We start from the raw sequence: 41,879 nt of genomic DNA, 5'->3' as shown, positions 1-41,879 counted from the left end.
GCCGGGTCGGGGTTGCGCAGCAGGTCGGGGCGGTGGGCGCCGCAGCGGTTGTGGGAGATGAAGGGGCCCTCGAAGTGGATGCCGGCGAGGACGCCGTCCTCGACGAGTTCGGAGAGGACGGCGGCCTGGCGGGCGACCTCGTCGATCTCGCCGGTGACGGTGGAGGCCATCGTGGTGGTGGTGCCGTGCTCGAGGTGGGTGCGGGCGGCGAGCAGGGCCTCCTCGGCGATGCCGGAGGCGTAGGAGGCGCCGCCGCCGCCGTGCACGTGCAGGTCGACGAAGCCGGGCACGACGGTGTGGCCGGTCAGGTCGAGGTCGCCGGGCTCGGCAGCGCCGCTCGCGATCACGGCGATGCGCTCGCCCTCGACGGCCAGGCGGTCACCCTCGACGACGCCGCCCGGCAGCACCAGCCGGGCACCGGACAGCACGGTACGGGAGGAGATCATGCGCACACCTGCTCACTTCTGCTCGAAGATCCTCATCTTGAGCATTATTGCGCAGGAGGCGTCGATGTCTCCCCCGTTCCGCCCGTCGCGGGCGAGGCCGACCGCCAGCTCTCCATCTGCCGCTGGAAGGTCGGGCAGGCGAGGATGTCCGGCTTGCTGCACTGCACGGCGTGCTCCAGGAACTCCTGGGCGTGCCGGAGGTCGATCGCGCGCTGCTCGACCTCGGCGATCTTGACCCGGATCATCGCCTGGCGGCGCGGCTCGTTCTGCTGGAACTCGCCGATCTCGGCCAGGGTCAGCCCGGCCTGCTGGCACTTGCGCAGCAGGATGATCCGCTCGGCGGCCTCGGGCGGGTAGCGGCGCTGGCCGCCCTGACGCTCGGGTTGCGGCAGCAGGCCGTGGCGCTCCCAGAACCGGATCGCGGACGCGGGCACCCCGGTGAGCTCGGCCAGTCGCCCGATCGTGATGCGCATGTCGGTCCTCCTCACGACGGCGGCGGTTGACTTGAACCTTAGTTCAAGTCGTTGAGTGGGGTCCTGACCGGGACGGCCGCGGACGAGCGGCCGTCGACCGAGCGACAGGAGACACCGCCATGACCGATTCACCCGACACGAGGGGCCCGGCCGACCGGATCGTCGAGGCCGTCCGGCAGTTGTTCGAGGCGGGGGTGATGTCGCACTCCGGGCACGCCAACCTGAGCGCGCGGCTCGACGACGAGCGCTTCCTGCTCACCCCGGGGTTCGTCCGCGGCCTGCGGCCCGAACAGGTCGCCACCGTCGGTCACGACGGGCGGGTGCTGGACGGGGAGTTGCAGTCCTCCAGCGCCGAGATCATCGCCATGCACGGCGTGGTCTACCGGGCCCGGCCCCGGGTGGGCGCGGTGATCCACACCCACTCCCCCGCCGCGACGGCCTTCGCGGTCGCCCACCGGCCGCTGCCCTGCCGCACCGAGCCGCTGCTGCGCTTCGGGCAGGCCGAGCCGGTGCCGGTGGTGGCCTGGGGGCCGCGCGGCTCGGACGTGTCGGTGCGCAGCATCACCGAGGTGCTGCGGGACCATCCGACGACCTCCGCCGTCCTGCTGGCCAACCACGGCCTGATGGTGTTCGGGCCGGACACCGCGGCCGCCGTCCAGCTGGTGACGGCGATCGAGGAGTCCGCCGAGGCCGAGCTCGCCGCGGCGGCGATCGGCGGGGCCGTGGACTTCCCCGCGGGCGCGCTGGCGGCCGTCCGGGCGTCCATGGCGCGGGTCGCGTGATGAGCGACGCCACCTCCGCCCAGCGCCTGGAGGCCCTGCGGGACCGGTTCCGGGTGACCTACCGAGCCGTTCCGCCGGGCGCGGAGCAACGCCTCGCCACCGCCCGGGAGTTCGGACGGCTGGACACCGAGGAGGCGTTCATGGCGCTGCGGCACATCGTGCTGCACGAGAGCCCGCTGGGCGACCGGGTCCAGCAACTGGTCCACTTCGGGCAGCTGTTGGCCCTCGGTCGGGCGGCCCCCGCGCGGCTGCACGCCCGGGGAGCGCTCCAGGCCGGCGCCGGCCTCGCCGAGCTCGTCGCCGTCGCCGAGACCGCCCTGATCACCTCGGGCGCGCCCGGCTACGCCCTCGGCATGGAGATCGTCGCCGAACTCCTCGACCGCGGGGAGGCCTGATCCACCCGACCGTCTCCGGGCCCGGGCTCGGAGACGGTCAGTCGGCGGTGCGACGGGCGATGAGTTCCAGCAGGCGGCGGACCGCCTCGTCCGGGTCGGGGCGGTGCAGGGCGACCACGCCGGTCTCCAGCAGCGGCGAGTCACCGCGGAGCGGGACGTAGGCGATGCCGGGGATCGGGAACTCGCTCAGCCGCTCGGAGAGCAGGGCGACGCACAGGCCGGAGGCGACGTAGCTGAACAGGCCGGTCAGGTCGTCGGCCACCGCGCGGCTGCGCGGGGTGAACCCCGCTTCGTGGCAGGCGAGTCGGATCCCCTGGGCGAGCGCGGGCAGTGCCGTGTCGTCGGGCAGGACGAAGTCCTCGTCGCGCAGCTCGGCGAGGTCGATCGGGCCGGACCCGGCCAGCCGGTGGTCCTGCGGGACGGCCACGGCGATCCGCTCGACGGCGAACTGCCAGCTGACCAGGTCCCCGGACAGGGGCGACGGGTCGCGCAGGAAGCCCAGGTCGAGTTCGCCGGAGCGGACCAGGTCGGCGACGTTGGCCGAGGAGTCCTGGTGCAGGTGGATGCGCAGTCCGGGCAGTTCCTCGGCCGCCGCGCGGAGGAGCCCGGGCAGGTGGTGGTGGCTGAGGATGCTGACGTACCCGAGCCGGACGTCGCCCTCCAGGCCGCCGGCCACCCGCCGGACCCGTTCGACCGCGGCGGACTGGGCGTCCAGCAGCCGCCGGGCGTCCACGGCGAAGACCTCGCCCGCCGGGGTCAGCGTGACTCCGCCCGGTCCGCGTTCCAACAGCCGTACGGCTAGGGCCCGTTCGAGGCGCTGGACGGACTGGCTGAGCGGCGGCTGGCTCATCCCGAGGCGTTCGGCGGCCCGGCCGAAGTGCTTCTCGTCGGCGACCACCAGGAACTGTTCGAGCAGGCGCCGGGTGAGGTTGATATCAGAAGCCCTATGAACCATGACCCGATCATATATTGGACGGACTGGAGTCCACGGGCGTCCAATGGTCCGTGGGCGCTCCGCAGAACGCGGGACGCCCCTCGATCCCCGAGCTCACCAAGCTCGCCGAGACCCCGAGACCCCGAGACCTGGAGGCCACCATGCTCACAGAGGACGTCGCGCGGCTGGTCACCACCCCGCTGGACTCCCCGGCCTACGCGCCCACCCGGTACCGCTTCACCGACCGCGAGTACCTCAACGTCTTCTACCGCACCGACCCCGAGGCGCTGCGCCGGGTCGTCCCCGAGCCACTGACCGTCACCGACCCGATCGTGCGCTTCGAGGTCATGCGGATGCCCGACACCACCGGCCTGGGCAGCTACACCGAGGCCGGACAGCTGATCGCCGTCGAACTCGACGGCGAGGCGGGCGAGTTCAACCTCGCCATGTACGTGGACAGCGTCCCGGCGATCTCCAGCGGGCGCGAGTTCAGCGCCTACCCGAAGAAGGGCGGCTCGCCCGCCCTCTACGTGGACTCCGACACCCTGGTCGGCACGCTGGACTACGGCACGCTGCGGGTGGCCACCGCCACCATGGGCTACAAGCACCACCCGCTGGACCCGGACCGGGCGCTGGCCCAGCTCCGCTCCCCCTCGTTCATGGTCAAGACCGTCCCGCACTACGACGGCACCCCGCGGATCTGCGAGCTGGTCCGCACCCGGATCACCGACGTCACCGTGAAGAGCGCGTTCACCGGCCCGGCCCGGCTGGAGCTGTTCGCCCACGCGCTCGCCCCGCTCGCGGACCTGCCGGTGCTGGAGGTCGTCGGCGCCAGCCACCTGCTCACCGACCTGACCCTCGCCCCGGTCGAGCCGGTCTTCGACTACCTCACCGCCTGACGCCCGCCGAAGGAGCCCTCCGATCATGATCACCACCACCGCACCCGACGAACGAACCCACCGCCCGACCTACCGCCGCGCCGCGATCATCGGCGGCGGCGTGATCGGGGTCTCCTGGGCCGCGCTCCTCCTCGCCCGCGGCCTCGACGTCGTCATCAGCGACCCCCGCCCCGACATCGAGGAGGTGGTCCGGGCCGGACTGGACGGGATCGCCCCCACGCTGGCCGAACTCGGCCTGCCCACCGAGCACCTCACGGACCGGCTGAGCTTCGAGGCCGACCTGGCGAGCGCCGTCGCCGGCGTCGACGTCGTCCAGGAGAACGGCCCCGAGCGGCTCGACCTCAAGCAGCGGATCTGGCGGACCGTCGAACAGGCCGCCCCGGCCCACGCCCTGCTGGCCACCTCCACCTCCAGCATCCCGGCGACCGCGATCGCCGAGGGGATGGCGCACCCGGAGCGACTGGTCGTCGGCCATCCCTTCAACCCGCCGCACCTGGTCCCGCTGGTGGAGGTCGTCCCGGGCGCACGGACCGCGCCCGAGGTGGTCGAGCAGGCCAGGGACTTCTACACCGCGCTGGGCAAGAAGCCGCAGGTGCTGCGCCGGGAGGTCCCCGGCTTCGTCGCCAACCGGCTGCAGGCCGCGCTCTTCCGGGAGTGCGTGCACCTGGTCGCCCAGGGCGTGGTCACCGAACAGGAGCTGGACGAGGTCGTCACCTCCTCCATCGGCCTGCGCTGGGCGGTGGCCGGCCCGTTCCGCACCTTCCACCTCGGCGGCGGCCCCGGCGGCCTGCCCCACTTCATCGAGCACCTGGGACGCGGCATGGAGGCCGGGCTGTGGCCGGCCCTGGGGAACCCGACCTTCGACGACGCCACCGTGGCCCTGCTCACCGAGGAGGCGCGGGAAGCCTTCGGCGGGGGCGAGGATGACGTCGACCGGCTCGCCGCGGCCCGCGACCGCGCCCAGATCGCCCTGATGCGCGCGCTCGGCGGGACGCCGCACGCCGCCTGATCCGCCCACCTCCCGCTGATCCCCCCGACCGAAACGGAGACCACGAGGTCATGTCCCTCACCGAGAAGATCACCCGGGCGATCGCCGCCCCGGCCACCGACGACACCTTCGACGTCCACGCCGAGACCGTCGAGGTGCTCGCCGGCCTCGGGCTGCGGCCGCAGGACACCGGCGGCACGATCACCTTCGAGGGCGCCGACCCGGTGGTGCCCAGCACCCTGCGCCTGGGCGCCGCCTCCGGCATCGCGCTGGTCGCCAAGTCCGCCGCCGTCGCCGCCCTGTGGCGCGACCGCACCGGCCGCGGCCAGTCCGTCCACATGGACCTGCGCAAGGGCCCGCACCGGCTCTGCCCCTTCTACGAGCAGAAGTGGGAACTGCTCAACGGCTACCCCGGCGGCACGCCCTCGATCGTCAACACCGCGCTGACGAACTTCTACCGCTCCGCCGACGGCCGCTGGATGATGCCGTTCAACATCTACCCCAACATCAAGGTCGCCGCCCAGCGGCTGCTCGGCGTCGGAGAGGTCCCGGAACACGTCGAGGCCGCCATCGCGAAGTGGGACGCCCGCGAGCTGGAGGCGGCGGGCGACGAGGCGGGCTGCGTGATGCCGATGGTGCGCACGCCCGCGGAGATCCTGACGGAGCGTCAGTACACCGACGTGCTCGCCGACCTGCCGCTGGTGGAGATCACCCGGATCGGCGACAGCGCCCCCGAACCGCTGCCCGCGAACCCCACCGCCCCGCTGGACGGCGTGCGCGCCCTCGGCATGGGCCACATCATCGCCGGGGCCGGGGCCGGGCGCGCGATGGCCCTGCACGGCGCGGACGTCCTCAACCTCTGGCGCCCGTACGAGCTGGAGCACGACGTCACCTACCTCACCGCCGGCGTCGGCGTCCGCTCGGCGACGGTCAGCCCCTACACCCCCGAGGGCCTGGCGCTGATCCACCGCCTCCAGGCCGGGGCCGACGTCTTCTACGCCAACCGCCGCCCCGGCTTCCTGGAGCGCATCGGCCTGTCCGAGGAGGAGGCCGTCGCCCGCCGCCCCGGGCTGATCCACGCCACGGTGTCGCTGAACGGCCGCACCGGGCCCTGGCGGAACCGCCTCGGCTTCGACCAGACCGCGGGCGCGCTCACCGGACTGCTGCACCTGGAGGGCGACGGCGACCGGCCCGCCCTGCCGCCGATCACCGTGGTCAACGACTACCTGGTCTCCTGGTTCCTGACCGCCGGCATCACCGAGGCGCTGCGCCGCCGGGCCGTGCACGGCGGCAGCTACCGGGTGCACGTCTCGCTCTCCCGGGTCGCCCTGTGGATCCTCTCGATGGGCGTCTTCGACCAGGGGTACGCACGGCGGACCGCCGGCACCGGCGACCTGCACGCCTACCCGGACCCGGAGGTGTTCACCGCCGACACCCCGCTCGGCCGCTACCAGGGCATCACCGACCAGGTGCGGATGTCCGACACCCCGGGCGCCTACCGCCAGATCCTGGTGCCCCGGGGCTCCCAGCGCCCGGAGTGGCTGCCCGGCGCCTGAGCCGGGGCCCCTCGGCCACGGCCTCCTGTTGCCCATAGGATGCAGGTGCAGATGATGAGCAAGAAGGAGCTGTGGCCGATGGTGGCATCGCCGGTGGTGCTGGGGATCGAGTCGTCCTGCGACGAGACCGGGGCGGGCCTGGTGCGCGACGGCGTGCTGCTGGGGCACGCCGTCGCCTCGTCCATGGACGAGCACGCGCGGTTCGGCGGGGTCGTCCCCGAGATCGCGGCCCGGGCCCACGTCCACGCGGTGGCGCCGGTGGTGCAGGAGGCGCTGGACCGGGCCGGGCTCGGCCTCGGCGACATCGGGGCCGTCTCCGTCACCACGGGCCCCGGGCTGTCCGGGGCCCTCCAGGTCGGCGTGGCCGCCGCCAAGGGGTACGCCTTCTCACTGGGCGTCCCGCTGTACGGCGTCCACCACCTCGCCGGGCACGTCGCCGCGGCCACCCTGGACGGCGGGCCGCTGCCCGACCCGTGCATCGTGCTGATCGTCTCCGGCGGGCACACCTCGCTGCTGCTGGTCCGCGACCTCGCCCGCGACCCGATCGTCCACCTCGGCGACACCCTGGACGACGCGGCCGGCGAGTGCTTCGACAAGGTCGCCCGGATCCTCCACCTGCCCTACCCGGGCGGCCCCGCGATCGACCGCGCCGCCCGCGACGGCGACCCGAAGGCGGTCCGGCTGCCGCGGCCCCTCAGCGGGCCGAACGACCCGCCGTACGCCTTCTCCTTCTCCGGCCTGAAGACCGCCGCCGCCCGCTGGGTCGAGGCGCAGCGCGCCGCCGGCGGCGAACCGCACGTGCCGGACGCGGCCGCCGCGCTCCAGGAGGCGATCGCCGACACCCTCACCCGCAAGGCCGTCCGGGCCTGCACCGACCACGGCATCGACACCCTCGTGGTGGTCGGCGGCGTCGCCGCCAACTCGCGCATCCGGGCGCTCACCGAGCAGCGATGCGCGGCCGCCGGGATCACCCTGCGCGTCCCGGCGCTGCGGCTGTGCACCGACAACGGCGCCATGATCGCCGCCATCGGCGACCTGCTGGTGCGCTCCGGCGCCGAGCCCGCCCCGATGAACCTCTCCATCGACCCCTCGGCCCCGCTGGAGTTCGCCGCGCTCACCCCGCTCGCGGCCGCCCGCGCCGCATGACGGACGGCGGCCCGGAGCGGGTGCTCCGGGCCGCCGGCGGGCGGGGTCGGGCTCAGTACCGGGTCGAGATGGTCACGCCGCTGAAGTCGGTCTGGGCGTAGAGGCTGATGTAGCGGTAGCCGGCCGTGGTGTTGGTGACGGTCAGGCTCTGGGTGGTGGTGCCGTTGGTGGTCGAGCCGGTGGTGTAGGCGCTCGGGGTGGCCCAGGTGTCCGGGTTGTAGAGCAGGTACGCGGTGCCCGTGCCGCCGGAGCTGTCGACCTTCAGGGTCGTGGTGCCGGCCGGCAGGTAGAGGTAGTAGTACTTCAGGTTGCCGGCGGTCGCCGCCTGGTCGGTGCGGGAGCAGTTGCGGTCCAGCACGCGGGCGTCGGCGGCGGTGCAGCCGGTGAGGCTGCCGACCGTGACGGACTGGGTGACGGTGTTGGTCCGGCCGTTGCCGTCGGTCACGGTGAGGCTGACGGTGTAGCTGCCGGCCGCGCTGTAGCTGTGCGCGGGGCTCTGGCCGGTGGAGGTGGCGCCGTCACCGAAGTTCCAGGCCCAGGAGGCGATGGAGCCGCCGGGCTCGCTCGACTGGTCGGTGAACTGCACGTTCAGGCCGGACGGGGCGGCGGTGAAGGCGGCGGTCGGGGAGCCGCCCACCACGCAGGCCCCGGCGGCGCAGGCGTCCAGCCAGGTGTTGAACTCGGCGTCGTACGCGGTGCCGATCGAGTTGTAGGTCGCGTAGCCGCCGGTGTAGTCACCGGTGCGGAAGTGGCCCAGCATGTTCTGGATCACGTCCGGGTGCTTCTCGACCATGAAGCGGACCGCCAGGTAGCCCCACGGGTAGGTGCGGGTGGTGTCGCTGTTGTCGTAGGTGTTCTGGAACAGCGTGCTGAGCGCGTAGGTGTGCTTGGGCGCCTCGGCCACCGCGCCGGTGTCGGTGACGTTCCGGTAGGTGTACGAGACGTACTCGGCGACGCCCTCGATCCACCAGACGTCCGGGACGGAGATCTGCTGGCCGAAGTCGCCCTTCATGTCGTACCGGCCGTCGAGGGCGTGGGTGTACTCGTGGTTGAGGTTCCAGATGCCCGCGGTGAAGCCGTCGTTGCCGTTCTGGTAGGTCAGCGAGAGCGGCTGGTTGGTGGGAGAGCTCGGGTCGCCGATCAGCGTGATGCCGCCGTTGTTGGTGCTGACGCCGTAGATGCCGCCCGCGTAGGTCTGGTAGTCCTGCGGGGAGGCGAACACCACCATCTGCAGCGAGTTCTCGTACTGGCCGGCGATCGGGCCGTTGTCCTTGACGAGGTTGTGGACGAACGGGTCCTGGTTCTGCAGGCTGGCGCAGACGGCGGCGAGGTCGGCGGCGGTCAGGCTCTGCGCCAGGATGCTGTGGGTGGAGTCGCAGGTGTGGCTGATCGGCAGCGCCGCGGCCTTGAGCTGATCCGGCAGGTTGCAGACGCCGTAGTCCGCGCAGTTGGCCTTGTCGTAGAAGGCGGCCATGCCGGCCACCCCGACCCAGAGCGGCGCGGTCGGGCCGGTGATCGACGAGCCCGTCAGCAGGCCCTTGACCAGCGGTCGGACGGTGTTCACCAGCGCCGGGTGCTCGAGGAACCGGGCCGTCTCCATACCGGCGTTGGAGTCCAGGAAGGAGTTGGTGCCGCCGAGCAGGTCCTTGTGGTTCAGCGCGAAGGAGTCGAGGGTGTTGATCAGGCTCGGGTCGGCGGTGACGGCCGCGACGTAGTCGGCGTTCTGGTGGCCCCGGAAGATCGGGGTGAAGACGCTGTTCGCGAAGTTCACCATGTACCAGGACGCGTCCCAGGAGCTGTTGTACGCGTTCAGCACACGCTGGTAGGTGCCGAGGAAGTGGGCCTGGAGGTCGGCGCTGTCGCTGAGGACCATCGCCTGGCCGGCGATCTGGCCGTTGCCGTCGTTGACGTCCAGGAAGTGCGGGCTCGCCACCAGGGTGTCGAGGGCGGCCTGCACGGCGGCGGTCAGCGTCGCGTCGTACGGGCCCACGTCGCTCTGGTGGTAGTACTGCACGTAGAAGCCGGCCTGGAGGAAGTAGCCCAGCTGGTAGATGCCGGTCGAGTTGTCGCCGGTGTAGGAGGCGGCGGCGGCCTTCAGGCCGTTGGCCACCGCGAGCATCTGGCTCTGCTGGAACACCCCGTGGGCGTCGCCGCCGGTGAGTTGGAACAGCGAGCTGACGCAGTCGACGCTCACGCCCTGGAGGTAGCTGACCAGGTCGGCGCCGGTCCGGCCGCTGAAGTCGGCGGGGGTGCAGGAGGTGGCGGCCGCACCGGCGGTGGCGCTCCGGGCCGCGAACTTGGCGGGCGCCTTGGCGAGTTCGGGCTTCGGCGCCTGCGGGGCGGCGGACTGCGGGGAACGCGGCGGGAGCAGCGCGGGGGCGAGCCGGCCGACCTGGGTCTGCGCATGGGTGTCGAGGCCGAAGGCGGAACCGGTGGGGGCTATGCCGCCGGGGTGCGCGGAACCCGCGGCCGGGCTCGCCTGCCCGCCGACCTGCGCCGTGGGGGCGGCGAGGCTCGGGGCGGCGGCGAAGCCGGTCAGGGCGGTGGTCGCGGCGGCGAGCACGGCCAGTGCTCGGGGCAGCCGAAGGCGGTGACGCATCGTCACTCCTAGGTGGGGGGTGGGGGATGAGCCTCACGTGCTTGCTGAGGAGGCGTCGCAGGCACGGTGTCATGGACAGCCCGCCGCAATCAATAGGGTGTGACATATCACTTTCGATCGCGGTCGACCCTTCGGCCACGGAGCGAACGGCCCTCAGGACCCCGGCCCAGCCGCCCGGGACGGGGGCGGGAGCACGGTGGTGCGGGTACGTGCGGCCCGCTGGACGAAAGGCCGGGCGGGATCAGGCGCGGGCCGACCGGCGAACGACCGGCCGGGATCAGGCGCGGGCCGACCGGCGAACGACCGGCCGGGATCAGGCGCGGGCCGACCGGCGAACGACCGGCCGGGCGGGGTCAGGGCTCCTGGCGGGCGCGCTCGGTGATGTTGCGGGCCATGCCGCCGAACACCACCGTGTGGAACGGCGCGACGGACCACCAGTAGGCGTGGCCGGCCAGGCCGCGCGGGTGGAAGAGCGCCCGCTGGCGGTAGCACGTGCGGCCCTCCCCCTCGGGTGTGACGGAGAGTTCCAGCCAGGCCAGGCCCGGCAGCCGCATCTCGGCCCGCAGCCGGAGCAGCCGGCCCGGCTGGAGCTCCTCGACCCGCCAGAAGTCGAGGGAGTCGCCGACCCGGAGCCGGGCGGGGTCGCGGCGCCCCCGGCGCAGCCCCACTCCGCCGACCAGCCGGTCGATCCACCCCCGCAGGGCCCAGGCCAGCGGGAAGGAGTACCAGCCGTTGTCACCGCCGATGCCCTCGATCACCCGCCAGACCGCGGCGGGCGACGCCGTCACGGTGCGTTCCTGGACGTCCTGGTACAGGCTGCCGCCGGCCCAGTCGGGGTCGGTGGGCAGCGGGTCGCTGGGGGCGCCGGGCAGCGAGGCGGAGGACCAGCGGGTGGCGACGTCGGCGTCCTTGATCCGGCGCAGGGCGAGGGTCACGGCCCGGTCGAAGCCGGTCAGGCCCTCCGGCGGGTCGGGCACCCAGCGGGCGATGTCGTGCTCGCCGCAGACCACCTCGTGCCGCAGCGACTCCACCAGCGGGCGCGCGATGGAGTTGGGCACCGGCGTCACCAGGCCGACCCAGTGGCTGGAGAGCCGCGGGGTGAGCACCGGCACGGAGACGATGAAGCGCCGCGGCAGTCCGGCGAGCCGGGCGTAGCGGTGCATCATCTCCGCGTAGGTCAGGACGTCGGGACCGCCGATGTCGAAGGTGCGGTTCAGCTCGGACGGCAGCTCGGCGGCGCCGACCAGGTAGCGCAGCACGTCCCGGACGGCGATCGGCTGGATCCGGGTCGCGACCCAGCGCGGGGTGACCATCGCGGGCAGCCGTTCGGTGAGGTGGCGGAGCATCTCGAAGGACGCGCTCCCGGAGCCGATGATCACGGCCGCGCGCAGTTCGGCGGTCGGCACGCCGCCGGCCCGCAGGATCCGGCCCACCTCGGCCCGGGAGCGCAGGTGCGGCGAGAGGTCCGCCTCGGGCACCCCGCCGGGGACGAGACCGCCGAGGTAGACGATCCGGGTGACGCCCGCCGCCGCGGCGGCGGCCGCGAAGGCCTGCGCGGCCGCGCGGTCGGTGGCCTCGAAGGTCGGTCCGGTGCCGAGGGAGTGCACGAGGTAGTAGGCGGCGTCGACGCCGTCGAAGGCACCGCCGAGGGTCTCGGGACGGGTCACGTCCCCGGTGGCGATCTCGACCTCCGCCCGCCACGGGTGGTCCCGCAACCGGCCGGGATCGCGCACCAGGCAGCGGACGGCGTACCCCCGGGCGAGCAACTCGGGCACCAGGCGGCCGCCGATGTACCCGGTCGCGCCCGTCACCAGGCAGCGCTTCGGTCCGGCGCTCCACGCGTGCATGTCGACTCCTCGTCCGAAGGCCGGGCCCACCGGCTCCCGTCCTCGCCCGACGGCCGGGCCCACCGGCTCCCACCGTCGACCGGAGCGGTGCCTTCAGGATCACGCATCCGCTCCGGTGTCGGCGACCGGGCGGTCCGGCCGTTGGCACCGATCGGGACCGATCGGGACCGATCGGGACCGTGCCCCGGCTCCGGCCCCGGCCCCGGCCCCGGCTCCGGCCCCGGCTCCGGCTCCGGCGGACGCTCCGGGCGCGGGCCGGAGGCCTGCCGTCCGGGCCGCCGGGTCAGGTCGGCGGCAGGCCGAGGGCGGGCAGGTGGTCGGCGGTGAGCAGGGCGACGAGTTCGCGGCGGGTGCGGACGCCCGTCTTGTCCAGGATGGCGGTGACGTGCTGCTGGACGGTGGGGACGGTCAGGTGGAGCAGGGCGGCGATGTCCTTGGTGCTGGTGCCGCGCACCGCGTGCAGGGCGACCTGCTGCTCGCGCGGGGACAGGCCGTGGGCGAGGATCGCCAGCGGCAGGCGCTGGAGCGGCGAGGCCGGGGAGGCGATCACGGCGACCTCGCCCGTGCCGCCGTCCAGCGGGGCCGCGTGCACCGCGAGCCACTGGCCGTCCGGGGTGCAGACCCGGACGTCCGGGGCGCCGGCGTCGCGGGCGGCCTGGCGGGCGACGGTCAGGAAGCCGGTGGGCACCCCGCTGGGGTGGGCGACGGGCTCGGCCATCCGCCGGATCAGCTCGCGGGCCCCGGCATCGGCCGAGCGCAGCCGCCCCCGGGCGTCCAGGATCACCACGGCCGGGGCCTGGACGGGCTCGGCGGTCCGGTCGGGCCCGGTCCGGCGCAGGGTGTCCAGCCGGGCCCGGCGCAGGGCGGTGCCGATCGGGGCGGTGAGGCGTTCGGCCAGCCGCAGTCCGGCCGGTTCGTAGCGGCCCCGGCCGCTCTCGCGCATGAACGCGGCGCTGCCCCAACACCCGCCGCCGAGGTCGAAGTTGATCCGCAGCTCGTCGCCGTAGCCGCAGGGGTGGAGCAACTCCCGGTAGCGGATGCTGAGTTCGGGGCGGCCGTCGGTCGCGCGGTCGACCGTCTCGACCCGCCGGCCGAGGGCCCGGATCGCGCTGAAGGCGGTGCTGTCCTCGCCCGACAGCTCCAGCTGGACGGCCTGTTCGAAGTGGGCGGGGTCGAGGCCGTCGGCGACGGTGGAGGTGGGGAAGCCGGTGACCGGGTCGGTGCCGTGCCAGCAGCCCCCGTCGTAGCCGAGCGGCTCCAGCAGCAGCGTGTGCAGCTCGCGGAAGAGGTCGGCCGTCGGTAACCGGGCCGCGGACAACTCTGCGATGGATCCCAGGACTTCACGCTCGATGTCACGTCGTTTGGCCACGGACGGAATCCTACGGTGGCGGCGCGGGCGGGCCAATGGTGCCTCCGGCATCGCGCGTGACGGGGCGGGCGCCGTGGTCGGCACCCGCCCCGTACCCCCGTATCCCCCGTATCCCCCGTATCCCCCGTGCCCCGGTGCCCCCGCTCCCCCGTGCTCAGTGCTCAGTGGTCAGTGGTCAGTGGTTCAGTGGCCGGTGGTCAGTTCCAGGGGTTGGCCTGCTGGTCGTCGATGGCGGTCCAGAACCGGGTGCCGGTGGGCAGGGTGCCGTTCGCCCAGAGGCTCCAGCCCTGTCCGTCGTGGAACTCCGCCATCCGGAACGGTGCGCCGAAGACGGTGGCGCAGAGCTGGTCGGCGGCGGCCCGACTGGCCAGCCGGGTGCCGGTGACGGGAGCCGTCGCCTTCACCTCCCCGCCCGCCCAGCTGTGGTAGCCGTCGGCGGGCACTCCGGCCGGGGCCGGGCGGCCGTCCCGGTTGATGCAGAGCACCGGCAGCTGGGCGGTGCCCTGGGTGTCCCCCTGGTACGGGTTGCTCGTCGCGTCGCCGCCGACGTGCACCACGTTGTCGGCGCGCTGCTCCAGCACCGTCCAGCTCAGGCCCGGGTGGCCGAACAGGGCCCGGTAGGTGCTGCGGTTGATGTTCCACTGCTGGTAGGGCCCGTTGTTGCAGTCGAACATGTAGAGCTTCCAGCCGCCGAAGTTCTTCGCGGTGTTGTCCATGCACTGGGAGTCGGCGACGTTCTGCAGCCGGATCCCGGGCATGTCGGCCCTCGGGGTCTGGCCGGGCGCGGTGTACGGGGTGACCCGCCACCACTGGCTGGTCCGGGCCGCGGCGCAGGTCCCGCCGGTGGGTCGGCCGTCGTAGGAGGTCAGGCAGGAGGTGTGGTCGGCGACGTTGTTGAGCATGTAGACGCCCGGCTGGTTCGGCATGGGGAAGAACGTCCACTGGCCCGGGTTGTTGCCCTCGCCGCAGGGGTGCATGTCCTGGGAGCCCCGGGTCGCGCCGTCGGGGCAGCGGTCGGAGGCCTGGTTGAGCAGGATCGTGGCGGGGGTGTCGGCCGAGGCACCGGCGACGGGCGCGAGCAGCAGGCCGGCCAGGGCGAGCACGACCGCGAGGACGGTGCGCCGGAGGGTGGCACGCAAGGGGACTCCAGACGGGGCGGGTGACGGACGGTGGTGACGGGTCGCTGCGGCGGGGCCTGGTGCCGCGGTGGGGCCGGCCCGCCACCGTCAGCGTGTCAGAGACCGGTCAACCGCCGGTATCCGAGTTCTCTAGGAGTCCGCCCGTCACCTCCCGGGCCCTCACGGCAGCACCCCTCAGGACAGCACCTCCTCAGGGCAGCACCACCACCTGGCCCGCGTACGACAGCCCGGCGCCGAAACCCACCAGCAGGGCGAGGCCGCCCGGTGCCACCGCGCCCTCACTGAGCAGGCGGTCCAGGGCGAGCGGCACCGAGGCGGCCGAGGTGTTCCCCGCGTCGGTCACGTCCCGGGCGACCGCGACGTGCGGGGGCAGGTCCAGCGCATGGGCCGCGGCGTCCACGATCCGGACGTTCGCCTGGTGCGGGACGAACGCGGCCAGCTCCGCCACCCCCACCCCGGCCGCCGCCAGCGCCTCCCGGCCGATCCTCGGGACGGCGGCCACCGCCCAGCGGAACACCGCCGGGCCGTCCATCCGCAGCGTGGGCCAGGCGGGGCGGTCGGCCGGGGGCTCTGCCGGGTGGTCGGCCCGGGGCTCTGCCGGGTGGTCGGCCGACGGCCGGGCCGGGCGCAGCGCAGTCCACGGGGTCGAGTGGGCGATCACGGTCGAGCGCGCGCCGTCCGTGCCCCACACCACCGGGCCGATGCCGGGGGTGTCCGCGGGGCCGACCACCACCGCCCCGGCGCCGTCGCCGAACAGGAACGCGGTGCCCCGGTCGGCCGGGTCGACGAGGTCGCTCATCCGCTCCGAGCCGACCACCACCACGTACCGGCTGTGTCCGGAGCGGACCAACCCGTCGGCCACCGCCAGGGCGTGGCAGAACCCGGCGCAGGCCGCGCCCAGGTCCACCGCGCCCGCCTCCGCCGCACCGATCTGCCGGGCCAGCCGGGGCGCGGCGGGCGGCGACTGCTCCAGGTGCGACATGGTCGCCAGGATCACCGTGTCCACCGACTGCGGCTCCACCCCCGCGTGGGCGAGCGCCTTCAGGGCCGCCGCCGCGGCCATCGCCACCAGGGTCTCGTCCGGCGCGGCGAAGCGGCGGGTGGCGATGCCGGACCGGCGGCGGATCCACTCGTCGCTGGAATCGATGGCCGGCGCCAGCTCGTGGTTGTCCACCACCCGGCTCGGCCGGTACGCGCCGACGCCGAGGATCCTCGCCCCGCCGACCGCAGCGGGCGCCCGCAGCACCCCGGCCGCGGTCACCGCCCGGCCTCCACCCGCTCGCGCGGCGCCGCGGCCCCGGCCGCGCCGAACTCGCCGTCCAGGTAACGGCGTCGGGTCTCCCGGCGCTGCACCTTGCCGCTGGAGGTGCGGGGCAGCGAGCCCCGGCGCACCAGCACGATCTCGTCCGGTTCCAGGCGCTGGCTGTCGTGCACCGCCCGGTGGATCCGCTCGCGCAGCAGCTCGCCGCCCCCGCGCAGGGTCCGGCCGTCCGCCTCGACCACCAGCACCAGGCGCTCCCGGGTGCCGTCCTCGGCGGAGAAGGCGGCGGCGCAGTTGGGGTGCAGGCCGGGGTCGGCGTTCTCGGCGGACAGCTCGATGTCCTGGGGGTAGAAGTTGCGGCCCTGTCGGATCACCACGTCCTTGATCCGGCCGGTGACGAAGAGTTCCCCGCGGTGCCGGAAGCCGAGGTCGCCGGTGCGCAGCCAGCTGCGCCGCTCGGTGCGGTCGGCCCGGCGGGCCCGGAAGGTCTGCTCGGACTCCTCCGGCCGACCGTGGTAGCCGGCCGCGACGCAGGGCCCGCTCACCCAGATCTCGCCGACCTGCCCGTCCGGCCGGGTGACGCGGGTCAGCGGGTCGACGATCCGCACCAGGCTGTCGCCGACCGGGCCGCCGCAGCCGATGCTCGGCACCGCCTCGGCCGGGTCCGGGACGGTGTCCGGGTGCGCCGCCGTGGTCGGTGCTGCAGCGACCGGCACCTCGACGGCCCGGCCCGCCCGCAGCTCCTCGGCGGACAGCCACAGCACGGTCGGCGGCCGGTCCTCCGGACTGCCCGTCGCCTTCAGGGTGTTCTCGGCCAGGCCGTAGCCCGGGCACATCGCCTCCGGACGGAACCCGGCCGGGGCCAGCGCCCCGGTGAAGGCGCTGATCGTCTGCCAGCGCACCGGCTCCGCCCCGTTCGCGGCCACCCGCCAGGAGGAGAGGTCCAGCCCGGGCGGGAGCCCGCCCTCGGACACCGCCCGGGCGCACAGCTCGTAGGCGAAGCTGGGCGCCGCCGCGTGGGTGCCGCGGAAGCGGGAGATCGCCTCCAGCCAGCGCGCTGGGCGGCGGATGAACGCGTCCGGGGTCATCAGGTACGACGGGATGCCCGCCCACAGCGGCAGCACCACGCCGAACAGCATCCCCATGTCGTGGAAGAGCGGGAGCCAGTTGACCACCCGGGCGTCGCCCCGGCACGGCCACAGCCGGTCCGTCTCGTCCACGTTGCTGCCGAAGTTGGCGTGGGTCACCCGCACCCCCTTCGGGGTGCCGGTCGACCCGGAGGTGTACTGCAGCAGGGCGAGCTCCCGGGCGCCGATCGGGCGCGGCTCCCAGGCCGCCGCCGCGCCGGGGGCCCGGCGCTCGGCCGCGGCGGCCAGCGACTCCGGGTCGTGCAGGGTCAGCGCGGCCAGCTCGGGCAGCGTGCCGAAACGCTCCTCCAAGTCCCGCTTCACCTCCGTCGTGGTGAGCACCACGTCCGTCCCGGCGTCGTCGGCGATCCGCCGCAGCCGCTCCAGACCACGCGCCCGCGACGGCACCTGCACCGGGGCCGCCGCCACCCCCGCGAGCATGCAGCCCAGCAGGTCCACCACGAAGCCCGGCCCGGACGGGTGCAGCAGCAGCACGCTGCGCCCGGCCGGCCCGAGCGCGGCCAGCCGCGCGGCCACCTCCCGGGCCCGGACGTCGAGCTGCCGGTAGGTCAGGGTGTCGGCGATCTCCTCACCGTTGCGCAGGAAGGCGTACGCCAGCGCGTCCGGCTGCTCGGCGCTGCGCCGGGCCAGTACCTCGGGAAGGCTCGGCAGCGCGCGCGGCGCGGCACCGGGAACGGAGTCGGTCATGGCGGGGCATCCTCGAAATCGCTGGGGCCCGGTGGGCCGGGACGGTTCTTCGGGTCGGGCAGCGGGCGCCGGACGGACCCTGGGCGGGTGGGAGGGCCCGTACGGATGGGACGGCCCGTGGAGGCGGGACGGCCCGCAGGCGGGACGGCCCGTGGAGGCGGGACGGCCCGTGCGGGTGGGCTAGGCCGCGATCAGCCGGACCGGCAGGTGGGTCAGGCCGTGGAACTGGTACGAGCGCAGCCGCCGGGAGGGCCCGGCCGGCCGGAACTCGGCCACCCGGTCCACCAGCGTGCGGAGCATCAACTCGACCTCCAACAGGGCGAGATGGCGGCCGATGCAGAAGTGCGGACCGCCACCGCCGAAGCCGAGGTGGGGGTTCGGGTCGCGCCCCACGTCGAAGTGGAACGGGTCCTCGAACACCTCCTCGTCCCGGTTGGCCGACGTCAGGTGGGCCACCACCTTGTCCCCCGCCCGGATCAGCCGGCCGCCGACCTCGACGTCCGTCACCGCCGTCCGCCGGAACACCTTGGTCGGGGTCTCCCAGCGGACGACCTCCTCCGCCGCCGTGGTCACGAGGGCCGGGTCCGCCTTCAGCCGCGCCCACTGCTCCGGGTGCGCCATCAGGGCCTGCACCCCGCCCGCGATCGCGTACCGGGTGGTCTCGTTGCCCGCGACCGCGAGCAGCACGAAGAACGCCTGGAACTCGCGCTCGGTCAGCTGGTTGCCGTCGGCGTCGGCACTGACCAGCCGGGAGACGATGTCCCCCGCCGGGCAGTCGCGGCGCTCCGCGCCCAGCACCGCCGCGTACCGCGCCATCTCCTGCGCGGCCGCCCGGGCCCCGACCGCACCGCCCGCATCCGGGTCCGCCTCCCCGGCCACGCCCTGCGACCAGGCGAACAGCCGGTGCCGCTCCTCCCGGGGCACCCCCATCAGCTCCGCGATCACCACGATCGGCAGCTCGGCGGCGACCTGCCGGACGAAGTCGCCGCCACCGCCGCGCAGCGCCCCGTCGACGATCCGTTCGCACTCGGCGGCGATCCGCTCCCGCAGCTGCTCCACCATCCGCGGGGTGAAGCCGCGGTTCACCAGGCTGCGGACCCGCACGTGCTGCGGCGCGTCCTGGTTGATCATCATCATCCGCTGCATCCCGATGGCGACCTCGTCGTACTCCATCGGCTGGGCGCCGGCCAGCTGGGAGGAGAACAGCTCGGGCCGGCGGGCGATCCAGGACACGTCCGCGTGCCGGGTCACCGCCCAGTGGCCGGAGGGCAGTTGGGGGTCGGGCTGCCAGTACACCGGAGCCCGGCTGCGGAGCACGGCGAAGTCGTGGTGGGGCGGGGTGGGCACGTACCGGTCGGGGTCGAAGACGTCGATGCCGGTGGGACCGGTGGGGTCGGTGCCGGTGGGGTCGGCGTGCGGGGTCATCCAGGGCTCCTCGGACGGCGGCGGACGGCGGCGCTGTCGCAGCTGCGCACACAGCGGCGAACGGGGTGGCGCGGTGCGGCTCGGTCGGACGGCGAAGGCCGGCGAGGGTCGGGGGTGCCGGAGGTCGAGGGGCGCAGAGGATCGAGGGTGCCGGAGGCCGGGGGGGTCAGCCGACCAGGGCGGGGCCGCGGTCCTCGGCCAGCGGGCTCAGCCAGTCCTCGCCCAGCCGGGCCCGGGTGGCCGGGTCGGTGACGCCGAGACCGGGCCGGTCGGCCAGGCAGAGCACGCCGACCTTCCCGGTGTGGCTGTTGGTCTGCACCAGCCGGGCCGCCTCGCCGATCTCGTCCAGCGGGTACACCCGGGACACCACCGGGGCCAGCAGGCCGAGCCGGTACAGCCGCATCATCTCGGCGGCCTCGCCCAGGTTCATGCCGTGACTGCCGACGATGCGCTTGAGGTTCATCCAGAAGTAACGGTTGTCGAAGGTGTGCTGGTAGCCGGTGCTGGAGCCGCAGGTCACCACCGTGCCGCCGCGCCGGGCCACGATCACCGAGATGCCGAAGGTCGCCCTTCCGACGTGGTCGAAGACGACGTGCGGGTCCTCGCCGACCTCCTTCCGGATCGCCCGGCCCAGCCGCTTCGCCAACTCCACGGTCTCGTCGGCGGATTCGGGAGCCCGGCCGATGCCGATCTCCTCCCGGTTGACCACCACGTCGCAGCCGAGCCGACGGACCAGCGCCGCCTTGTGCTCCGAGTTCACCACTCCGACCGGGATGCCCCCGGCGTTCTTCACCAACTGCACGGCGAACGCGCCCAGTCCACCGCTGGCGCCCCAGATCAGCACCACGTCGCCCTGCTTGATCCGGGCCCCGCGGTCGCTCACCAGCATCCGGTACGCCGTACCGCCGCACAGCGGGATGCTGGCCGTCTCCTCCCAGGTCAGGTGCGGCGGCTTGGCCACCAGCTGGCTGGCCCGCACCACCGTGTAGTGCGCCAGCCCGCCGAAGTTGGTCTCGTAGCCCCAGGCCTTCTGGTCCGCGCCGAGCATGCCGTCGGCGTGGGTCACCGGGTCCTGGTCGTCCACCACCGCGGTGCTCACCGCGACGTGGTCGCCGACCTTCCAGCGCCGCACGCCGGCGCCGGCCCGGACGACCACCCCCGCCGCGTCGGAGCCGATCACCTGGAACGGCTGGTCGTGCCGCGCGGTGTAGCCGCCCGTCCGGGCGAAGCGCTTCAACGCGTCGAAGGTCGACACCGGCGAGAAGGTCGCCGACCACACCGTGTTGTAGTTGACCGAACTGGCCATCACGGCCACCAGTACCTCGTCCGGCGCCAGCTCCGGCAGCGGCACCTTGCCGACGTGCAGGGAGCGGCGGACGTCCTTGTCCGCAACACCCCGAAACATGGCGACATCCTCCTGTCGCAAATGCGCTGCGGTGTAATCCCGCGGCACCGCGAGACCCGCCAGCTCCTCCGCCGGCGCGCCCCGCAGGACCGCCTCGGCCAGCTCATCCATCTGCATTCCCCTCACCCCGACGAAGCGGTTGTCCGGAACTTCCCCATGGCCGTCCCCGACGCTACGCGACCCCGTTCCGGGACGGGAACCCCTAACGCCCTCCGGCACCCGTACCCGACCGAAGGCGCAGGTGGGAAGGGGTGAAGGGGCGAATCCGGCAGCCGATCACCCCCGGCCGGAGGGAACTCCGGCCCCGACAGTTAGGGGTGGACCGGAAAGCCGGAGAAGCCGGAGACTTCCAGGACGCGCACCGGTCCGGACGGGCACCGGGGAATTCCGCACCGAACTCCTCCGGAGTCCTCCCGGAACGAACTCCGGCGGCGCCGGAAATACCTCCACCGCACCGGATCGCACGGACACCGGGAAATCACCGATTCGCTTTCAGAAGGGGTGCACGCCCACCATGACGAGCCAGGAGCAGCACCCCGCCCCCGGGGCCGGGACCACCCCGCCGCCCACCGCGGTCGCCGTGGTCGGCCTGGCCTGCCGGCTGCCCGGCGCCCCCTCCCCGGACTCCTTCTGGACCCTGCTCGCCGAGGGCCGCAGCGCCCTCGGCCGCCCGTCCCCCGAGCGCGGCCTCGACCCCGCGCTCCCGGACGCCGGCTACCTGGAGCGGGTCGACCGGTTCGACGCCGACTTCTTCGGCCTCTCCCCCCGGGAGGCCGCCGAGACCGACCCGCAGCAGCGCCTGCTGCTCGAACTCGGCTGGGAGGCACTGGAGCACGCCGGGCTCCCGCCCGCCGGCCTCCGCGGCACCCGCACCGGCGTGTTCGTCGGCGCGATGGCCCACGACTACCGGCTGCTGCGGCACCGGCCGGACGCGCCGCCGGCCTCCCGGCACACCCTCACCGGGCTCGGACACGGCCTGCTGGCGAACCGCGTCTCGTACACCCTCGGCCTGCACGGCCCCAGCCTCACCCTCGACACCGCCCAGTCCTCGGCGCTGGTCGCCCTCCACCTCGCCCACCGGGCCGTCCGCGACGGTGACTGCGACCTCGCCCTGGCCGGCGGCGTCAACCTCATCCTGAGCTCCGACAGCACCCTGGAGGCACGGGAGTTCGGCGGACTGTCCGCCGACGGCCGCAGCTACCCGCTGGACGCCCGGGCCAACGGCTACGCCCGCGGCGAGGGCGGCGCGCTCGTCCTGCTCAAGCGGCTCGACCGCGCCCGCGCCGACGGCGACCCGGTGCACGCGGTGATCCTCGCCAGCGAGACCAACCACGGCGGTGCGGCCGACGGCCTCACCGTGCCCTCCGCCGACGCCCAGCGGGAACTGCTCCGGCGCACCCTCCGACAGTCCGGCGTCGGAGCGGCGGACGTCCAGTACGTCGAACTGCACGGCACCGGCACCCCGGTGGGCGACCCCGTCGAGGCGGCGGCGCTCGGGGCGGCCTACCGAGGGGCGGACGGCGAGCGTTCCGGCAGCGGCCGGGCGGACGGCGCGCTGCTGGTCGGCTCGGCGAAGAGCAACGTCGGCCATCTGGAGGGCGCGGCCGGGATCGTCGGATTCCTCAAGGCCGTGCTCAGCATCCGGCACCGACTGGTCCCCGGTACGCCGCACCACCGCACACCCCACCCGCGCATCCCGCTCGACCGGCTCGGCCTGCGGGTGCCCGACCGCCTGACGGCGTGGCCCGCGCCCGGGCGCCCGCTGATCGCCGGGGTCAGCTCCTTCGGCATGGGCGGCGCCAACTGCCACGTCCTGTTGGCCGAACCGCCCGCCGAGCCCCTCGCCGAGCCCGTGCCGGCGGCCGGCTCCGGCACGGCCCCGGCGGCCGGCGGGGTGGCCTGGCCGCTGTCCGGCCGCACCGAAGCGGCGTTGCGGGCCCAGGCCACCCGGCTGCTCGCCCACCTCGACACGCGCCCCGACGCGGATCCGGCGGTCGACGCGAAGGCCGATCCGGGGGCCGATCCAGGGGCGGCCGGTCCCGCAGCCGACCCGACGGAGCTGGCGGTCGCCCTGGCCACCACCCGTACCCACTTCCGGCACCGGGCCGTCCTGCTCGGGGACGGCCGCGCCGAACTGGTCCACGGCCTCCGGGCACTGGCGGACGGCGCCGCCCATCCCCGGACCGTTCTCGGCACCGCGCCCGCCGTGCCGGCCGGCGGCCTGGCGCTGCTGTTCTCCGGCCAGGGCAGCCAGCGGGCCGCCACCGGCCGCGAACTGTACCGTTCCGTACCGGAGTTCACCGCAGCCCTGGACGAGGTCACCGCCGCGCTCGACCCGCACCTCGACCGGCCGCTGCGCGAACTGCTCTTCGCCGCACCGGACTCCGCCGAGGCCGCGCTGCTCGACCGCACCGAATACACCCAGCCCGCACTGTTCGCGCTGGAGACCGCCCTCCACCGGCTCGCCGAACAGCGGGGACTGAAAACCGCGTTCGTGCTCGGCCACTCCGTCGGCGGGATCAGCGCCGCGCACGCCGCCGGCGTCCTCGACCTCGCCGACGCCGCCGCCCTGGTCACCGCGCGCGGCCGGCTGATGCAGGCCGCCCGGGCCGACGGCGCGATGACCGCCGTCCAAGCCACCGCCGACGAGCTCGCGCCGCTGCTCGCCGCCCGCCACGGCAGGGTCTCCCTCGCCGCCGTCAACGGCCCCGACGCCGTGGTGCTGTCCGGCGACGCCGACGCGGTCGCCGAGTTGGCCGCCCACTTCGCCGGACAGGGCCGCCGCACCCGGCCGTTGCGGGTCAGCCACGCCTTCCACTCCGCCCACATGGACGGCGCGGTCGAGGAGTTCCGCCGGATCGCCGCCGGGCTGCGCTACCACCCGCCCCGGCTCACCGTCGTCTCCGACGTGACCGGCCGGGTGGCGGACGCCGGGGAACTGGCCTCCCCCGACTACTGGGCCGAGCAGATCCGCCGACCGGTCCGCTTCCACCAAGGGGTGCTCACCCTGGCCGGGGCCGGCGCCGGCGGCTACGCCGAGGCGGGCCCCGGCCAGGTGCTGACCTCGCTCACCCGGCAGATCCTCGCCACCGTCCCGGCGGCCGACGGCAGCCGCCGCCCGGTGGTGCCGCTGCTGCGCGGCGGCGCCGAGGAGCCGGCCGACCTGCTCCGCGCACTCGCCGAACTGCACGCCCACGGAGTGGAGTTCGACTGGCCGACGGCGCTCGGCCGGGCCCGTGGCCGCCGGACCGGCGACCGGCGGACCGCCCTGCCCACGTACGCCTTCCAGCGTGAGCGGCACTGGTTCACCGACCACCCACCGGCAACGCCCGCACCCACGCCGCCCATCGCCCGGGGCGCCGGGCTGCCGGAGGTACTCACCGCCCTCACCGCCGTGCTCGGGCACCGGGACGGCGAGCGGGTGGACGCCGACCTGACCTTCCGGGACCTCGGCCTGGACTCGCTCGGCGCCGTCGAGTTCAGCGACCGGCTCAGCGCCGCCACCGGGCGCGACCTGCCCGCCACCCTCACCTTCGACCACCCCACCCCACGGGCCCTGGCCGACCACCTGGCCGCGGCCGAGCAGCCCACCGTGGACGGCAGTCGCGTGGAACGGGACGAGGAGTTCCTCACGGCCACCGAGGAGCCGATCGCGATCGTCTCGACGGCGGGACGCTTCCCGGGCGGGCTGAACTCCCCCGAGGAACTCTGGGAGTTGGTCGAGCGCGGCGGGGACGCGATCGGCGACTTCCCGACCGACCGGGGCTGGCCGGCGGAGCTCCACCACCCCGACCCGGCCCGGCCCGGCCGCAGCTCCACCCGGCAGGGCGGATTCCTGGACGGGGCAGCGCAGTTCGACGCCGGGTTCTTCGGCATCTCCCCCCGCGAGGCGACCGCGATGGATCCGCAGCAACGCCTGCTGCTCGAAGTCGCCTGGGAGTCACTGGAACGCGCCGGACTGCGCCCCGCCGACCTGCGCGGAACCCGCACCGCCGTGTACGCGGGCCTCACCCAACTCGACTACGGCCCACGGCTGCACGAGCCCGCTCCCGGTCACGAGGGGCATCTGCTGACCGGGAGCACGATCAGCGTCGCCTCCGGCCGGATCGCCTACGCCCTCGGCCTGGAGGGCCCGGCGGTCACCGTGGACACGGCCTGCTCCTCCTCCCTCGTCGCGATCCACCTCGCGGCCCAGGCGCTGCGCACCGGCGAGTGCACGCTGGCGCTGGCCGGCGGGGTCACCGTGATGTCCGCCCCCGGCATGTTCACCGAGTTCAGCCGCCAGCGCGGTCTGGCTCCCGACGGCCGCTGCAAGCCCTTCTCGGCCGATGCCGACGGGACGGGCTGGGCGGAGGGCGTGGGCGTCCTGGTGCTGGAGCGGCTGTCCGACGCCCGGCGGCACGGACACCCGGTCCGGGCGGTGATCCGGGGCAGCGCCGTCAACTCCGACGGCGCGTCCAACGGGCTCACCGCGCCGAACGGGCGGGCCCAACAGCGGGTCATCGCCGAAGCGTTGCGGCGATCCGGCCTCACCCCCGCCGACGTGGACGCGGTCGAGGCCCACGGGACGGGGACGACACTCGGCGACCCCATCGAGGCCGCCGCCCTGATCGAAGCCTACGGACGCGACCGCACCGGCGAACCCCTCTGGGTCGGCTCACTCAAGTCCAACCTCGGCCACATGCAAGCCGCCGCCGGAGTCGGCGCCGTCATCAAAACCGTCGCCGCCCTCCACCACGGCGTCCTCCCCCGCACCCTCCACGCCGACAACCCCTCACCCCTCATCGACTGGAACACCGGCATCGCCCTCCTCACCGAACAACGCCCCTGGCCCGAACACCACCGCCCCCGCCGCGCCGGCATCTCCTCCTTCGGCATCAGCGGCACCAACGCCCACCTCATCCTGGAGCAGGCACCCCCGACAGCCGCACCCTCACCGACCCCCACCGGCCTGCCCGTCATCCCCTGGATCCTCACCGCCCGCACCGCCCCCGCCCTACGCGCCCAGGCCCACCGACTCCTCCACACCCTCGACGACACTGCCGACCCCGACCCCGACGCCATCGCCCGCGCCCTGGCCGGAACACGGACGGTCTTCGACCACCGCGCCGTCCTCACCGGCACCAACACCACCACCCTCCGCACCGCCCTCACCGCACTCGCCACCGGCCAACCCACACCCGGGGCCGTCCTCGGCGAAGCCCTCCCCGGCGCCCGCACCGCCTTCCTCCTCACCGGCCAGGGCAGCCAACGCCCCGGCGCCGGACACGAGCTCTACCGCACCTTCCCCACCTTCCGAACCGCCCTCGACAAAGTGACCACCGCCTTCGACCGACACCTCCCACACCCCCTCCGCGACATCCTCTTCGCCCACCCCGACACCCCCGAAGCCCACCTCCTCCACCGCACCGCCTACACCCAACCCGCCCTCTTCGCCCTCCAAACCGCCCTCCACCACCTGGTCCGCACCCTGATGCCCGCGCCCGATGCGCTCCTCGGCCACTCCGTCGGCGAGATCACCGCCGCCCACCTGGCCGGCGTGCTGTCGCTGGACGACGCGGCCGCGCTGGTCGCCGCCCGCGCCCGGCTGATGGACGCCCTGCCCGAGGGCGGGGCGATGGCCTCGATCGAAGCGGAACCGGCCGAGATCGAAGCGGAGTTGGCGGCAGCCCCCGGCCGGATCGCCGTCGCCGCCGTGAACGGCCCGCTCGCCACCGTGGTCTCCGGCGACGCGGAGGCCGTGGACGCGGTGGTGGCCCGCTGGCGCGGCCGTGGCCGCCGGGCCGCCCGGCTGCGGGTCAGCCACGCCTTCCACTCCCCGCTGATGGACCCGATGCTCGCCGAGTTCCGCCGGGTCGCCGAACAACTCAGCTACCAGGAACCGGAGGTGCCGGTGGTCTCCAACCTCACCGGCCGAGCCGCCGAGCCGGGCGAGCTGACCGATCCTGCGTACTGGGTGCGGCACGCCCGGGAGGCGGTGCGCTTCCACGACGGCCTGACGGCCCTGCGGGCGGCCGGGGTCCGGCAGTTCGTCGAACTCGGGCCGGACGCCGTGCTCACCCCCCTGGTGGAGACGGCGCTCGCCGCCGAGCCGGGCGACGAGCGGGCCGTGGTCGTGCCGACCCTACGGCGCGACCGGGGCGAGGTGTCCGGCCTGCTGCTGGCCCTCGGCGCACTGTTCGTCGACGGCGGCGACGTGAACTGGCCCGTCCTGCTGGGCCGTCCGCGCGCAACCGCCGAACTGCCGACCTACCCCTTCGAGCACCGCCGCCACTGGCTGGACGCGCCGACCGCGACCACCGGGCCCGGAACGACCGGCCACCCGCTGCTGCACACCGAGGTGGAACTCGGCGACGACGGCGGTGCGGTGCTGACCGGCCTGGTGTCGGCCCGGACCCAGCCGTGGCTGGCCGACCACACCGTCGGCGGGACGGTACTGCTGCCCGGCACCGCGCTGCTCGAACTGGCCCTGCGGGCAGGGGTGTCGGTGGGCCTCCGGGCCCTGGAGGAGCTGACGTTGGAGTCCCCCGCCGTGCTGCCCGACCAGGGCGCGCTGCGGCTCCAGGTGGTCGCCGGACCGGTGGACGACCAGGGCAACCGCCCGGTGGCGGTGTACTCCCGCCGCGACGACGCCGACCCGGCCGCGCCCTGGACCCGGCACGCCTCCGGAACCCTGACGGCCACGGCCGCATCCGACCCGTCCCGGGCATCCGTCCCGGCAGCGGCCGCGACCGACACCTTCTACGCCGAACTCGCCGCCGAGGGCTACGGTTACGGCCCGGCCTTCCGGGCGGTCACCGCCGTCGGCCGCGACAGTGCGGGGTGGACCGCCGAGCTCCAACTGCCCGAGGAGCTCGACCTGTCCGGCTTCCTGCTCCACCCGGCGCTGCTGGACGCCGCCCTGCACCCGCTGGTGAAGGGCCGCGGTGACCGAGGCAGCGGCCGGATCGCCCTGCCTTTCGCCTGGTCCGGCGTCTCCCTCGGCCCGGCCGCCCCCGCGACGGCGGCCCGGGCCCGGATCGTCCCGGCCGGTCCCGACTCCGCCCGGCTGGAGCTGACCGCCGCCGACGGCGCACTCGTCGCCGCCGTCGCCGCGCTGACCCTGCGCGAGGTGGAGACCGCCCGCCTCGACGGGTCGGACGGTGCGGCCGCCCGCGACCTGCTGCGGATCGACTGGCAGCCCGCCGAACCCGCCCGGCCGGCGCCGGCCCGCTCGGTGGCCGTCCTGGGCGCTCCCGACCCGGAGCTGACGGCCGCCCTCCGGGCCGCCGGAACAGCCGTACGGGAGCCGGCCGGCACCGCGGCCCCGGACGTCCTGCTGCTGCGCGTACCGGCCGACCAGGACGAGCCGCCGGGCGCCGCGCACACCGGTGCCCGGGCCGTCCTGGCGACCCTCCAGAACGTCCTGGCCGATGAGCGGCTGGCCGACAGCCGGGTGGTGGTGGTCACCGAGGGCGCGACCGCGGGTGGCGGGCCGCACGCCCTCGCGGCCGCCGCGGTCGGGGGCCTGGTCCGCTCGGCGCGCGGCGAGCAGCCGCCGGGACGGCTGGCCCTGGTCGACCTGGACGGCACCCCGCAGTCGCTGCGCGCGCTCCCCGCCGCGCTCGCCCTGGACGAACCCGAAACGGCCCTCCGCCGGGGCCGCCCGGTGGTGCCCCGGCTGGCCCGGGTCGGCGCCGGAGCGACGGCGGACGCCCGGGCCGTGGACCCGGACGGCACGGTGCTGATCACCGGCGGCACCGGCGCGCTCGGCGCCCTGCTGGCCCGGCACCTGGTCCGGACCGGGCAGGCCCGCCGCCTGCTGCTGGTCAGCCGGCGCGGCCCGCTCGCCCCCGGCGCCGCCGCGCTGCTGGAGGACCTGGCGGCGCTCGGCGCGGAGGCCACCGTGGCGGGCTGCGACGTCACCGACCGGGCCGCCCTGGCCGAGCTGCTGGCGGGCATCCCGGCCGACCGGCCGCTGACGGCGGTGATCCACACCGCGGGCGTCCTGGACGACGGGGTGCTCGCCGCGCTGACACCCGACCGGCTGGCCGCCGTCCTGCGGGCCAAGGCCGACGCCGCCTGGCACCTGCACGAGCTGACCCGGGGCGCGGACCTGGCCCGGTTCGTGCTGTTCTCCTCGGTCGCCGGGGTACTGGGCACCGCCGGCCAGGCCAACTACGCCGCCGCGAACGCCTTCCTGGACGCCCTGGCCCGCCACCGGCAGGCCCTCGGGCTGCCCGCCACGGCGCTGGCCTGGGGCCTGTGGTCCGGCTCCGGCGGGATGGGCGACCGGCTGGACGAGGCCGGCCGGTCCCGTTTCGAGCGCCTGGGCCTGGCCCCGATCGGCGCCGAGCGCGGGCTCGCCCTGTTCGACGCCGCGCTCGCCCGGCCCGACGCCGTCCTGGTGCCCGCCCCGACCCTGCCGGCCGTCCTGGAGCGGGCGGCCGCCGAGGGACGGCTCGCCCCGATCCTGTCCGGGCTGGTCCGCCGGACGACCGCCTCGACCGCCCCGACCAACCCGACCGCCGGGCGGGCACCGGCCGGCTCCGGCCTCGTCGAGCGGTTGACCGGCCGGCCCGCCGAGGTGCGGGCGGCACTGCTCGGCGACTACCTGCGCGAGAAGGTCGGCGCGGTGCTCGGCCATGCCGCGCAGACGCTCAGCGAGCACCGCGGCTTCCTGGAACTCGGGGTGGACTCGCTGACCGCCGTCGAACTGCGCAACCGGATCAACACCGACACCGGTCTGCGCCTGCCGCCCACCCTGCTGCTCGACCACCCGACCATCGGCGACCTGGCCCGGCACCTCGACACCGCGCTGGCCCCACCGCCGGACGCCCCCTCCGCCGACCGGCTCCGCGCGGACATCGACCGGCTGACCGCCGCCCTGGCCGCCCTGAGCGACCCCGAACGCGAGCCGCTGATCACGGCGTTGCGCGACCGGCTGGCACCGCTCGACCCGCTCCACCCCGACCTGGACACGGCCACCGACGACGAGATCTTCGACCTGATCGCCGAGGAGTTCGGCATCACCGACAGCGAGGAGGGCTAGGTCCTCTCCTCTGGATCACGCCGGGCGGGCGACGCCGGAGCACGCACCTCGGCGGCTTGTCGTCCGACGCCGATGCTCCGCACGGACTCCCTCCTCCGCACCACCGATGCACGCACTCCAACGCCGCCCGCTGATCCGACGTGATCCACAAGAGAGGACCCAGGCCATGAGCCCAACGGAGGAGAAGCTCCGCGGCTACCTCAAGCGCGTCACCACCGAGCTGCGGCAGAGCCGCCGCCGGGTCGACGAGCTGGAGGCCCGGGAGTCCGAGCCGATCGCGATCGTCTCGACGGCGGGCCGCTTCCCGGGCGGCGTCAACTCACCCGAGGAACTCTGGGAACTGGTGGAACGCGGCGGGGACGCCGTCGGCGCCTTCCCGGCGGACCGGGGCTGGCCGGAGGACCTGTACCACCCCGACCCGGCCGAGCCCGGCCACAGTTACACCCGCGAGGGCGGATTCCTCTACGACGCCGGTCAGTTCGACGCCGAGTTCTTCGGTGTCTCACCCCGGGAGGCCGCCGCCATGGACCCGCAGCAGCGCCTGCTGCTCGAAGTCGCCTGGGAGTCACTGGAACGCGCCGGACTGCGCCCCGCCGACCTGCGCGGCACCCGCACCGGAGTGTTCGCCGGGGTGATGTACCACGACTACGGCTCCCGGTTCCGGCGCGCCCCGGAGGAGTTGGAGGGCTATCTGGTCGTCGGCAGTGCGGGCAGCGTGGTCTCCGGCCGGATCGCCTACACCCTCGGCCTGGAGGGCCCGGCAGTCACCGTGGACACCGCCTGCTCCTCCTCCCTCGTCGCGATCCACCTCGCCACCCAGGCCCTCCGGAGCGGCGAGTGCACCCTCGCCCTGGCAGGTGGCGTCACTGTGATGTCCACCCCCGCGACCTTCGTGGACTTCAGCCGCCAGGGCGCCAACTCCCCGGACGGACGGTGCCGTTCGTTCGCGGCCGGCGCCGACGGGACGGGCTGGGCGGAGGGCGTGGGCGTCCTGGTACTGGAGCGGTTGTCCGACGCCCGGCGCCACGGGCACCCGGTCCTCGCCGTGGTCCGGGGCAGTGCGGTGAACCAGGACGGCCGCAGCAGCCAGCTCACCGCGCCGAGCGGTCGGGCCCAACAACGGGTCGTCGCCGAAGCGTTGCGGCGATCCGGCCTCACCGCGGGCGACGTGGACGCGGTCGAGGCCCACGGGACGGGGACGACACTCGGCGACCCGATCGAGGCCGCCGCCCTGATCGAAGCCTACGGACGCGACCGGACCGGCGAACCCCTCTGGGTCGGCTCGCTCAAGTCCAACCTCGGCCACATGCAAGCCGCAGCCGGAGTCGGCGCCGTCATCAAGACCGTCGCCGCCCTCCACCACGGCGTCCTCCCCCGCACCCTCCACGCCGACAACCCCTCACCCCTCATCGACTGGGACGCCGGCATCGCCCTCCTCACCGAACAACGCCCTTGGCCCGAACACCACCGCCCCCGCCGCGCCGGCATCTCCTCCTTCGGCATCAGCGGCACCAACGCCCACCTCATCCTCGAACAAGCACCCCCCACGCCCCGACCCCAACCGACCCCCAGCGGCCTGCCCGTAGTCCCCTGGGTCCTCTCCGCCCGCACCGCCCCCGCCCTACGCGCCCAGGCCCACCGACTCCTCCACACCCTCGACGACACTGCCGACCCCGACGCCATCGCCCGCGCCCTCGCCACCACCCGCACCACCTTCGACCACCGCGCCGTCCTCACCGGCACCGACACCACCACCCTCCGCACCGCCCTCACCACAATCGCCACCGGCCAACCCACACCCGGCGCCGTCCTCGGCGAAGCCCTCCCCGACGCCCGCACCGCCTTCCTCCTCACCGGCCAGGGCAGCCAACGCCCCGGCGCCGGACACGAGCTCTACCGCACCTTCCCCACCTTCCGAACCGCCCTCGACAAAGTGACCACCGCCTTCGACCAACACCTCCCACACCCCCTCCGCGACATCCTCTTCGCCCACCCCGACACCCCCGAAGCCCACCTCCTCCACCGCACCGCCTACACCCAACCCGCCCTCTTCGCCCTCCAAACCGCCCTCCACCGCCTGCTGGAGTCCTGGGGTGTCCGACCCGACCGGCTCGCCGGGCACTCGATCGGCGAGATCACCGCCGCCCACGTCGCCCAGGTCCTCACCCTGGAGGACGCGGTGACCCTGGTGGCCGCCCGGGCCCGGCTGATGGACGCCCTGCCCGAGGGCGGGGCGATGCTCGCGGTCGAGGCCGACGAGGCCCGGGTGCTGGCCGAACTCGACGCCGTGGACGGCGTGGTGGCCGTCGCCGCCGTCAACGCACCGGACTCGACCGTGGTGTCGGGCGACCGCGGCGCCGTCGATCAGCTGGCCGCCCGCTTCCGGGCGTCGGGCCTCCGGGTCAGCCGGCTGCGGACCAGCCACGCCTTCCACTCCCCCCTGATGGAGCCGATGCTCGCCGAGTTCGGCCGGATCGCCGCCGCCCTGCCGCACCACCCCCCGCGCATCCCGATCCGTTCGGCCCTGGACGGTGAACTCTTCGACACCGGACACCCGTTGACGGCCGAGCACTGGACCGCCCACGCCCGGCAGGCGGTCCGCTACCTGGACGCGGCGCGCGGACTGGCCGCCGACGGCGTCACCGGCTACCTCGAACTCGGCCCGGACGCCGTCCTCACCGCGCTCACCCGGTCCGCCCTGGACGACTCCTCGGTACGGGCCGCGGCGTCCGTGCTGCGCCGCGACCGGCCCGAGCCGGAGACCCTGCTGACCGCCCTCGGCACGCTCCACGCCCACGGCACACCCGTGGACTGGACCGCGCTGCTCGGCGGCGTCCCCGGCACGGCCGAGGGATTGCCGACCTACGCCTTCCAGCACGAGCGGTACTGGTCGCAGGCCCCGGCCGAGCCGGGCGGCGGAGCGTCCGCGCCGGCTGCGGACGGCCTCTGGTCGGCGATCGCCCGACAGGACGTCGGAACGGCGGCCGACCTGCTGCGGGTCGACGGCGAGGCCGGGCGGTCCGCCCTCGGCACCGTGCTGCCCGCACTGGCCGACTGGCGTGCGGCCCGCGAGCGCGACGGTGAACTCGACGCCTGGCGGCACCGGGTGGCCTGGCGCCCGGCGGCCGAGGCCGAGCCGGTCGGCGCGCCCGGACGCTGGCTCCTGGTCCTGCCCGCGCCGGTCCAGTGGACCGCGCCGGAGCAACGGACCGCGCCGGAGCAGCCGCCCACCGACGGGACCGAACGGCTCCGGCTCTGGCAGGACCTCCTGGACGCCGCTCTGCGCCGGGCCGGTGCGACGGTCGAGCGGATCGAGGTGACACCGGAGGCCGACCGGACGGAACTGTCCGCACGCCTCGCGGCAGCGGCCGGCCGCCCGACCGGAACGGGCCGGGACGCCCCGCTCGCGGGAGTGCTCTCCCTGCTCCCCTTGGTGTCCGCACCGGTCGAAGGGCACCCGGCCGTGCCGGGCTCCCTCGCGGGCACCCTGACCCTGCTCCAGGCGATGGAGGCGGCCGGGGTGGCGGCCCCGCTCTGGTCGGTGACCACGGGCGCCGCCGCCACCGGCCCGGGCGACCCGGTGGCCGACCCGACCGGGGCGCTGGTCTGGGGCCTCGGGGCGGTCGCCGCCGCCGAGACCCCCCAGTGGGGCGGCCTGATCGACCTGCCCGGCGAACCGGGCGGGCGGGCCGCCGCCCGGGCCGTCCGGGCGCTGCTCGCGGGCGGACCGGAGGCGGAGCTCGCGGTGCGGGCCGAGGGCCTGTTCGCCCGCCGGCTGGTCCCGGCCGCGACCGTGCCGACCGCAACCGTGCCGTCCGCTCCCGGCGCCGCGCCCGTGCCGCTGTCCGCACCGAAGGGAACGGTGCTGATCACCGGCGGCTCCGGTGCCCTGGCCGGGCACACCGCCCGGTGGCTCGCCCGCCGGGGCGCCGAGCACCTGCTGCTGGTCAGCCGACGCGGCGCGGCCGCGCCCGGCGCCGCCGACCTGGCGGCCGAGCTGACCGCACTCGGCGCGGGCGGGGTGAGCTTCGCGGCGCTGGACGTGGCCGACCGGGCCGCGCTGGCCCGGCTGCTCGCCGAGCTGCCGGACGGCCTGCCGCTGACGGCCGTGGTGCACACGGCGGCGGTGCTGGACGACGCCACGCTGCACGAGCTGACGGTGGCGCAGCTGGACCGGGTGCTGCGGGTGAAGGCGCTCGGGGCGCGGCACCTGGACGAGCTGACCCGGGGGCTGGACCTGGAGGCCTTCGTGCTGTTCTCCTCGGCCGCCGCGCTGACCGGACTGCCCGGGCAGGGCAACTACGCGCCCGGCAACGCCTATCTGGACGCCCTGGCCCTGCACCGCCGGGCCGCCGGGCTGCCCGCGACCTCGATCTCCTGGGGCCTGTGGGCGGGCGAGGGCATCGCCGACCCGGCGGCCGCCCGGCAGAGCCGGCGGTCCGGCCACCTTCCGATGGACCCGGGGACGGCCCTCGCCGCGCTGGACCGGGCGCTCGCCGAGTCCGTGCCGCACCTGCTGGTCGCGGCCGTCGACTGGCCGGCGCTGGCCGCCGTCCGTCCCCACCCGCTGCTCGCCGAGCTGCTCCCCGCGGCGACCGGCAGCCGCACCGCGGACCCCACCGCCGGCCCCACATCCGACCCCACCGCCGGCCCCACCGACGACGCCCGTCTGCGGGCCGAGCTGACGCCCCTGCCGCCGGCCGAGCGCAGGGCGCAACTCCTGCGCCGGGTACGAGCCGAGGCGGCCGCCGTGCTCGGCCGTCGGGACGGCGACACGGTGGCCCCGTTGCGGGGCTTCCGGGACCAGGGCTTCGACTCGATCGCCACCGTCGAGCTGCGCAACCGGTTGAGCCGCCTGACCGGTCTGCGGCTGCCCGCCACCCTGGTCTTCGACCACCCGACACCGGAGGCCCTGGCCGACCGCCTGGTGGAGCGGCTGGACCTGCCGAGCCCGGCCGACACCGGCACGGGAGGCACCCTGCTGGCCGAACTCGACCGGCTGGAGCGGCTGTTCGCCGCACTCGACCCGGACGACCCGGACCGCGACCAGGTGTTGGACCGGCTCGGCGCCCTGGCCGGGGTCCGCCGCGACTCCGGGATCGGCGCGGGCCTGGCCGCCGCGAGCGACGACGAACTGCTCGACTTCATCGGCCGGGAACTCGGCATCTCCTGACCGTCCGGCCCCGACCCGCGCGCAGTGCCCGCGGACGGATGACCCAGCTACGAAGGATGAGACCTTGAACGACGGCAGGATGCGCTACCTCCTGGAGCGGGTGACCGCCGAACTGCACGAGACCCGGCGCGAGTTGCGCGAGGTGAAGGACCGCGGCAGCGAGCCGGTGGCGATCGTCGGCATGGCCTGCCACTTCCCTGGCGGCGTCGACTCCCCGGAGGACCTGTGGCGGCTGGTCGCCGAGGGCGGCGACGCGGTCGGCGGCTTCCCCGCCGACCGGGGCTGGGACCTGGCCGCGCTGTTCGACCCCGACCCGGACCACCCCCGGACCTCCTCCACCGCCCACGGCGCGTTCCTGGCCGCGCCCGGCGACTTCGACGCCGACTTCTTCGGCGTGTCGCCGCGCGAGGCGCTGGCCAGCGACCCGCAGCACCGGCTGCTGCTGGAGACCGCCTGGGAGGCCTTCGAGCGGGCCGGGCTCAGGCCGGGCGACCTGCGAGGCTCCCGCACCGGGGTGTTCGTCGGCACCAACGGCAACGACTACCCGCCGCCCGCCGGCACCGCGCCCGAGGAACTGGAGGGCTACCTCGCGGTCGGCAACGCGGCCAGCGTCGCCTCCGGCCGGATCTCGTACAGCCTGGGCCTGGAGGGCCCGGCGGTCACCGTGGACACCGCCTGCTCCGCGTCCTCGGTGGCGCTGCACCTGGCGGTGCGGGCGCTGCGCTCGGGCGAGTGCGACCTGGCGCTGGCCGGCGGGGTCACGGTGATGACCACCCCGCAGATCTTCGTGGAGTTCTCCCGGCAGCACGGCCTGTCCACCGACGGCCGGTGCAAGGCCTTCGCGGCGGCCGCGGACGGCACCGGCTGGTCGGAGGGCGTGGCACTGCTGCTGGTCGAGCGGCTCTCGGACGCCCGGCGGCACGGCCACCGGGTGCTGGCCGTGGTCCGCGGCACCGCCGTCAACCAGGACGGCGCCTCGCACGGCCTGACCGCGCCCAACGGCCCCGCCCAGCAGCGCGTCATCCGCCAGGCGCTGGCCGACGCCGGGGTCACCGCCGCCCAGGTCGACGCGGTCGAGGCGCACGGCACCGGCACCCGGCTCGGCGACCCGATCGAGGCCCAGGCCCTGCTCGACACCTACGGGCAGGAGCGGGCGGCGGACCGGCCGCTCTGGCTGGGTTCGGTCAAGTCCAACCTGGCGCACACCCAGGCCGCGGCCGGCGCGGCCGGGGTGATCAAGATGGTCCAGGCGCTGCGCCATCAGGTGCTGCCGCGCACCCTGCACGTGGACGAGCCCTCCCCGCACGTGGACTGGGCGTCGGGCGCGGTCCGGCTGCTCACCGAGGAGCGGCCGTGGCCCCGGACGGACGTGCCCCGGCGGGCGGGGGTGTCGGCGTTCGGGGTCAGCGGCACCAACACCCACGTGATCCTGGAGGAGGCGCCGCCGGAGCCGGACCCGGAGCCCCCCGCGACCCCGGACGGCCCGCTGGCCTGGACGCTCTCCGCCCGCACCGACGAAGCCCTCCGGGCGCAGGCCGCCCGGCTGGCCGCGGCGCTCCGGGAGGACGTCGACGGCCCGCACCCGGCCGCGGTCGGGCACGCCCTGGTCGCCGAGCGCACCGCGTTCGAGGAGCGCGCCGTGCTGGTCGGCCGGGACGCCCCCGCACTGCTCGCCGCACTGGACGCGCTGGCCGCCGGCGAGCCGTCCCCCGCCGTGCTCCGGGGCCGGGCCGGCGCCGACCGCAAGGTGGTCCTGGTGTTCCCCGGCCAGGGCGCCCAGTGGCTCGGCATGGCCGCCGAACTCCTCGACACCGCACCGGTGTTCGCCGAGCGGATCGCCGCCTGCGGAAAGGCCCTGGCGGAGTTCGCCGACTGGTCGCTGGAGGACGTGCTGCGCGGCCGCGACGGCGCGCCCGGCTACGACCGGGTCGACGTGGTGCAGCCCGCGCTGTGGGCGGTGATGGTCGCGCTGGCCGCGCTCTGGGAGTCCTACGGGGTGCGCCCGCACGCGGTGGTCGGCCACAGCCAGGGGGAGATCGCCGCCGCGTACGTCGCCGGGGCGCTGACCCTGGAGGACGCGGCGCGCGTGGTGGCGCTGCGCAGCCGGGCGATCGTCGCGCTGGCCGGCTCCGGCGGGATGGCCTCGGTGCCGTTGCCGCTCGCCCGGGCGGAGGAGCTGATCGCGCCGTGGGGCGACCGGCTCTCCGTCGCAGTGGTGAACGGCCCGTCGGCGGTGGTCGTCGCGGGTGAACCGGCGGCGCTGGACGAACTGGTGGCGCTCGGCGAGCGGGAGGAGCTGCGGATCCGCCGGGTACCGGTCGACTACGCCTCGCACTCCCCGCAGGTCGAGCGGATCCGCACCGCGCTGGCCACCGCGCTGGCCCCGGTCGCGCCGCGCGCCGGGCACACCCCGCTGCTGTCCACCGTCACCGGCGATTGGCTGGACACCGAGCGGATGGACGGCGACTACTGGTACACCAACCTGCGGGAGACCGTCCGCTTCGAACAGGCCGTCCGGCGGCTGCTCGACAGCGGTCACACCGTGTTCGTCGAGGCGAGCCCGCACCCGGTGCTGACCGCCGCCGTCCAGGCCACCGCCGAGGACGCCGGGCACCCGGACGCCTCGGCCACCGGCTCGCTGCGCCGCGACGAGGGCGGGCCCGCCCGCTTCCTCGCCTCGGTCGGACAGGTCGCGGTCACCGGGGTGCCGGTCGACTGGACTCCCGCGCTCGGCCCGCGCCCCGCCGCCCGGGTCGACCTGCCGACCTACCCGTTCCAGCGCCGCCGCTACTGGCTGGAACGGCGCCCCGAGCAGGGCGGCGACCCGCTCGGCCTCGGCCTGCGGGCCGCCGGGCACCCGCTGCTCGGCGCCGTCCTCCGGCCCGCCGAGGGCGGCGGGGCGACCCTGACCGGGCGGCTGTCCGTCGCCACCCATCCGTGGCTCGCCGACCACACCGTGCTCGGCCGGACCGTCGTCCCGGGCACCGCCCTGGTCGAACTCGCCGTCCGCGCCGGGGACGAGCTGGACCTCCCGGTCCTCGAAGAACTGGTGCTGGAGGCGCCGTTGGTGCTGCCCGCCGGGCAGGCCGTCGAACTCCAGGTGACGGTCGGCTCCCCGGACGACGCCGGGCGACGGCCGGTGACCGTGCACGCCCGGGTGCAGCAGGAGCGCGCCGGGTCGGGCGACTGGCGACGGCACGCGCACGGCGTGCTCGCACCTGAGCGGGACACCACCGAGCCGAGCGCCGCTGGACCGAGCGCCGCTGGACCGGACGCCACCGAGCCGAGCGCCACTGAACCGAGCGCTGTCGGGGCCGTCCGGTCGACGGCCGGCGGGGACTGGCCCCCGGCCGGGGCCGTCGCCGTCCCGCTGGACGGCCGCTACCAGCGGCTGGCCGAGACCGGGCGGGCCTACGGTCCGCGCTTCCAGGGCCTGCGCGCGGCCTGGCGGCGCGGCGAGGAGTTCTTCGCCGAGATCGCCCTGGGCGAGGGGGAGCGGGCCGACGCCGCCCGCTACGGCCTGCATCCGGCCCTGCTCGACGCCGCCTTCCACCTCGCCGAGCCGCCCGCCTCCGACACCGCACAGGGCGAGGGCGTGCCGCTGCCGTTCGCCTGGACGGCGGTGCGGCTGCACGCGGGCGGCGCCACCGCGCTGCGGGTGCGACTGCGCCCCGGCGCGGGAGGCACGGTCGCGCTGGACGCCACCGACCCGGCCGGCGCGCCGGTACTCACCATCGGCGCGCTGGCCTCCCGACCGGTCCACGCCGATCAGCTGACCGACCCGGCTGCCGGGTTGCCGCTGCACCTCGCCGGCTGGGCCGAACTCCCGCTCACCGCAGCCGCCTTGGACACCACAGCCGCCACCTCTCCCGGAGCCGATCGTGAGCCCGGGACCGCCCACGATCCCGACACCGACCGGTGGGCGGTGCTCGGCCCGGCCCGGATCGACCTCGGCCGCGACCTCCCGGCCTACCCGGACCCGGCCGCCGTCGCGGCGGTGGACCCGGCGGCCGCACCCGCGACCCTCTGGCTGCCGGTCCCGTCCGGCGGCACCGGCCCGGTGCCGGAGCGCGCCCGGGCGGCGCTGCACACGGTGCTGACCACCGTCCAGGACTGGCTGGCCCGGCCCGAACCGGCGGACCGCCGGCTGGCCGTGGTCACCGCCGGGGCGGTGTCCGTCGCCGGGGAGGACGTCGACCCCGCCGCCGCGCCGGTCTGGGGACTGCTGCGCTCCGCCCAGGCCGAGCACCCCGACCGGCTGCTGCTGGTCGACCTGGACGGCACCCCCGGCTCCCGGCGCGCCCTGCCCCGGGCGCTGGCCGCCGCGACCGCAGCCGGGGAGACCCAGCTGGCGCTGCGCGACGGCACCGCCTCGGTACCCCGGCTGACCGTGCATCCCTCGGCCGTCCACCCCTCGGCCGCGCATCGCTCGACCGCCCGCCCGACCGCCGCCCAACCGACAACCGCCCACCCGGCGACCGACGCCCCGGCCGGCCGGCTGCTCGACCCCGACGGCACCGTCCTGGTGACCGGCGGCCTGGGCCTGCTCGGCACACTGGTGGCCCGCCGACTGGTCGTCGAGCACGGCGCCCGGCACCTGGTGCTGGCGGCCCGGCGCGGGGCGGACACCCCCGGCGCGGCCGGGTTCCTGGCCGAACTGGCCGGGCTCGGGGCGCAGGCCGTCGCGGTCGCCGTCGACGTGGCCGACCGCGAGGCGCTGCGCGCCCTGCTCGCCGGGATCCCCGCCGACCGGCCGCTGACCGCCGTGGTGCACGCCGCCGGTGCGCTGGACGACGGGCTGCTCACCGCGCTGGACCCGGCCCGGCTGGACAGCGTGCTGCGGCCCAAGCTCGACGCGGCCTGGCGCCTGCACGAACTGACCCAGGACGCCGACCTGTCGGCCTTCCTGCTGTTCTCCTCCGCCGCCGGCGTGCTCGGCGTCCAGGGGCAGGCCAACTACGCGGCCGCCAACGCCTTCCTGGACGCCCTCGCCGTCCACCGGCGCGCCGCCGGGCTGCCCGCCGCCTCGCTCGCCTGGGGCCTGTGGGCGGACGGCAGCGCCTTGACCGGCCACCTGGACGGTGCCGACCTGGCCCGGCTCGCCCGCCAGGGCGTCCGACCGCTGACCACGGACGAGGGCCTCGCCCTGTTCACGGCCGCGGTCCGCGCCGACCACCCGCTGCCGGTGCCGCTGGCGCTGCGCCCGGACGCCGACCCGGCGGGGCTGCCGCCGGTGCTGCGCGGGGTGCTGGCCGGGCCGCGCCCCGGCCGCCGGAGCGCCGCCGCTGCCCCGGCGGCGGGCGCGCCGGGCGGGCTCGCCGCCCGGCTGACGGGCCTGGACGCCCGGCAGCGGCGGGACGCGCTGCTCACCCTGGTCCGCCGGGAGGCCGCCGTGGTGCTGGGCCGGACCGAGCCCGACGGGGTGGCCGCCGACCGGGCGTTCAAGGACCTCGGCTTCGACTCGCTGACCGCCGTCGAACTCCGCAACCGCCTGGCCACCGCCACCGGACTGCGGCTGCCCGCCACCCTGGTCTTCGACCACCCCACCGCGCAGGCCCTGGCCGCCCACCTGGACGCCGAACTCCCGGGCAGCCGGGGGTCGTCCACCCCCGCACCCGCGGCACCGGACGGGCGCCCGGACGAGCGGGACCCGGTGGTCATCGTCGCGATGAGCTGCCGCTTCCCCGGCGGGGTGGCCACCCCCGAACAGCTCTGGGAGCTGGTCGACTCCGGGCGGGACGCCATCACCCCCTGGCCCACCGACCGCGGCTGGGACAACGCGTCGCTCTACGACCCCGACCCGGACCGCCCCGGCCGCACCTACACCCAGTACGGCGGGTTCCTGCACGACGCCGCCGACTTCGACGCCGCGTTCTTCGGCATCTCCCCGCGCGAGGCGCTGGCCACCGACCCCCAGCAGCGGCTGCTGCTGGAGACCGCGTGGGAGGCGTTCGAGCGGGCCGGCGTCGACCCGGGCACCCTGCGGGGCAGCCGGACGGCGGTCTACACCGGCGTGATGTACAACGACTACGCGGGCCGACTGCGGGAACTGCCCGAGGAGTTGGAGGGCTATCTGCACAACGGCAGTGCCGCCAGCGTGGCCTCCGGACGGATCTCCTACGCCTTCGGCTTCGAGGGCCCGGCCGTCACCGTCGACACCGCCTGCTCCTCCTCGCTGGTCGCCCTCCACCTGGCCGCCCAGGCGCTGCGCGCCGGTGAGGCCGACCTCGCGCTGGCCGGCGGGGTGGCCGTGATGGCCTCGCCCGCCGGGATGGTCGCCACCTCGCGGCACCGCGCCTTCGCGCCGGACGGCCGGGTGAAGGCCTTCGCCGCCGCCGCGGACGGCACCAGCTGGGCGGAGGGGGTCGGCCTGCTGCTGCTGGAACGGCTCTCCGACGCCCGCCGGGCCGGACACCCGGTGCTGGCCGTGCTGCGCGGCAGCGCCGTCAACCAGGACGGCGCCTCCAACGGCCTCACCGCGCCCAACGGCCCGGCCCAGCAACGGGTGCTGCGGCAGGCGCTGGCCGCCGCCGGGCTGGCCCCGCAGGAGGTGGACGCGGTCGAGGCGCACGGCACCGGCACCCGGCTCGGCGACCCGATCGAGGCCCAGGCCCTGCTGGCCGTCTACGGGCCGGGGCGCTCGCCGGAACAGCCGCTCTGGCTGGGCTCGTTGAAGTCCAACCTGGGCCACACCCAGGCTGCGGCGGGCGTCGCCGGGCTGATCAAGATGGTCGGCGCGCTGCACCACGGCCGGCTGCCCGCCACCCTGAACGTCGACCGGCCCGCCCCCGAGGTGGACTGGACCGCGGGCGGGGTCCGGCTTCTGACGGATCATCAGGAGTGGCCGGAGACCGGCCGTCCGCGCCGCGCCGGGATCTCGGCCTTCGGGGTGAGCGGCACCAACGCCCATGTGATCATCGAGCAGCCGCCCGAGCCGGTACGGCCGCCGGCGCCCGAGCAGCCGCCCGGCCCGCCCGCCACCGCGCCCGGGCCGCTGCCCTGGGTGCTCTCCGCCCGTACGGCGGGCGCCCTCGCCGCCCAGGCCGCCCGGCTCGCCGAGCACCTGGCCGGGACGCCCGAGGCACCCGCCGACCTGGCGCACACCCTGCTGACCGGGCGGGCCCGGTTCGAGCACCGCGCCGTGGTCGTCGCCGCCGAACCGGCCGCGGCGGCCGG

At 75.5% G+C, this 41,879-nt stretch carries 20 protein-coding genes (1 of these 20 cut by a window edge); 9 read left to right on the top strand and 11 right to left on the bottom strand.

The annotated features are described in order from the left end of the window. Together AB0O91_RS08110 and AB0O91_RS08105 are read right to left on the bottom strand one after the other, a co-directional pair. Window positions 1–446, bottom strand: a 446-nt coding sequence (locus tag AB0O91_RS08110; RefSeq protein ID WP_363429140.1) for an amidohydrolase family protein, incomplete at its 3' end; no start/stop codon positions are given. A 44-nt stretch (window positions 447–490) separates the two neighbouring features. After that, the gene (locus tag AB0O91_RS08105; RefSeq protein WP_363429138.1) at window positions 491–919 is read right to left on the bottom strand and encodes a MerR family transcriptional regulator; all 429 of its coding nucleotides are present in this window, start codon (window positions 917–919) and stop codon (window positions 491–493) included. A gap of 119 nt (window positions 920–1,038) precedes the next feature. On the opposite strand from AB0O91_RS08105, the gene AB0O91_RS08100 reads away from it, so the two are divergent. Both AB0O91_RS08100 and AB0O91_RS08095 read left to right on the top strand, forming a co-directional pair. Continuing rightward, window positions 1,039–1,701 (top strand): class II aldolase/adducin family protein, encoded by a 663-nt coding sequence (locus tag AB0O91_RS08100; protein ID WP_363429136.1) that lies wholly within the window; start codon window positions 1,039–1,041, stop codon window positions 1,699–1,701. Further along, window positions 1,701–2,096: a carboxymuconolactone decarboxylase family protein gene (locus AB0O91_RS08095; RefSeq protein ID WP_363429134.1), complete on the top strand. Its 396-nt coding sequence runs from the start codon at window positions 1,701–1,703 to the stop codon at window positions 2,094–2,096. Before AB0O91_RS08100 ends, AB0O91_RS08095 begins: the two co-directional genes overlap by 1 nt. 37 nt (window positions 2,097–2,133) lie before the next feature. Here AB0O91_RS08095 and AB0O91_RS08090 read toward each other — a convergent pair whose 3' ends face one another. Further along, a complete protein-coding gene (locus AB0O91_RS08090) occupies window positions 2,134–3,051 on the bottom strand; it encodes a LysR substrate-binding domain-containing protein (RefSeq protein WP_363429132.1) in 918 nt (305 codons plus the stop codon). A 140-nt stretch (window positions 3,052–3,191) separates the two neighbouring features. Here AB0O91_RS08090 and AB0O91_RS08085 point away from each other — a divergent pair, with 140 nt between their 5' ends. From AB0O91_RS08085 to tsaD, 4 genes are read left to right on the top strand one after another with little or no spacing between them, the layout of a single operon-like run. Beyond that, window positions 3,192–3,929 (top strand): acetoacetate decarboxylase, encoded by a 738-nt coding sequence (locus tag AB0O91_RS08085; protein ID WP_363429130.1) that lies wholly within the window; start codon window positions 3,192–3,194, stop codon window positions 3,927–3,929. Window positions 3,930–3,954: 25 nt separating this feature from the next. Next, on the top strand, window positions 3,955–4,938 hold the full coding sequence (locus AB0O91_RS08080) for a 3-hydroxyacyl-CoA dehydrogenase NAD-binding domain-containing protein (protein ID WP_363429128.1): 984 nt from the start codon (window positions 3,955–3,957) through the stop codon (window positions 4,936–4,938). A 50-nt stretch (window positions 4,939–4,988) separates the two neighbouring features. Beyond that, window positions 4,989–6,473 carry a CoA transferase gene (locus AB0O91_RS08075; protein WP_363429126.1) on the top strand — a complete coding sequence of 495 codons (1,485 nt, stop codon included), beginning with the start codon at window positions 4,989–4,991 and terminating at the stop codon, window positions 6,471–6,473. A gap of 51 nt (window positions 6,474–6,524) precedes the next feature. Next, window positions 6,525–7,619, top strand: a complete 1,095-nt coding sequence (gene tsaD, locus AB0O91_RS08070; RefSeq protein WP_363429124.1) for a tRNA (adenosine(37)-N6)-threonylcarbamoyltransferase complex transferase subunit TsaD — start codon at window positions 6,525–6,527, stop codon at window positions 7,617–7,619. 52 nt (window positions 7,620–7,671) lie between these two features. Here tsaD and AB0O91_RS08065 read toward each other — a convergent pair whose 3' ends face one another. From AB0O91_RS08065 to ccrA, 8 genes are all read right to left on the bottom strand, one after another. Next, window positions 7,672–10,218: a collagenase gene (locus tag AB0O91_RS08065; protein WP_363429122.1), complete on the bottom strand. Its 2,547-nt coding sequence runs from the start codon at window positions 10,216–10,218 to the stop codon at window positions 7,672–7,674. A gap of 353 nt (window positions 10,219–10,571) precedes the next feature. Continuing rightward, window positions 10,572–12,065, bottom strand: a complete 1,494-nt coding sequence (locus AB0O91_RS08060; RefSeq protein WP_363429120.1) for an SDR family oxidoreductase — start codon at window positions 12,063–12,065, stop codon at window positions 10,572–10,574. 283 nt (window positions 12,066–12,348) lie between these two features. Continuing rightward, the gene (locus tag AB0O91_RS08055) at window positions 12,349–13,434 is read right to left on the bottom strand and encodes a LuxR C-terminal-related transcriptional regulator (RefSeq protein WP_363429118.1); all 1,086 of its coding nucleotides are present in this window, start codon (window positions 13,432–13,434) and stop codon (window positions 12,349–12,351) included. 197 nt (window positions 13,435–13,631) lie between these two features. Beyond that, entirely contained in the window at window positions 13,632–14,573 is a 942-nt protein-coding gene (locus AB0O91_RS08050) for an RICIN domain-containing protein (protein ID WP_363429116.1), read from the bottom strand. 190 nt (window positions 14,574–14,763) lie between these two features. After that, on the bottom strand, window positions 14,764–15,834 hold the full coding sequence (locus tag AB0O91_RS08045) for a beta-ketoacyl-ACP synthase 3 (RefSeq protein WP_363429114.1): 1,071 nt from the start codon (window positions 15,832–15,834) through the stop codon (window positions 14,764–14,766). Then, the gene (locus AB0O91_RS08040; RefSeq protein ID WP_363429112.1) at window positions 15,831–17,669 is read right to left on the bottom strand and encodes a fatty acyl-AMP ligase; all 1,839 of its coding nucleotides are present in this window, start codon (window positions 17,667–17,669) and stop codon (window positions 15,831–15,833) included. Before AB0O91_RS08040 ends, AB0O91_RS08045 begins: the two co-directional genes overlap by 4 nt. A 180-nt stretch (window positions 17,670–17,849) precedes the next feature. Next, window positions 17,850–19,094, bottom strand: coding sequence for a cytochrome P450 (locus AB0O91_RS08035; protein WP_363429110.1), 1,245 nt, complete (start codon window positions 19,092–19,094; stop codon window positions 17,850–17,852). A gap of 166 nt (window positions 19,095–19,260) precedes the next feature. After that, window positions 19,261–20,610 (bottom strand): crotonyl-CoA carboxylase/reductase, encoded by a 1,350-nt coding sequence (ccrA, locus tag AB0O91_RS08030; protein WP_363429160.1) that lies wholly within the window; start codon window positions 20,608–20,610, stop codon window positions 19,261–19,263. A 403-nt stretch (window positions 20,611–21,013) separates the two neighbouring features. On the opposite strand from ccrA, the gene AB0O91_RS08025 reads away from it, so the two are divergent. From AB0O91_RS08025 to AB0O91_RS08015, 3 genes are all read left to right on the top strand, one after another. Beyond that, entirely contained in the window at window positions 21,014–29,530 is an 8,517-nt protein-coding gene (locus AB0O91_RS08025; RefSeq protein ID WP_363429107.1) for a type I polyketide synthase, read from the top strand. Window positions 29,531–29,696: 166 nt separating this feature from the next. Further along, a complete protein-coding gene (locus AB0O91_RS08020; protein ID WP_363429105.1) occupies window positions 29,697–34,703 on the top strand; it encodes a type I polyketide synthase in 5,007 nt (1,668 codons plus the stop codon). 64 nt (window positions 34,704–34,767) lie between these two features. After that, window positions 34,768–41,879, top strand: the 5' portion of a protein-coding gene (locus tag AB0O91_RS08015; RefSeq protein WP_363429103.1) for an SDR family NAD(P)-dependent oxidoreductase. Its footprint extends 1,822 nt past the window's final position; only the first 7,112 of its 8,934 coding nucleotides appear in the window; the start codon lies at window positions 34,768–34,770; its stop codon lies beyond the right edge, outside the window.

The sequence above is a fragment of the Kitasatospora sp. NPDC089797 genome (assembly GCF_040684795.1).
Lineage (GTDB): Bacteria > Actinomycetota > Actinomycetes > Streptomycetales > Streptomycetaceae > Kitasatospora.
Note: the sequence above shows the minus strand (reverse complement) of the source record. Positions and strands in the feature narration are given on the sequence as shown.

Bases quoted from the DNA above. Each gene is read 5' to 3' on its own strand.
- AB0O91_RS08075 (WP_363429126.1), top strand. From the start codon at position 4,989: ATGTCCCTCACCGAGAAGATCACCCGGGCGATCGCCGCCCCGGCCACC.
- AB0O91_RS08065 (WP_363429122.1), bottom strand. From the start codon at position 10,218: ATGCGTCACCGCCTTCGGCTGCCCCGAGCACTGGCCGTGCTCGCCGCC.
- AB0O91_RS08060 (WP_363429120.1), bottom strand. From the start codon at position 12,065: ATGCACGCGTGGAGCGCCGGACCGAAGCGCTGCCTGGTGACGGGCGCG.
- tsaD (WP_363429124.1), top strand. From the start codon at position 6,525: ATGATGAGCAAGAAGGAGCTGTGGCCGATGGTGGCATCGCCGGTGGTG.
- AB0O91_RS08040 (WP_363429112.1), bottom strand. From the start codon at position 17,669: ATGACCGACTCCGTTCCCGGTGCCGCGCCGCGCGCGCTGCCGAGCCTT.
- AB0O91_RS08080 (WP_363429128.1), top strand. From the start codon at position 3,955: ATGATCACCACCACCGCACCCGACGAACGAACCCACCGCCCGACCTAC.
- AB0O91_RS08025 (WP_363429107.1), top strand. From the start codon at position 21,014: ATGACGAGCCAGGAGCAGCACCCCGCCCCCGGGGCCGGGACCACCCCG.
- AB0O91_RS08035 (WP_363429110.1), bottom strand. From the start codon at position 19,094: ATGACCCCGCACGCCGACCCCACCGGCACCGACCCCACCGGTCCCACC.
- AB0O91_RS08085 (WP_363429130.1), top strand. From the start codon at position 3,192: ATGCTCACAGAGGACGTCGCGCGGCTGGTCACCACCCCGCTGGACTCC.
- AB0O91_RS08095 (WP_363429134.1), top strand. From the start codon at position 1,701: ATGAGCGACGCCACCTCCGCCCAGCGCCTGGAGGCCCTGCGGGACCGG.
- AB0O91_RS08090 (WP_363429132.1), bottom strand. From the start codon at position 3,051: ATGGTTCATAGGGCTTCTGATATCAACCTCACCCGGCGCCTGCTCGAA.
- AB0O91_RS08020 (WP_363429105.1), top strand. From the start codon at position 29,697: ATGAGCCCAACGGAGGAGAAGCTCCGCGGCTACCTCAAGCGCGTCACC.
- AB0O91_RS08100 (WP_363429136.1), top strand. From the start codon at position 1,039: ATGACCGATTCACCCGACACGAGGGGCCCGGCCGACCGGATCGTCGAG.
- AB0O91_RS08105 (WP_363429138.1), bottom strand. From the start codon at position 919: ATGCGCATCACGATCGGGCGACTGGCCGAGCTCACCGGGGTGCCCGCG.
- ccrA (WP_363429160.1), bottom strand. From the start codon at position 20,610: ATGGATGAGCTGGCCGAGGCGGTCCTGCGGGGCGCGCCGGCGGAGGAG.